Annotated in this window: 39 protein-coding genes; 28 read left to right on the forward strand and 11 right to left on the reverse strand. The window is 50.3% G+C overall.

Features of this window, described 5'->3' with window-relative positions:
- Together ACXAFR_RS25220 and ACXAFR_RS25225 are read right to left on the reverse strand one after the other, a co-directional pair.
- Nucleotides 1-1,097: TonB-dependent receptor plug domain-containing protein (locus ACXAFR_RS25220; RefSeq protein WP_475182415.1), on the reverse strand; the 1,097-nt coding region annotated here is incomplete at its 3' end.
- A gap of 706 nt (nucleotides 1,098-1,803) precedes the next feature.
- Nucleotides 1,804-2,391, reverse strand: coding sequence for a TetR/AcrR family transcriptional regulator (locus ACXAFR_RS25225; protein WP_475182417.1), 588 nt, complete (start codon nucleotides 2,389-2,391; stop codon nucleotides 1,804-1,806).
- Nucleotides 2,392-2,701: 310 nt separating this feature from the next.
- Here ACXAFR_RS25225 and ACXAFR_RS25230 point away from each other — a divergent pair, with 310 nt between their 5' ends.
- The 6 genes from ACXAFR_RS25230 to ACXAFR_RS25255 all read left to right on the forward strand — a co-directional run bounded on the left by ACXAFR_RS25230 (nucleotide 2,702) and on the right by ACXAFR_RS25255 (nucleotide 10,961).
- A complete protein-coding gene (locus ACXAFR_RS25230) occupies nucleotides 2,702-3,997 on the forward strand; it encodes a TolC family protein (RefSeq protein ID WP_475182419.1) in 1,296 nt (431 codons plus the stop codon).
- Nucleotides 3,987-5,159, forward strand: coding sequence for an efflux RND transporter periplasmic adaptor subunit (locus ACXAFR_RS25235; RefSeq protein ID WP_475182421.1), 1,173 nt, complete (start codon nucleotides 3,987-3,989; stop codon nucleotides 5,157-5,159). Before ACXAFR_RS25230 ends, ACXAFR_RS25235 begins: the two co-directional genes overlap by 11 nt.
- Complete coding sequence (locus tag ACXAFR_RS25240) at nucleotides 5,084-8,296, forward strand: efflux RND transporter permease subunit (protein WP_475182424.1); 3,213 nt, start codon at nucleotides 5,084-5,086, stop codon at nucleotides 8,294-8,296. The genes ACXAFR_RS25235 and ACXAFR_RS25240 overlap by 76 nt, the downstream gene beginning before the upstream one ends.
- 94 nt (nucleotides 8,297-8,390) lie before the next feature.
- Nucleotides 8,391-9,182 carry a hypothetical protein gene (locus ACXAFR_RS25245; protein WP_475182427.1) on the forward strand — a complete coding sequence of 264 codons (792 nt, stop codon included), beginning with the start codon at nucleotides 8,391-8,393 and terminating at the stop codon, nucleotides 9,180-9,182.
- Between the two features lie 2 nt (nucleotides 9,183-9,184).
- Nucleotides 9,185-9,982 (forward strand): MipA/OmpV family protein, encoded by a 798-nt coding sequence (locus ACXAFR_RS25250; protein ID WP_475182429.1) that lies wholly within the window; start codon nucleotides 9,185-9,187, stop codon nucleotides 9,980-9,982.
- A gap of 91 nt (nucleotides 9,983-10,073) precedes the next feature.
- On the forward strand, nucleotides 10,074-10,961 hold the full coding sequence (locus ACXAFR_RS25255) for an alpha/beta hydrolase family protein (RefSeq protein ID WP_475182430.1): 888 nt from the start codon (nucleotides 10,074-10,076) through the stop codon (nucleotides 10,959-10,961).
- A gap of 119 nt (nucleotides 10,962-11,080) precedes the next feature.
- On the opposite strand, the gene ACXAFR_RS25260 is transcribed toward ACXAFR_RS25255, so the two are convergent.
- A complete protein-coding gene (locus ACXAFR_RS25260) occupies nucleotides 11,081-13,198 on the reverse strand; it encodes a TonB-dependent siderophore receptor (protein WP_475182434.1) in 2,118 nt (705 codons plus the stop codon).
- 371 nt (nucleotides 13,199-13,569) lie between these two features.
- Between ACXAFR_RS25260 and ACXAFR_RS25265 the strand changes: the two genes are divergently transcribed.
- Nucleotides 13,570-16,422, forward strand: coding sequence for a TonB-dependent receptor (locus ACXAFR_RS25265; protein ID WP_475182438.1), 2,853 nt, complete (start codon nucleotides 13,570-13,572; stop codon nucleotides 16,420-16,422).
- A 74-nt stretch (nucleotides 16,423-16,496) separates the two neighbouring features.
- Entirely contained in the window at nucleotides 16,497-17,255 is a 759-nt protein-coding gene (locus tag ACXAFR_RS25270) for an IclR family transcriptional regulator (protein WP_475182439.1), read from the forward strand.
- A gap of 26 nt (nucleotides 17,256-17,281) precedes the next feature.
- On the opposite strand, the gene ACXAFR_RS25275 is transcribed toward ACXAFR_RS25270, so the two are convergent.
- The 3 genes from ACXAFR_RS25275 to ACXAFR_RS25285 form a co-directional block, all read right to left on the reverse strand.
- Nucleotides 17,282-18,946, reverse strand: coding sequence for a rhamnogalacturonidase (locus ACXAFR_RS25275; protein WP_475182443.1), 1,665 nt, complete (start codon nucleotides 18,944-18,946; stop codon nucleotides 17,282-17,284).
- A gap of 137 nt (nucleotides 18,947-19,083) precedes the next feature.
- Nucleotides 19,084-20,160, reverse strand: coding sequence for an MBL fold metallo-hydrolase (locus ACXAFR_RS25280; RefSeq protein ID WP_475182445.1), 1,077 nt, complete (start codon nucleotides 20,158-20,160; stop codon nucleotides 19,084-19,086).
- A gap of 262 nt (nucleotides 20,161-20,422) precedes the next feature.
- On the reverse strand, nucleotides 20,423-20,848 hold the full coding sequence (locus tag ACXAFR_RS25285; protein ID WP_475182447.1) for a hypothetical protein: 426 nt from the start codon (nucleotides 20,846-20,848) through the stop codon (nucleotides 20,423-20,425).
- A 667-nt stretch (nucleotides 20,849-21,515) separates the two neighbouring features.
- Between ACXAFR_RS25285 and ACXAFR_RS25290 the strand changes: the two genes are divergently transcribed.
- The gene (locus ACXAFR_RS25290) at nucleotides 21,516-22,100 is read left to right on the forward strand and encodes a hypothetical protein (protein ID WP_475182449.1); all 585 of its coding nucleotides are present in this window, start codon (nucleotides 21,516-21,518) and stop codon (nucleotides 22,098-22,100) included.
- A gap of 2 nt (nucleotides 22,101-22,102) precedes the next feature.
- On the opposite strand, the gene ACXAFR_RS25295 is transcribed toward ACXAFR_RS25290, so the two are convergent.
- Entirely contained in the window at nucleotides 22,103-23,707 is a 1,605-nt protein-coding gene (locus tag ACXAFR_RS25295) for an inorganic phosphate transporter (protein ID WP_475182451.1), read from the reverse strand.
- A 375-nt stretch (nucleotides 23,708-24,082) separates the two neighbouring features.
- Here ACXAFR_RS25295 and ACXAFR_RS25300 point away from each other — a divergent pair, with 375 nt between their 5' ends.
- The 6 genes from ACXAFR_RS25300 to ACXAFR_RS25325 all read left to right on the forward strand — a co-directional run bounded on the left by ACXAFR_RS25300 (nucleotide 24,083) and on the right by ACXAFR_RS25325 (nucleotide 33,847).
- Complete coding sequence (locus ACXAFR_RS25300) at nucleotides 24,083-26,503, forward strand: TonB-dependent receptor (RefSeq protein ID WP_475182453.1); 2,421 nt, start codon at nucleotides 24,083-24,085, stop codon at nucleotides 26,501-26,503.
- 114 nt (nucleotides 26,504-26,617) lie between these two features.
- On the forward strand, nucleotides 26,618-27,916 hold the full coding sequence (locus ACXAFR_RS25305) for an MFS transporter (RefSeq protein ID WP_475182454.1): 1,299 nt from the start codon (nucleotides 26,618-26,620) through the stop codon (nucleotides 27,914-27,916).
- A 40-nt stretch (nucleotides 27,917-27,956) separates the two neighbouring features.
- Nucleotides 27,957-29,216: a gallate dioxygenase gene (locus ACXAFR_RS25310; protein ID WP_475182457.1), complete on the forward strand. Its 1,260-nt coding sequence runs from the start codon at nucleotides 27,957-27,959 to the stop codon at nucleotides 29,214-29,216.
- 45 nt (nucleotides 29,217-29,261) lie between these two features.
- Nucleotides 29,262-30,167, forward strand: a complete 906-nt coding sequence (locus tag ACXAFR_RS25315; RefSeq protein WP_475182460.1) for a helix-turn-helix domain-containing protein — start codon at nucleotides 29,262-29,264, stop codon at nucleotides 30,165-30,167.
- 33 nt (nucleotides 30,168-30,200) lie between these two features.
- Nucleotides 30,201-31,073, forward strand: a complete 873-nt coding sequence (locus ACXAFR_RS25320) for an alpha/beta fold hydrolase (protein WP_475182461.1) — start codon at nucleotides 30,201-30,203, stop codon at nucleotides 31,071-31,073.
- Between the two features lie 692 nt (nucleotides 31,074-31,765).
- Nucleotides 31,766-33,847 carry a TonB-dependent receptor domain-containing protein gene (locus tag ACXAFR_RS25325; RefSeq protein WP_475182463.1) on the forward strand — a complete coding sequence of 694 codons (2,082 nt, stop codon included), beginning with the start codon at nucleotides 31,766-31,768 and terminating at the stop codon, nucleotides 33,845-33,847.
- Between the two features lie 67 nt (nucleotides 33,848-33,914).
- On the opposite strand, the gene ACXAFR_RS25330 is transcribed toward ACXAFR_RS25325, so the two are convergent.
- Nucleotides 33,915-35,594 carry an FAD-dependent oxidoreductase gene (locus ACXAFR_RS25330; RefSeq protein ID WP_475182466.1) on the reverse strand — a complete coding sequence of 560 codons (1,680 nt, stop codon included), beginning with the start codon at nucleotides 35,592-35,594 and terminating at the stop codon, nucleotides 33,915-33,917.
- Complete coding sequence (locus ACXAFR_RS25335) at nucleotides 35,591-36,121, reverse strand: gluconate 2-dehydrogenase subunit 3 family protein (RefSeq protein WP_475182468.1); 531 nt, start codon at nucleotides 36,119-36,121, stop codon at nucleotides 35,591-35,593. The genes ACXAFR_RS25330 and ACXAFR_RS25335 overlap by 4 nt, the downstream gene beginning before the upstream one ends.
- 383 nt (nucleotides 36,122-36,504) lie before the next feature.
- Here ACXAFR_RS25335 and ACXAFR_RS25340 point away from each other — a divergent pair, with 383 nt between their 5' ends.
- The 8 genes from ACXAFR_RS25340 (at nucleotide 36,505) to ACXAFR_RS25375 (ending at nucleotide 47,993) form a co-directional block, all read left to right on the forward strand.
- Nucleotides 36,505-38,628 carry a TonB-dependent receptor gene (locus ACXAFR_RS25340; RefSeq protein ID WP_475182470.1) on the forward strand — a complete coding sequence of 708 codons (2,124 nt, stop codon included), beginning with the start codon at nucleotides 36,505-36,507 and terminating at the stop codon, nucleotides 38,626-38,628.
- A gap of 121 nt (nucleotides 38,629-38,749) precedes the next feature.
- The gene (locus ACXAFR_RS25345) at nucleotides 38,750-39,754 is read left to right on the forward strand and encodes a LacI family DNA-binding transcriptional regulator (RefSeq protein WP_475182472.1); all 1,005 of its coding nucleotides are present in this window, start codon (nucleotides 38,750-38,752) and stop codon (nucleotides 39,752-39,754) included.
- A gap of 64 nt (nucleotides 39,755-39,818) precedes the next feature.
- Complete coding sequence (locus ACXAFR_RS25350) at nucleotides 39,819-40,736, forward strand: sugar phosphate isomerase/epimerase family protein (RefSeq protein ID WP_475182474.1); 918 nt, start codon at nucleotides 39,819-39,821, stop codon at nucleotides 40,734-40,736.
- Between the two features lie 176 nt (nucleotides 40,737-40,912).
- A complete protein-coding gene (locus ACXAFR_RS25355; RefSeq protein WP_475182476.1) occupies nucleotides 40,913-42,979 on the forward strand; it encodes a hydantoinase/oxoprolinase family protein in 2,067 nt (688 codons plus the stop codon).
- Nucleotides 42,980-42,983: 4 nt separating this feature from the next.
- Complete coding sequence (locus tag ACXAFR_RS25360) at nucleotides 42,984-44,852, forward strand: hydantoinase B/oxoprolinase family protein (protein WP_475182477.1); 1,869 nt, start codon at nucleotides 42,984-42,986, stop codon at nucleotides 44,850-44,852.
- 19 nt (nucleotides 44,853-44,871) lie between these two features.
- Nucleotides 44,872-45,480: an isochorismatase family protein gene (locus tag ACXAFR_RS25365; protein WP_475182479.1), complete on the forward strand. Its 609-nt coding sequence runs from the start codon at nucleotides 44,872-44,874 to the stop codon at nucleotides 45,478-45,480.
- A 303-nt stretch (nucleotides 45,481-45,783) separates the two neighbouring features.
- Entirely contained in the window at nucleotides 45,784-46,830 is a 1,047-nt protein-coding gene (locus ACXAFR_RS25370) for an NAD(P)-dependent alcohol dehydrogenase (protein ID WP_475182481.1), read from the forward strand.
- Nucleotides 46,831-47,081: 251 nt separating this feature from the next.
- Entirely contained in the window at nucleotides 47,082-47,993 is a 912-nt protein-coding gene (locus tag ACXAFR_RS25375; RefSeq protein ID WP_475182482.1) for a hypothetical protein, read from the forward strand.
- A 9-nt stretch (nucleotides 47,994-48,002) separates the two neighbouring features.
- Here the strand turns inward: ACXAFR_RS25375 and ACXAFR_RS25380 are convergent, their stop codons facing one another.
- Nucleotides 48,003-48,893, reverse strand: coding sequence for a LysR family transcriptional regulator (locus ACXAFR_RS25380; RefSeq protein WP_475182483.1), 891 nt, complete (start codon nucleotides 48,891-48,893; stop codon nucleotides 48,003-48,005).
- 136 nt (nucleotides 48,894-49,029) lie between these two features.
- Here ACXAFR_RS25380 and ACXAFR_RS25385 point away from each other — a divergent pair, with 136 nt between their 5' ends.
- Genes ACXAFR_RS25385 through ACXAFR_RS25400 form a run of 4 tightly spaced genes read left to right on the forward strand, consistent with a single transcriptional unit; the run spans nucleotide 49,030 to nucleotide 52,818 of the window.
- On the forward strand, nucleotides 49,030-49,701 hold the full coding sequence (locus ACXAFR_RS25385) for a histidine phosphatase family protein (RefSeq protein WP_475182485.1): 672 nt from the start codon (nucleotides 49,030-49,032) through the stop codon (nucleotides 49,699-49,701).
- 34 nt (nucleotides 49,702-49,735) lie between these two features.
- Complete coding sequence (locus ACXAFR_RS25390) at nucleotides 49,736-50,959, forward strand: acyl-CoA dehydrogenase family protein (RefSeq protein ID WP_475182486.1); 1,224 nt, start codon at nucleotides 49,736-49,738, stop codon at nucleotides 50,957-50,959.
- A 14-nt stretch (nucleotides 50,960-50,973) separates the two neighbouring features.
- Complete coding sequence (locus ACXAFR_RS25395) at nucleotides 50,974-52,005, forward strand: phosphotransferase (RefSeq protein ID WP_475182488.1); 1,032 nt, start codon at nucleotides 50,974-50,976, stop codon at nucleotides 52,003-52,005.
- 42 nt (nucleotides 52,006-52,047) lie between these two features.
- On the forward strand, nucleotides 52,048-52,818 hold the full coding sequence (locus ACXAFR_RS25400; protein WP_475182490.1) for an SDR family NAD(P)-dependent oxidoreductase: 771 nt from the start codon (nucleotides 52,048-52,050) through the stop codon (nucleotides 52,816-52,818).
- Here the strand turns inward: ACXAFR_RS25400 and ACXAFR_RS25405 are convergent.
- The gene (locus ACXAFR_RS25405; RefSeq protein ID WP_475182493.1) at nucleotides 52,813-53,790 is read right to left on the reverse strand and encodes an integron integrase; all 978 of its coding nucleotides are present in this window, start codon (nucleotides 53,788-53,790) and stop codon (nucleotides 52,813-52,815) included. The two genes, ACXAFR_RS25400 and ACXAFR_RS25405, sit on opposite strands and share 6 nt — an antisense overlap.
- 268 nt (nucleotides 53,791-54,058) lie before the next feature.
- Here ACXAFR_RS25405 and ACXAFR_RS25410 point away from each other — a divergent pair, with 268 nt between their 5' ends.
- Complete coding sequence (locus tag ACXAFR_RS25410) at nucleotides 54,059-54,559, forward strand: hypothetical protein (RefSeq protein WP_475182494.1); 501 nt, start codon at nucleotides 54,059-54,061, stop codon at nucleotides 54,557-54,559.
- The last annotated feature ends 53 nt before the right edge of the window (nucleotides 54,560-54,612 follow it).

A 54,612-nucleotide genomic window follows, 5' to 3' on the forward strand; every position in this document is an offset into this window, starting at 1 on the left:
GATAGCGGGCCACTGATCCGCAATCCGGTAGCTAGGCTTTCACGTTCCAGGTAACTGATACCCAGGCTACTACCGGAAAGTGAATAGCTGTTGCCGTCTTCAATGACATCTCCAGACCAGACATAATTCCCTGACAAATCTTTTATATAACTGCTGGCATTGTCGGCATTCGTTTCCCGATTTTCATAGGCAAGGTTGAGCAGGGCATCCCATGCACCAAATTCATAGCCGAGCTTTAATTTATAGTTATCTGTAACGGCATTTTCTACGCCTGTGTCTCCGTAGTAAATCACATCACGGGAATAGGCATCTGTACCGAAAATTCCGCCGGTAGCGGTAGCTTGCTGATCGTTGCTGGAGGAGCTTGCGTAGCGAAAACTTTGTGGTTGGGAGTCGGCGTCAAGGTGGTTCACTGAAAAATATGCGCTAAGGTTACCAATCTTATTGCCGATGGAGGCAAATCCTTTAAAACCTTGTGTTTGGTCGTCGTAGCCGTAGGCTGAAAAATCTTGGGAGAAAACGGTGCCGTCGACGTGCATTTCAAATTCTTGAGGAATAGCTGTTTCGATCTCAATAACGCCACCCATCGAGTTGCCACTATATTCGGCAGAGAAAGGTCCGTAGATGATCTGTGTTTGAGCAATTTCGCTTGCTGAAACCATAGTCCAGCGTGGGGCGCCACTCCATCTAGACTGCAAAAAATAATGCAGGGGCACGCCATCGGCAAATACCATACTTCGAGATGTCTGGAACATGCTTGCCCCTCGAATCCCTAATGTACCGTTGCTGTCTCCAATATATCTTCGTCGAACTATAAGGCTGGGCTCATATTTTACTAAATCTTCTGTCGTTACCTGGTTTATTGCGGTTAAATCCTCAGCACGGATAACACTTATAGGGTTGGTATAACTTGCGGCGCGACTGTCTATGGGCTTGCTCCACACCGTCACTTCTTCGATATTCTCTTGTTCTGTTTTTTTGATATCGGTTGTGCTTGAGGCATGCGTATGTTGACCACCCCAGGACATACAGGAAATAACAACTGAAAGTAGAGTGGGTTTCAAAATTTTTCCGTTAGGCGATTTTCCGTAAAGCACCGGGTAAAATCCTTATCCAATTGAGTGCGTGCGGATTGTACGGAAATTTAACGAATGGCCTATGTGACAAATTGTCACAGGGTTACGATGTTTGAAGTCGTTGAATGAGGTGGATTCAATCTTGGGTTGGCGGCGTCGAGAGTGGCGCGGCCATGGAATTTCCGTTCAGTCACCAAACTTCGCTTTCGATAAATAATAGGGCGATACATCTATTGCAAGAGTATGAGCTGCCAAGATAAGCACTGGAATAATGCGTCTGTGGATGGGTTGTTCCGAAGCTTGAAAAAAGTGTATGCCGAGTAGTGATTATAAATTTCAGTTCTGGTGGGTGTGGTTATTGGTTGATGTTTCATAAAGCACTACAACCGTTGGTATCCTCATTCTATCAATGGTGAACTCCCACCGGAAGAAACGTCCGGGTTTCAATCCTTGTAGCATCAGGGTAGGAGCAAGCCGGAGATACACTCTACGTACTGTCGTGTATTGTAAAAACTGCTCCTCTCAGTAAGGAGCATATACCAAGGCCTATGAGTTGTAGGTTCCCTGGCTTCAAGTAAGCCGTTTACTGCCAAACCAATTAATAAAGGGGATTGAATTTCCAGTCAGGAGTCGATAATAACCTCTGTGAGCGCAAGGTATATTAGGCATTTGTACTGGCGTACCAGAACCAGTCGGCTCAAAGGTGCCTGTTGCGTTTTGCTGCAATTTATTTATCAATGACAAGATCAATATACTGCTTAAACTGTTTTTTCGCAGTGCGCACAGAGTACTTTTTGTTAATCACACATTTCAATGCCGCATTTTCTACAAATGACATAATTGCCAGAGCTGTAGTTTCAACGGTTAATGGGAGTTGAACTCGTTGGTCTTTGCTGGCGTTTTCTAGCTTTTCTGCCAAGCTCCGCTCAGCATTATCTAGGGTGACGATAGACATGATTTTTTCGTCACGTAGCGCCTCTGAAAGGATATCGGTATACAGCAGTAATTCCGCTTTATTGGCGATTTCCTTAATAATCTCTCCGCCGATTTCCTTCAGCGTCACCTTAAAATCCTTGGCGTTGTCGAGAAGGGCAAAGGCCTCGCCAATCTGCTGGTCGTCGGCTTCTATAAATGCCTCAATCAGCGCCTCCTTATTTTTGAAATAGCGATAGATATTTCCCAAGCTCATATCCGCAGTGCTGGCGATATCTCGCATGGTCGTATGCGCAAGCCCGCGAGCGACAAAACACGTTTTAGCCGCGCTCAAAATACGCTCGTTTTGCTGCTCCGCTAACGCTGATTTTCTGTCAGACACTCTTTAACCCCACCATTTCAAATTATTTACGCATTTTTGTGTGAACGTTTTTTAAATTATGTATCCGGATGGCTAACAGGTCAACACAAAATGAACGTTTGTTCATTTTGTGTTGACATCAAGAACTGGAGTGCCAATAATGCGGTGAACAAACGTTCATTTTTTTGAGTGATTACCTATGAAAGGTCTAGTGCTAGGAGCTGATAGTCTGTACTGTAGGTCTTCGCGACTCTGTCTTATACCTGTTGTGTGCTGTTGTCTGTTCGCCGGTTGTACTGCAATCCAGCACGCCGAGAAGGTTGATCATGCTATGGTCGCTCGAAGCGAGCGGACGCTTGATAAAAAAGCCCCGTCTTTATTTGCTGCGCTCGAAGGGCAGTACAAGGATCAGCTCTATCGGTATATCGCTGAGGTTCTGCATCATAATCCCGATTTGAACAATCAAAGAGCGTCCATAAGAGCGGTACAGCAACGAGTATCCGCAGTGGCAGCTATACGGCAACCTCAACTGCAGTTTTCGGCCACCAACTTGCGTGAAAAATCGCCATTAGATCATTCTGTTCAAAACACTCGTGCGCTGGGACTAGAGGCCAGTTGGACGCTCGATCTATGGCGCCAAATTGGTGATGAGAAAGCCGTCGTTCAGTTATCAGTTTCACAGCAATATGAAACTTTGCGCTGGTCGTCTCGACTGATGGTCGCACAGGCCATAGATTTGTGGTTGGCACATATTGCCTTATCTGGTCAGCGTGGTCTGCTTGAGCAAATGGTACAGATACAGTCTCGTATTGTCGGTGTCGCTAAGCGCCACTTTGCTGTCGGGGTGATGGATTATGAAGCGCTACTTACTGAGCGGCAATCCTATAGTACGTTTGTGCAATATCAGCAAACACTGGATCAGGAAATTAAGTCCACTGTTTACGCAATAAATGTATTGCGTGGTGCTCATCCGACGACTCCAGTGTTTGTTAATTTCCCCAGTGTGCTGGTTTTGCCAATAGAACTACCACAAGCGGTGTCGGCAGCCGCGTTGATCAATCGACCGGATATCCTCAGTGCCTATGCCGAACTGCAATTGTTTGATCGACAGACGCGCGTAGCGCACAAAGCACTGCTACCGCAACTCACCCTAACGGGTACTGCGCTTAAAGAGTCGATGACGTTTCCACAAGCGCTGGATGAAAACGTGCTGTGGCAACTGTTGGGGGGCATTACGCAACCTATTTGGCGGGGGGGTGAACTGCGTGCCCGTGCTCGTGCGGCTACGTATGAGGCGGAAGGCGCTTGGTGGCGCTATCAGCAAGTGGTCATCCAAGCTCTACAGGAAGTGGAAGATACCTTAGTTCTGCAAAGTAGCGAGTTCCAAAAAATCCGCGTACAGGAGAATGTTGTAGCGAGGCAGTCTCAGCTTCAACGAATCAGGCTGGAGGAGTACCTACGGGGTGACGCAGGCGTGATCGACCACTTTCAGTCTGACTTGCAACGTCTGCAAGATGAAACACAATTGCTGCAACTTCAGTGGCGTTTTTTACAGTTACAAGTGAGCTTAGCTCTGACATTGGGGGAGCCGTTGGAACAACTGGGGGGCGATTTGAATGCCGGTTGATGCGCCTACGGTAACTATATCATCACGGTCCAATTTCCAACGGAAATGGCTGTTTGTTGCGGTGTTGTCTTTGCTTGCGGTTTTTGCTGTGTTAATTGGGATGGTTGATTCGTCGGATGTGTCCCAACGTGAGGTTGATGTTATACGGCCAGTGGTGCCGGTAGTGCCGGTGAAATCGGGTAGCCACATTGGTTATGTCGAAGCATTCGCGCAAATAGAACCTCGTTGGCAAACCACTTTGCGCGCACAAGTCGATGGAAAAATAATTGAAATGAGTCCTTTAACGCTCGTGGGGCAGCGAGTCGCCAAGGGTGATCTGCTGCTCGCGATAGAAAGTAGGGAATATCAAGCACAGCTAGATGAGGCACAGCAAGACTTAGCGCAGACACAGTTGCAATTATTGCAGGAGCAGCAGCGTGCACAGCTAGCGCTTGAAGATTGGCAGCTGTCTGGAATTGGGGGACAGCCATCATCGTTGGTCTTACATACGCCTCAATTGGATTTGGCAGAGAAGTCGGTAGTAGCAGCCAAAGCCCGCGTTAACGCAGCCAGGCAACAACTGAGCTACACCAAAGTACGCGCTCCGTTTTCCGGGTATGTGCGTCAACGTCAGGTGAGTTTGGGGCAGGCAATTGTCGCCGGTGAGTCTCTGTTGGAATTAATTGGGGACGATGTGCAGGATATTGTTGTTTCACTAACGGAACGACAATGGCGCTTGCTGGGTGCTTCCTCGGACCTTAATGATTCGACCATCGTGGCAAGCTTGCATTCGGATTCCGGCAATCGGCTTGCGTCCGCTGTGGCGCAGAGAGGCAGTGCCTATGTCGATCCCGAAACCCACCAGTATCAGCTCTATTTAACAGTGGACTCGGCCGACGTTAATTTGCCCTCGGGTTTGTTTGTGCAAGTGCGATTACCTACGTTGCCTGCGACACATAGCTTGGAACTGCCTGAGGGCAGTCTGACCCAGGAAGGGTATGTTTGGTACGTGGACGAAAATGACCGCCTGCGGCGATTCAAAGCCGACCTACTGTTTTATCAGCACGGGCGTCCAATAATTGCAGCACCGGATAATTTGACGACAAGGTGGCGAATAGCGACGCTGCCTTTGGCATCATTTTTACCGGGCTTGTCGGTGACCCCAAAGCAGGTTATTCGCTGATGACCGCTTTAACGAACTGGTTTATTCGCAATCCGGTCGCGGCCAATTTAGCCATGTTGCTTATTCTGTTAGGTGGCACACTCACTCTGTCGTCGATGAGAATTGAAGGCTTTCCCAAGCTGCCTGCGGATACCATTACTATTCAAACGGTCTATCCTGACGCCCATACCGAGCAGGTTGATGAGCATATCACCCGGAAAATCGAAGAAGCTCTAGAGGGGCTGCAAGGGGTACAGGCGGTGCGCTCTACCTCATTAGAGAGCCTGTCGATCGTTGAAGTGATTAAAGTCGAAGGCTATGACCTGCAACGCTTACTGGAAGATGTTCGCTTGCGTTTGGATGCGGTTAGCCAGTTGCCCAGCGAAGCGGAAAAGCCGGCAATCAGTCGCAATGAGTTTGATTTCCCTGCACTGTATGTGCAGCTCTATGGCTCTGCCGATACGGATACACGACAAAGTTTATTTCGCGAGTTAAAGGAGCAGGTGCTAGCACTACCGGAAGTGTCGCGGGTAAATACCTGGGGATTAAAAACGCCAGAAATACGAATAGAAGTGCAGCCCTTTGCATTACAAAAGTACGATTTAACCGTAGAGATGATTGCTGAAGCGATTGCGAAATCGTCGTTGTTGTATAAAGCCGGAGAATTAAATGCAAAGGATGGCACATTATCGATTCGTGCTGACAGCCAAGCCTATTATAGTGGCGACTTTGCTGATATTACCGTCTATGAACGGAATGATGGCGCAGGTATTCGTCTTGCGGATGTGGCTAAGGTGATCGACGAGTTTGAAGACACTGATGTTGTTGTGCGCTTTAATGGCGAGCCTGCCATCGGCATGGAAGTACTGATTGGTCGTAAAGAGAATCTGTTGGAGATTGCAGATGCGATCAAGGTAGCGACCGCAGAATTTTCCCGACAACTTCCAGAGGGTGTGAGGTTAAGCGTTTGGGGGGATGCCAGTTATTATATTGGCGAGCGTTTGGATTTGTTAAAAAAAAATGCCTTGCAGGGACTGGCTCTCGTGTTTGTCATGCTCGCACTTTTTCTAAATATCAAACTTGCCTTTTGGGTGGCGCTGGGTGTACCTATTTCAGTGGCGGGCGCCATTGCTGTCATGGGGTCGGATTGGATTGACTATTCCTTTAACGATGTCACTACCTTTGGCTTGATTATCGCGCTTGGCATTTTAGTCGATGATGCGGTTATCGTGGGTGAAAGTGTTTTTGAACAGCGTAAAGTAATCGCTGACCCGATTAACGCTACTGAAAAGGGCGTTAAAGTTGTCGCTGCAGCCACTGTCTTTGGTGTGCTTACATCGGTCGCCGCTTTTTACCCGATGTTGTTAATAGATAACGCCCTGGGTAAAGTACTGGCCAGTTTTGCGGGCGTAGTAATATTGGCATTGCTGTTTTCTCTGCTGGAAAGTAAGTTTATTTTGCCCGCACATCTGGCGCAATTGTCACTGTCAGAATTGGTGAATCCAAACGCGATTCAGCGTCTGTGGTCGCGTATTCAGCGAGGCTCACAACAAGGCTTACGTACAGTTCGCGACGATTATTACCAGCCGCTGTTGCTATGGAGTCTGCACAATCGTTATGCCTGTTTAATCCTCTTTGTTGCATTAGGGGTGTTTGGCCTGGGGTTAATGGGGTTGGGAAAGATCCACACAGTGTTTTTCCCTGATGTTCCAGGGCAAATCATTACCGTCAACCTGGAGATGGATGCCCGCGCTCCTTATCACAAGCTGCTCGACTACACCCAAAAGCTTGAATCTGAAGCACATCAACTCAACGCGCATTATACAGATCAGTTCGATCTTAGAACTGCACCTATAAAGCATGTCTTAGTTGTCGCGGACGGTATGTCTTCTGCTGAGGTGTACGCCGAGTTAAGCTCGGTAGCCGACCGCCGCCAGCAAGGTTTAGGCACGTTGGACATACTACAAGCATGGCGACAAGGTGTCGGCCAACTGGACGGAGTTACCAAACTGACCTTCACGGGATCGGAGGATGTCGGCGGAGGTTTTGAGATTAAATTACTCAGTAAAAACCTGCACAGCCTGCGGCAAGCGAGTAACACCTTAAAGGAAACCTTAAACGGTATACAAGGTATTGGTCATATCAGGGATAGCTTAAAAGAAGGCCAGCCGGAAATCTTTCTGCAATTAAAGCCGCAGGCGCGACATCAGGGGTTTACTGAAGCTGATTTGGCGGTTCAAATCGGGCAGCGCTTTGGCGGTGCTGAAGTACAACGCTTGCAACGCGACCGTCAGGAAGTGAAAGTCATCGTTCAGAATTCCACCAGTGCTCGAACTTCTCGAGCGGACTTACTCAACACAAGGCTGCGTAGTCCTCAAGGTCACTGGCTGCCTTTATCCGCAATAGCAACTATTCAATTTCGATATGTCGCCGAGAGCATTGTCCGTGATAACGGGCGGCGAGTTAATAGCATAGAAGCCTTTATCGACAAGCGTGCGGTCTCGCCTACGGAAGTCATTCAACAGTTACGCAACAGCATTTTTAGCGAAATTAAACAACGCTTTCCTGATGTGGCCATTCAATTGGGAGGTGAGTTGGAGCAGGAAGGTAAGATCAAGCAGGGATTGGTTAAAGCGCTGATTTTTACGGCGGTATTGATTTATACCTTGCTGGCAGTGCCGTTAAAATCCTATTGGCAGCCTCTGGTTATTATGTCAGTCGTACCCTTCGGCCTAGTGGGTTCGGCGCTGGGGCATTGGTGGATGGACTTACCGTTTAGTGTCTTTTCTTTCTTTGGCATGTTAGCGCTGACTGGCGTTGTTGTAAACGACTCGTTGGTGATGATGACTCGCTACAATCAGGCGCGGGAGGAAGGTAAGCCATTTCAAGGGGCTCTGATGTCCGCTGGCGTAGGACGTTTTCAGGCCATTTTCCTGACTACGGCCACGACCGTTGCGGGATTAATTCCACTATTGAATGAAACATCGGAGCAAGCGCAATACCTGATTCCTGCTGCAGTGTCTTTGGCTTTTGGTGAACTGTTTGCCACAGCGATTACTCTTTTGCTCGTACCAGTGGTTATTGCTATTGGCAACGACTGTTATCACGGATTTAAACCACGGAAGGAAAAGCACAATGCGTTGTCGAAATTACGTTAAATCAGTCATAGGGTGGGGGTTACACGCTATATTCGCGTTCGTAATTTCTTTGCCTGTGACGAGTTTCGCCAATGAGAATTCGAACGAATTATCCTTGGCGTCAACCGCTAAGCCGAATACTTTTGAGCTGAGTTATACCCTATCGTCAGAGGATAAAGCGATTGGAAGCTCTCGTCTGCAAATTAGTCGCTACGCGGATGGAGCCTATCAATTACGGGAGTATACACATATTCACACCCAAGGATGGTGGGGGGAGTTGGATATTCGTAGCGTTAGCGCAGAAAAACATGCCACTGACGGACATTTGGTAAGTGTGGATAGGAAAGCATATGACGGCGACCAGGTGGTATGGACGCAAGCGAATACCAAACTGAATGAGCTGTGGCTTTCCAGAGCGAAGGTTGAGCATATAGAGAAGCGTGAGGAGCAGGCCTTAATGGAAATAGCCCTGATTGTGTTGGGACATATTGCTCCGGAGGCGGTAGAGGCGCTTACAATATCACAGTCCCTTATTGCTGAACCAACACCCAAACCAGAAGCGCTACGTGTACTCCATAAGGCGTTTGACTCGGATTTCAACAATCTACCTTTTTTCTGGGCTGATCGACAGTACAGCTTACCGACATTAATCCGTCTACTGGATCTCGATACCTTAACTATCGAACAGTACCAGGTCTCTACCGCGACGAAGACAGGTTGTGATTCCCTAGGTAGGCTAGGAAAATGTCAGTTTTATACTTTGGAAGTCGTGGATTCATGGTGGAAAAAGAGTGCGCCACTCAAGGTCTGGCTTGCTGAAAATGCACAACAGATGCCGTACTTTTTACGCGTCGAAGGCTCGGATGAAGATGGTCCTTTTCTAATGGAATTTGAATCAGGAGATTAGTCATGTACAGGAATAAAAATAGGCAAACAAAAACGGGGGCTCTTATTCTGGCTGCTGTGGTTTCTGTTCCCAAGATATGCGCACAGACTGTGAATGATGTCCAGCTCTGGGAATGGGCCGTCGGCGTAAAAGTCGCAGACTATCCGAACTATGTGGGTTCTAAGAACAGCGAGCTCTTGGTGCTACCACTTGTTGAAGGGTACGTGGTCTTGGGAGAAAGTATGACGTTCTTTTCCAAAGATTTTAACATCGGTTTGGATTGGCAGCTTACTCGGCCAATCAGCGCTGGTTTACTGTTGGCCGGTCGCCCTGGAAGAGATAGTCGTGATGGTAAAGAGCTTGCTGAGATGGACAACATTGACGATACCCTGGAGATTGGTGCATATATCGCTTGGAACATCCATCCAACATTTTCTGTGGATCTCGCCGTACTAAGTGATATGGATAATACTTACGAAGGCTGGATGGCAGAATTGACGGCCAGTTTGCGCCAGATCGCTATTAGCGATTCGCTTGCGGTTGTGACCAGTGCGACACTGACCTACGGCGACGCAGGGTTCAACGACACCTATTACGGCGTCGATTCCAATGAGGTCAGCGCTAATCGGCCGGTGTACGATGTCGATGCGGGTGTTAACCAGGCAAAACTCTCCATAGAGCTGCAATATAATCCCTTTATAAATTGGCGGCTAACGGGAAGTCTCGACCTTTACCAGTTGTATGGTGATGTTGAAAACAGTCCAATCGTGGACAGGAAAACGCAACTTATTCCGACCTTTAGCGCCAGTTATGTTTTCTAAAACGCTCATATCCGTTCTATTGATATTAATTGCCTGTAGGCCATTGTGCAGTCAGGCTGAAACACTTGTGTTTAGTGGCGCAGGAAATCAGTTGTCTGCTCACTACCTTTTGCCAGAAACACGGTCGAAGCCCAAGGGCGTTATCGTGTTTGTCCACGGTGATGGCGCTTTGGCTTATGATGCTGAAGGCTATTACATACCAATTTGGGATCATTTACGACAACAGGGTTTTGCAATATTTAGCTGGGATAAACCCGGCGTGGGAGGTTCCAGCGGCAACTGGCTTGATCAGTCCATGGCGGATCGCCAGAGAGAGTTGCGTGCGGCGATCAAACTTCTGCAGCAACAGTACGGTTATCGAGGTCAGCAAATTGGTCTGATGGGGTTTAGCCAGGCGGGGTGGGTTGTGCCGGCAGTTGCATCGAACAACCCTAATGTTGGTTTTGTGATTGGCATTGGCTACGCCATTGACTGGGTGAGTCAGGGTGAATATTTAACCCGTAAGCGTTTAGACCGGCAGCAGGCTAGTAGTGAGGTAGTCAGTCAGAAGATACGGGATTATCGGCGGGAAGTGGAATTGTTTGCCGGAGATGCAAGTTATCAGGAATATCTAAAAGAAATCGACCCAAACGAAAAAGCAGTGTCTGAAAAACGCTTTGAATTTATTCGTAAAAACATTCGATCTAATGCCCTGCGAGATTATGAAGGAATTAATCAACCTGTCCTGATATTGCTAGGAGAATACGACCTGAATGTTGACGTATACAATACTAAGTTGGCGTTAACCAAGGTGTTCGCCGCGCAGAGCAATCTAACACTTGGAATCATTGCTGATGCTAATCATGGCTTGTTGAAAAAAAACCATTTTAACGAGCAAAATCCAGGATTGTGGTACTGGTTCAAAATGGTGTGGATGGAAGAGAGTGCATTTGCGAGTGATTTTCTACCGACACTCAGTGAATGGCTGGAGAAGCTCTGATATGCCAAATAACGAGTTCAGCAGCCTGTTGTAAAGTCTTGAGATGTCTTTAAATCTACAATGAGAATCGAATAGGCAGCCGGCAATGAGGCCACGGCTGCCGTATCACCTATCAATGGCTAAAAATCCACCTTAAGCTTTAATGCGGCCGTGCGCGGTTCACCGATACGCAGTCCGCCGTACGAATCGGAAACCGCCCAATAGCTTTTGTCGAATAGGTTATCCACAGTGCCGATCAATGTCAGCTGCTGGTTTCGCCATTGCGTTTGATAGCTGAGCCCGCCATAGAAGACGGTATAGGAGGGCAGCTCCCAGGTGTTGGCCGCGTCGAGTGTGGCGCGACCATGAAATTTACCGCCAACATTAATGCTTAAACCGGGTAACGCGGCGACGTCGTAGTTGCTCTGTAAACTGAATTGCTGATCGGGTGCGCCGGCAACGTCGTTACCTTCAGTCGCATCATTGGTTTTTTCGTATTGGCTATCAAGCCACATCACTTCGCCGTAAACCGAAAAGTTTTGGGTGAGAGTTAGGGCAGCACTAACTTCCAGTCCCTGATAAATTTCCTCTCCATCTTGCACTAAGTAGTTATCGGGCGTGGCGATTTCTGCGCCGCGCTCTATTCGAAACCAGGCTGCTGTCGCTGACCAGCCCAACCCCGCGGCCTTAATGCCCGCTTCATATTGCTTGGTTTCCAAAGGGGGGAGCAGTTCATCTGCGTTGGCATAGGTTTCTCCAACCGTTGAGATAGCACCTTCAAAGGATTCGACATAACTCGCGTAGACAGACATCTGCTCCGCAGGTTTATAGATGACTGCTGCGGTTGGACTGGTAGCACTGTCGTCGTAATCGGAATGAAACGACGAGAAGTAGCTGCTGGGGGTGTGCTCAATATCTGTTGAGCGTAACCCCAGCATAATGTCCCACTGTTCGTTCACGGATAAGGTGTCGCTGACAAATACCGATGTTTGTCGATCACTCCAGGCCATTGCCAGTCGGTTGGGCAGAGTAGAGTGATAGGTGGGTAGGTCCACATCTCGATAGAGGTTGTCGACGCCATAGCCAGAGGTTACCAGTCGATCTGGGTCGTTGCGGTAAGTTGTCGCTTTTTGCTCGGAAAACCCAACGACCAGCTCGTGAGTGATGGGGCCCGTTTCCACGATACCGTTCACCAACCCCTGGTATTGGCGATAGCTGACATCGAAATATTGATCATACAGGGAGATATTGATATCCCCTTGGCTGTTTACCAGGTAGGCAAGGGTTTTAACCCAGCGGGTTTCATTTTTCGAGTAGTCGTATTCCAGTCGAGCGTTCCAGTGGTCGTTGATTTCCCAGTTGAGACTGGTGAGCGCGACCAGATTTTTGTCGTCGTCGAACGTCCCATCGACGGCAATGCTGCGACTGCCATCGACGGATTTCGGGAGACTGTCTTCACTGGCCATGGAGTTGCTCATGGTTGTCCAGGAGTTTTCTGTGCGTCGATCGTTGTGAATCAGGTCGACCTGCCATGTGAGCGAGTTCGAGAGTTCTGCATCAAAGGCGATCGCTGCTGTCTTACGATCTATTTTCCCGTTTTCCAGATAGGAGTCGCCTTCTTCCTTAACGAGATTCAGTCGAACGCCGTATTTTTGTTGATCCCCTAGCCGGGTGGATGCATCCAGGTGGGCGCTCAGGACGCTGTCGCTTCGCGCTCCGATATCTATGCTTAACAGGTCTTCTACTGGTGTTTTGGTGACATAGTTAACAATGCCGCCTGGCACGCCCATGCCGAACATAAAGCCGGCAGCTCCCTTAAGCAGTGTCACCTGCTCAAAGGCTTCGTAGGGGAGTTCCCCGCTGAAATTGTTTACCGATAGCCCGTTAATTTTAAAGCTGTTCGTGTAATCAAGTGGCAGGCCACGCACGCGTACTGTCGATCCAAAGGTGCTGTAGGCGCTGCCATCAACAGAGACAGAGGCCTCGCGACTGAAGAGGCTGTCGAGGGTGTTGACTTGCCGAATCTCCATGTCTTCCAGTGAGATGACATCGACAGAAAAGGGCGTTTCCAGAATGCTGCGTTTGCCGAGTGCGCCCGCATCACTTTGAGCATCCAGTTCGGTAATTTTATGCCCGACGACGGTAACCGTTTCGATACTCTCCGTAGCACCTATCGCTGCGGTTGTTTGCATCATAAATAGACCAATGCCCCCAACCATTGCTGTTAAGTGCTGATACTGTTTTCTGCTTTGCTCCATGACGGTTTACCTCTCCTTGTCGTTAAATACCGTTGCCTGGCGTGGAAAATGAGTTTTGCCGGCTTCAGTAACCCTGCATACAGTAATAATAATAATTATCATTTGCAAGGTTTGTGGTGCTGAAATACCCTCGATGAGGCTGTGTATGACAGGAGGCTGGCCAAAGTGGCGCTTAATGATTCCTGTATGTAAAAAGGTTCAAATATGAACTTTGGGAAAAGTTACTTTTGCAGTCTTTTCGAGCCTATGAAATATTTTGTCACCCAAATCCGTCAATATCGATCAAAAGGCATAATTAATCGTCAGTTGACGCGTCACGGAGTTTGGCCATAAGGAAAAATAACCATAAAAATATATCGGGAGTCAGTTCTATGGACAGTGTCCAGTCACAACTTCAGGTCTGTGGGGAAAACTACACGCTATTTCGAAAGCCACTGGCAGTATTTATTCGCTCAATTATTCTGGTCAGTTCGTCGGCCGGAATGCTCTATTCACCTTCACTTCTTGCTCAAGACAACACCACGGATTCTTCCGACGTTCCGGAAAATACAGTTTTGGAAGAAGTTGTCGTTACCAGCTATCGGCAGTCGTTGGAGGCTGCGAGGGACTTAAAGCGCAGTATGGCTCAGCAAACGGAGAGTATCGTCGCTGAAGACATGGGTAAAATGCCTGATCTCAATCTGGCAGAGTCATTACAGCGGGTTCCGGGTGTCGCCATAACCCGCGAAGGCGGTGAGGGCCGCAATATTACTGTGCGCGGTTTGGGGCCGGGTTTTACCCGAACAACGCTCAATGGTATGGAGGTGCCCGCCAGTACCGGTGGGTTGGACTCGTCCGGTGCAACCAATCGCGGTCGTGATTTTGACTTTAACGTGTTTGGTTCAGAATTGTTTAATCGTATTACCATTAATAAGAGTGCTGTCGGTCACATTGAAGAAGGCGGTTTGGCTTCAACCGTTGAGTTGTTTACTCGCAAACCTTTCGATCAGCCTGGCCAAAGCGTCTCCGCCAGTTTGCAAGGTGCGTACAACCCTGATTCGGAAGAGATGGATCCGCGTGGCACTTTGGTGTTCAGTAGAACTTTTGCTGAAGATACCGTCGGCGTGCTTGCAGCGGTGACTCACGCAAAGCGAACCGTCCATCAGGAAGGCTTTGGCTCGGTATTGTGGACCTCGCCTTTTGCCAACGGCAATCGCTCATGGGTGGGCAGTGACGCGGATGTCGTGATCAACGGGACGCCAAATCCGTCAGGTAATTATCCCAACGATATCATCGATCCTACACAGCAGTTGGATTACCTCTGGCATCCGCGCCTGCCGCGAATGGATTCGTTCAATCGGGAGCAGGACCGAACCGGATACAATCTGGCGTTTCAATGGCGGCCAACAGACCGGCTGGAAGTCGGGCTTGATGTGGTGGGATCACAGCTGGAGGCTGATGTTGTTTCTTATAACTATTACGGTCAATTTCGTAATTTGCAGGAAACTCTAACACCGACCGAGGTAACTCTGGATGAGTCTGGCCGACGCATTATCGCCGGCACATTTGATGGTGTAAAACCCCGCTCGGAGAGCCGTTATCAAACCCATGAAACGGATTTTCTACAGACCGTGTTCAACGGAAAATTTCATATTAATGATTCAGCGACGGTTACCGCCATGTACGGTCGCGCAGAATCGGATCATCATGAAGAGCAATACCGATTAAACCTGACCACGATTGATGGGCATCCTTTCAGCTATTCGTTTGAAGAGGATTCCAACATGGCAGAAATGAGCTATGGATTTGATGTGCTCGATCCTTCTTTGTATGAATGGGGCAACTACATTGCCCTGGATGAAGTGAATCGGACCAACGACACCTTTCGATTGGATCTAGAAGTGGTCGATGATAATTCGACGATTCGCACTGGAATTATCTGGAACAAGAGGCAGGTTGAGTCCATTCGAGGCTACCCCTTGGGCCTGACCGTACCGGCGACCGTTGATGCATCGAATACAACCGATTTTGCCAGTGAGATTGATCACTACGGCGATATTATCGATCCGCCAGCAGGCTTCCCAACCAACTGGCTGGTGGCGGATTTCGGAACCGCTCTGGCGCAGTTCAATGCTGGGCAATTTGCAATTGATCCCGGCGACCCAGAAAGCTATTCCATCGAGGAAAAAACACTCGGGGGTTACATTGAAGCGGAAATTGAAACCTCTTTGCTGGGGCGTCCCTTTACCGCCAACATGGGGCTTCGGGTGGTGACCACTGATCTTGAGTCCAGCGGTGCGGTTTCCGATGGCGCTGATGGGTTTCTGCGTATCACCAACAGTAAAGACTATACCGACTATCTGCCGTCGGTGAACTTGTCCTGGGAGGTGGTGGACGATCTGCTGTTGCGCTTGAGCATGGGGAGAAATATCTCCCGTCCGGATTTAGGCAGTCTGGTGTCGACTGCCAGTGTCACCCCTATTGCCGGACAGGTATCAGTGGGCAACCCGGATCTCGATCCTGTGCGGGCTAATGCGATAGATCTGGGCGCTGAATGGTATTTTACCGATCAATCTCTGCTCAGCTTGGTTTTTTTCCACAAGGACATTGAGAGTTTTGTGACCGGCGCTGTCGAATCCAATCAAACACTGCCGGATGATATCCGCGCTGTGGTTGCTGCTCGTGCTGAATACGATCCCTCCAGTCCCGCTTATGATCCCAGTGTTGTGGGAGTCGATAGTGCTGATTGGGAGATTGCCTCTTACGTCAATGGCGAGGGCGCCGAGCTGGATGGCTACGAAATCGGTTATCAGCATGCGCTAGATCGTTGGTTACCGGGTTTTGGTATCTTTGCTAACTACACGCACGTTGAATCCGAAGCGGTGTTTGGCAATGGTGTGGTGGGGTCGCTCGAGGGTCTTTCAGAAAACAGTTATAACGCGGGCGTATTTTATGAGCGTGACCAGTTTGGTGGTCGCATTGTGGTCAATGATCGCGATGATTACGTTACCTCGCAAGTTGGCGGTAATGGCAATGCATCGGAGGCGACAACTGGGCCGACTCGTATTGATATGTCTGCGTTCTGGAATATGACAGATAACTTGACCCTGACGCTGGATGTGATCAATCTCACCAATGAAGAGGAGCGCTTGTACAGTACCGGGCCATTGGGCGATATGAATCTTGTCCGCGAGTTCAATGCCACAGGGACGGAAATTATTTTCGGCATACGCGCTACGATGTAAACGGAAGCGGGGCGGCTGCCGCCCCGATGTTACAGCTCACAGGGTGAGCTGACGGCCAGTTAAAGGATTTTACGGTGAGCGATTATCTGATTCCTAATCTCAGTAATGCCTGCCATGTGCTGCGTCTGATGGTCGAGACAGGGCACGGAATGTCGCGGGATGAAATAGCTGAAACCTTGTCAATTCCCCGTTCGACGACCTATCGAATTCTGCAAACCCTTTTGCGGGAGCAGTTCGTTGAACACCGCAAGCGTCGTTATTACCCCGGCGCGGGCCTCTATGCTCTGGGGATGCAACTGAGTTCTGTTGATCGGTTGCGACCTATGTCGCGACCGGTTTTGCACAGTTTGTCGCAGATTACCGGGTACACCGTACATCTGGCTGTTCCCAGTGGTTATCGTGTGCTGCTGCTGGAAGTCTGTGACAGTCAACAGTTGTTGCGGGTGGCCTCACGTCCCGGTTCGCTGGCGCCGATGCATGTTGCTGCGACGGGAAAGGTCTTTATGGCGTACATGTTCGCCAATGATATCGATACCATTGAGCGGGAAGTTGGTTTCACCCGCTATACGGATCAGACCAAAATCAGTGCGGACAGTGTTCGTCAGGAGATTCAGGTTACCCTTAAGCGGGGCTATGGGGTGGACGATCGTGAGTATAACGACAGTGTGCGTTGCTTAGCGGCTCCTGTCTTTGATTCTGCTGGTTCAGTGGTGGCGGCGATTGGTGTCACCTCGCCCAGTGTGCAATTCCCGAAGGAGTCTGTCGCACGGGTAGCGGGTTTGGTAAAAGAGCATGCTCAGCGGTGTTATCGCCTCCTTAAAGGAGAGACGTGACAGTCATCTGGCAAATCAACAATCTGCTAGGGAAAGTGCGCTTCACCGTCGACGTCTGGATAGTACTGATCGTCGCCATTTAGGCTTTGAGAAAATCGAATGTGACGTGAATTTCTGAGCACTGCCGTTGGCTGTGTTGTTGAATGCTCTGCGTCCAGCCCCTGGATATGGGCTTCGTCGACCTGTTGCAACACCATGGCGGGGCGTTGATCAGGTTTCTCAAATCCGAGTCGAATGTCGCGCAACTGCAAACCCTCGACGTGGCGAATATAAAAGCCATAGGCGGGCAGAATGCCAAACATACTCGGCTCAGGGTATTGATCGCCTCGCTCCGGAACGGAATAGGGGGAACGTTGAAGCTCGGCTGGCGACGTCGCCTCATTGGCGAAAAAGAAGTGGCTGATCAGGTCTTGGGGTTGAGTTTCAGCCTCTTTTAAGCTCAAGCCGCCACGAAAATGAAGTTGGATATTGCTGAGCTGCAAGCTCTCGACTGGGTGATCGGGCAAGCCGGTGATGATTGCTGGGTAGCGGGGATCAACGTCATAAGCTACCAGGTTATTTATGCTTACGCGACGAATTCGACCCGGGGTTGAATCGTCGGGTCCTCGCAAACGATTGCCAAGGCGAATAAACAGGGGCGAGCTGGATACTTCACGCATTGTAATATTACTGATGGCGATATCTTCGATGTCGCCGCCATCGACGGTTTCAAGGGCAAGTCCGCGGGAACGACGAAAGGTGATATTGTTGATGGTGATGTTCTTAAAACCGCCGTTGGATTCGGTGCCAAATTTTATGCGACCCGTGGGGCCATCTTCGTCGGGAGAGTGTGTTTGTTCCGTTCGATAACTGCCATCGAGCATGGAGCCCAAATCGTAACCGCTGACAATACTGTTGCTGATGGTGACATTTTCTGTCGCAATGGCCTCGCCAAGCGCGTATGAGCTCTTCAGGACAATCGCATCATCATTAGGTGTGTTTACCATCAAGTTATTAATGATGACATTGCGGCAGGCGTCGATATCAATGCCATCGCGATTGGTATCGATGCGCAGTCCCTCAATGCGCAGGTTGTCGACGCCTGTGGCAAGTATCGCAAAATGACCGCCGCGAAAAATCGTGAAGTCACCGAGCGTGATATTGCGAGAGGCCTTAATCGCTATCGCTTTATTGCCGGGGTTGGGTCCGGGCGCTGGCCCAAGGGGCGGGTACAAGCCTTTCCATAATCCTGTGCCATCAATCATTCCTGCCCCGCGGATGGTGACATTTTCCACGTTCTCGCCCCAAATCAAACTGTTGTGCCAGTGACTGTGACCAAAATCCTGATAGGCCAAGTCATCGCCCCATGTATTTGGTTCCGGTGCATCGTAGCGACCATGGTCTTTACTGGAATCTGCGGCCGTAATGGTTGCGCCGGCGGCGAGCTCTAGAGTGATGTGACTGCGCAATCGAATGGAGAATGACAGATAGTTGCCTGCGGGAAAGTACACTGTGCCTCCGCCCACTTTGCTGGCGGCCATGATGGCGTTATTGATCGCCAGAGTATCCAGTGTGCTGCCATTGCCAACCGCGCCATAGTCGCGAACATTGTAGAAAGCGCTGGCGGACATGAGGGGAGCCTTTGCGTCGGTGATCGTGGAAAAGAGAGCAAGAACGAACAGACCTAGAAACACGCGGGGTCGAATGGACATAGAAAAATCTTACGGAAGTCGCTTAAATAGTTATTGCTGAAAATATCCCACAGCTGGGAATTGGCGCCAACCGCTTTCTGGTGAGAGGTTCAGATATGGACTTTAGTGAAGCCGGTTTGCTGGCAGCGGTTACCTGCTCAATCGAATGCGGCCGATGCGGGAATCTGACGATACCAATGGATGCCATTGTTATCGATTTCACAGGTGGCACGCCGAGAATGCTTCAGGTAGTTGAGGTGAGCGAGGGTTTCGCCGGTGGCAAGGCCCAGGTTATGGGCATCTATCGTCCGCTGAAATAAGGCTGGAAAACAATCGACCGCGCGGCGAGGCTCCGAGAGGTAATCGTAGAGTTGATGAATATCGCGACGGTGGGTTTCTATCAGTTGAACCAGTCGTACGTGCAACCCCAAAAAGGGCGTTTCATGGGAGGGTAGAACCAGAAGATCGTCCGGTAGCGATGCGCGCAGTCTCGTGCAGGAATTCAACCATTCTTGCAGAGGGTCACCTTCGGGTTCGGTGGGATAAACGCTGATGTTTGAGGTGATTTTTGGTAGCACCTGATCGCCGGAAATCAACAACTTCAGTGCCGGGCAGTAGAGGGTTGCATGCTCCGGCGAATGGCCGCTGCCCACGACGATCTGCCAGTAGTGTTCCCCAATAGTGATGGTGTCACCGTGCTTGATTCGTCGGTAACTGTCTGGGAGCGGGTAGACGGCGCGACCAAAATTGCCAAACTTTTCCCGGTAGACTTGTAGCTGCGATTCATCATATCCGGCGGCACGATAGAAATTGATGGCCATCTCCGGTGCAACTCTGCCGGTATCGGCAACCATTGCGCGGCACATCAGAAACTCACTGCGGGTCATCCACAACTGCGTATGTTGCTCCTGCGTCAGCCAGCCTGCCAGGCCGACATGATCGGGGTGCATGTGCGTGCAGATGAGTCGCTTGATGGGGCGGTTCGCCATAAACCCTGACAACAACTTTTCCCAGAGTTGCAGGGTTTCGGGAAGTTGTAATCCGGTATCGACAATTGTCCAGCCATCGCCATCCTCCAGCAGCCATATGTTGATATGGTTCAAGGCCATCGGCATTGGGATTCTCACCCAATAAACGCCGGGCGCGACCTGCAGTGGCTCGCCGGGGGCTGGTGGCGATTGGCGGCCCCAGGGGTACGTCAGCCCCCGATAATTTTCCGGATTGGTATTAGGCATGCTGTTGCGGTGCTTGTTGTAGTCGCGTTCACCGGGCGGAATGCCCGGTGGAGGAAGCTATCTTCGGTAGCGAGGCGGTGCCCTCGTTGTGAACGGTAGTCTCTCTTCTCCGCTATAGAATACGGAACAGGGAGTGAACCGGATTTGACAGGCCTGGCGGCGCAGCAGTCGGCTACCCGCCATGATCGACACGGTAGCGCAGGGGACTGATGGCGTAGCAGTTCAACTGGCGCTAGCGGCTCCAGTAACTCAGGATAATGATTTATCCCATTTGACCGAGAGAGATCCTCGGTTCTACGACGGCTTCATAATCGCTGGTATTAAATGTCTTAACGGCCAGTGAGTAGCTGCCACCGCTGATGTTGGCTTCCCATTCTGAATCGGTTAACACCAAGAACTCGCCGGTATCGGCGAGGTCAGCAACGGCTTCTGCCGTCATGCATAATTCTGTTTCGCCCTGGTCTCGGCAGAGTTCATCAATGCAATCGGAAAAGCTGTGCAAGCCGAGACTTTGGCCCAGAGCACTGTCACTGTCCAGTAAGATATCGCTCTGATGCTGAGCCACAAACTGCAACATGGACATGGTGGTTTCGAAGGGAGACGCGAAAGCGTAAGGCGCGGTGGATACCGTTACCTTGTGCAGCTCGCCGGTAAAGTTTTCTGTGTTGATATCAACGTAGTTACTCATCTGAATTCCTCCAGGGATTCCGGCTGGCTGTCTGGTGACGTTGGAACGTCGGTGCTCATACCTCGCATTGTGGGAATTCAAGATCATAGAAGAAAATACAATCGAGAGTGAATGTTTTCTTTTCGACTTGCCCGCTTGATAAGAGCCGTTTCATTATGACGGATTTTGCAGGGTTTGGTTCTCTTTTTTTTTCACTTCTTTCAGGAATGATATTCCAGAAAATGTGGATAGTCGTAAAGGTGCACTTAACTTGGACAGCGGCGTCATTAGGTGAAGCTTAATTATGCCCCAGCCTGGCTCATAATATGTCTGTTATGATGCGAAAAGGTGCGAGTCATGACGGCGGAAAATTTTCATAATCGACATGAAGTACGCGTTAAATCTTTTCAGCCATCGCTTTTTTGACGGCTCGAAAAAATGATTTGGCTGGAGTTCGTATGTGGACCGAATCTTGCGCGAAACTTGGAGTTGAGACAGGTGCACAAGCTGTATAGGCGGCACCGGTTGTCCAGAGTGCATACGGAGATGTTCTCACCGGTACCATCATGGATGAGTTCAAGCGATTGCTTGATCATATAGTAGCAGTCAACTGGCGTTGGTGTGTCAGTGGACAGGGCTTGCTTTATCTGTTTTACCAACTCAACCGTGGTTTACGTAGAGGGGTGGTATGGAAGATTTTCGTCAGCACTTGATCGACATATTCCACAAAAACCAGCTGGTGAATACACCGAGAGAAGCCAGAAAGGTGTTTCACCAACTGGATAAGCGCGCTCGCAAGGCCGGGAGGGAGGACGATCAACTGGTCGGTGATCTCATGTGCCATGTTGATATCATCCCTCCCGTGACGTCGCGAGAAGAGATGGCGATCATCGCGCATCCCCTTTTAAAGGTACTAGTAAGCAGTGGCGCCTACGATCTTCTCTTGCCGGTCGTTGGGGCGATTGCTACCGCTCCGTCTGGAATTCCTGTGTCCGATGAATCTTCTGCTCGCAAAGAAAAGTTTCAGCGCCTGGATCTTTTGAAAAAAGACTACCCAGGCGCCATTGCTGAGTTGGCCATCAAGCATGGCAATCTGCTATTGCAGGAAGTCGAGTGCTTGTGTTGCTATCATTTAAAACCCGTCTTCAGTGGAGCAGAACACCTGGAATCGGGCCGACATTTTCATCGTGATATGAAATGGCAATTGCTGTCTGCGATTAAACACCATTTCTTCTCCTCGACGAAATCCGGATCGTCACTTGGCCTTAGCTAACCTCACAGTGCGTTTAACGCCATAAATGCCAAGGCGCTTAGGATCGCTGCCGCGGGAAGAGTGATAACCCAAGCCATAGCGATGGGTTTCATCAACCCCCAGTTGGTCTGATTGTTGACCAGTCCGATACCCAGTACGGCGCCGATCAAAATGTGTGTACTCGATACGGGAATACCGAGGGTTGACGCCAGCATGACGACGGCAGCGGCGGCTAATTCGGCCGAAAAGCCGGAGGCCGGGTGCATGGCCGTCAGGTCGTGTCCCACGGTTTGAATGACTTCTTTGCCGATAAACCAGAGTCCGACAATTAGCGCGACACCGAAGGTAACCATGGCAATGGTGGGCACAGCCGCTTCTGTACCTATCTCACCATTGCGAAGCACATCTAGAATGGCTGCAAAGGGGCCGATGGCGTTCGCGATATCGTTTGAACCGTGACTAAATGCAAAGCCCGAGGCGGTAAACACCTGCATCCAGCTAAACATCAAAAACGTCGATCGACTCAGGGAGGCACTTTTCAGTGTCTTGGCGAAAATAAAGGTCGCCATCCACACCCCGGCGGCAATCATTCCCATAATCAGGTAGTTGTGCAATGTGGTCAGGCCCAGGTGCATATGCTTAAGGCCTTTGAACAGCAACATGGATGAAATGATTGCGGCGCCGAGTGCAGCAATAATAGGGACCCAGTTTTCCAGCGCGCGGTGGGAGTCGACTTCAGAGCGGCGGCGGTTGATCGCGTGAATTTCGCGGTAGTAGTCCGACTCTAAATCTGCAGGATCAAAATCTGGCTGATTGTAGGTGTTTGCGTCCCGCGCCATCGATGTGGCATAGGAAATTTGCTGCAGTTCGCTGAGACGTTCGAAGGATTTTTTATGGCGCTCCCGAATCTCAAATTTTTCCTTTTTGATGTCTTTGAGTTCTTCGTCCGCTCTGTCGTTGTATTGAAGAATGTGTTTTTTAATTTGGAAAAACAGCGCGTAGGACACGAGGCCGCCGAGAACCGGTGACAGAACCCATGAAATGGCGATCGTGCCTATCTGATCCCAGTGTACCAGCGACATAGCGGCACCACCGCCACTCAGCATAATGCCCAAGGCAATTGAGCTGCCGACAATCCCGCCGATAATGGAGTGGGTGGTAGAGACGGGCCAGCCCCGTTTACTGGCAAACAATAACCAGAGCGCCGCGGCTAACAGTGCCGACATCATAATGTAGACAAATTGCAGCGGCTGTACCGACATGGCACCAAGATCGACAATACCTTTGCGAATGGTTTCCGTTACTTCACCGCCCGCGATAACAGCACCACTGACCTCGAAGATCGCCGCGACCACCAGCGCCTGTTTTATCGTTAACGTACCTGCGCCGACACTGGTGCCAAATGAATTTGCAACGTCATTGCCACCAATATTGAAGGCCATAAAAACGCCGAACGCCGTGGCCAAGAGGAACAGTAGTGTGTGGTTATTGTTGGTATAACCCATACCCCAGATAACAAAATACCCGGTCATGCAGATAAGGAGTACGGCGAAGGCGAGACTGAGTTTGGACATCCCTGCAATGCCAGAGGAGGAGGCGCTTACTGCTGGTGATCCTGTGCTGGCCATAGTTACGGTCCTGTATGGTGAACTGGAATACCGACGCTAGCACGTGAGTGTGACAAATTTTTTATTTTGATCTATTCAAGGTGTCACTGAGATACGATCGAGGCAGACGGGTCTTCCTGCAAAAGTACCATTCAATCGATAGCTCTTGTTCACTTCGTCAATGGGAAAACCTTATAAGCTTGGATGGAGCTGGGTTTTTCTAGCAGCACAGGAAGATGACTCGGTCGAATAAATATTTAAAAAAAGTACCAGTGAACTGAAGCAAAATGAATGGTCGATAGGGCGTTTGCCGTGGATACTAAGTATTCATATAAAAGCAATACTTGCTTAAACGGACAGCACATAACACTAAAAAACTGCCTTGTCGGAGCAACAATGAATCAGAGACGTCTCAATCCACTAATATCCGGTTTGTCACTGCTATCAGCCGCAATTACACCTTCTATGGCCTTTTCTCAAGATGGCGGTTTTGAACTTGAGGAAGTAATAGTAACCGCTCGTAAGGTTCAGGAGAATATGCAAGACGTGCCCATCGCCGTTTCTGCATTTTCGGCGGAAACCTTGGAACGTCGCCAAATTACCGGAACGGATGATATCGGTAAAATTACGCCAAATCTGCAATTCACCAATAATGCCCCGCTGGCGGGTAATAACAATTCATCGGTGATCTTTATCCGTGGTGTCGGGCAGATCAGTGCCAGAGCGAATACTGATCCCGGTGTAGGCCTCTACATCGACGATGTGTATATGGGGCAGTCGGTCGGTGGTTCCATGGAGTTGCGTGATATTTCCGGGGTGCAAGTCTTGCGCGGTCCGCAGGGCACGCTGTTCGGTCGCAACACCATTGGTGGGGCCGTTTTACTGTCGACAACGGAGCCAGGTGATGAATTCGGCGGCAAGGTGCGGATTGGTGCCGGTGATGACAGTTTACTGGAGTTCTTTGGTGCCGTAGATCTGCCAATCACAGACCGGTTTCGCTCGCGGTTTTCCTTTGGGACAAAACAACAGGATGGCTATGTGAGTCGCACCAGTGATGGTACAGACCTGGGGGATACTGACAATATAACCCTCGGTGCCAAGTTTGTCTTTGAGCCTACGGACAAACTCACCGCAAAGATGGCGATGGATTATACCGAAGCCGATGAAAATGGCTCACCACTGGTTTTTGGGGGCTACAACAACAATACCGACGTCAGTGAAACCGGGGATGCGGCGAATCCTGGGTGGTTCGGCGCAAATCAAAGTGTCGGTGCCGGTTGTAGCGATGCCTGGATTGCTCAGGCGGGACCACCGGGGCGACCGGTTGCCTCTGCAGCAGGCTCAAGTCTCGATGTGTCCGAACTTGTGACAGAGGGTGGTGGTCCCAGGGGATATACCGCTGAAAATACCGACGCCACCTGTGTGAATAATCAATGGGATGCTGGCCCATATGCCACAAATGGCACCTATCCCGTTAAAAGCACTCTGGAAAATTGGGGGCTGTCGTTCAATGTTGAATGGGGGCTTACGGACTCTCTCACCCTGAAATCGATTCCGTCCTATCGGGAATTGGCGTGGACAGGTAAGCGCGACGCAGATAACACGCCTTTCACAATTCTGCATACTGACTTCGACTCTGACGGTGATCAATTCAGTCAGGAGTTTCAGTTCTTATACAACAGTGATCGGCTCAGTGCGGTCGCCGGACTCTTTTATTATGAAGAGGAAGTCACCGATATTCTTACGGTTCAAGTGGGCGATAGAGATACCGGGTTTTCCTGTGGTGAAGGCACTGATCGCTGCCACCTGGACAGTGATAACAACATCACAGACAACGAATCCTACGCCGTATTTGGTCAGGTTACTTACGACATAACCGATGCGCTTAGTGGCACCTTGGGGGTTCGTTATACCAGTGAAACCAAAGCGTCCATCCCTGACCAATTCGACTATCTATACCCGGACGAAAAGTATCTTCCCGTGGAGCGTTACGAGGAAGATTTTTCCGCCACTACCGTTTCCGCAACGCTGAACTACAACATCAACGAGGCGACGATGGTGTATGTCGGTTATGCCGAAGGTTTTAAAGGTGGGGGGTGGAACTCTACATTTAACTTTGCACTGACGGAATCTGATTTGGAGGCCGGCCATCTTTTTGATCAGGAAGAGGTGAAAAGTTACGAGTTGGGATTTAAGTCCGATCTGACTGATACCTTGCGAGTAAACGGCGCAATCTTTCGCGCTGATTACACAGATTTGCAATTTACGTATCGTGTCTTTATTGCACCCTGGTTCTTTAATGCTGGAGAGGCATCGATCGACGGCGCCGAAATGGAGTTTACCTGGGTGCCTTCAGATCAGTGGATTATTGAGGGTGGATTTGGCTATCTGGATACGTCTATCGACGAGGCCGTTGAAATTGAGGTTCCCGGCCGGCCCGTTAGCAGTGGCGTCGCCGAAGGGAATCAATTGCCCTTTGCACCGGAATTGCAATGGAACCTCGGCGTTGGTTATATCTGGGCGAAAGAGGATTTTTCCATATCACCGCGGGTGGACGTTTCCTACAGTGATCGCGTGTACTTCGACGCGGCCAACACAGCAGCGATTGCGCAGTTGGATTCTTTTACTACGGTTGATCTCTCGATCGCAATGGAGCATTTCACTTCTGGTTGGAAGCTGGTGCTTGGTTTAAATAATGCGACCGATGAAGAGTATCGAACCTCCGGCAACTCGTCGTTGACGTCTGGTTCGGGTTACGCCGAGGTCGCCTATGCCCGTCCGAAGATGTTTTTCGCCAATCTATCTTACGAATTTTAATCCGATGCTTTGGCGGGCGGTGGCCCGCCGTATTTTTAAGCTGCCGTGCTTTCCAGGAATGCTGTTAGCGAACGCCGGTGGGCAAGGTATCGTCAATAACAAGACAGAATCGTCATGAGTCAAATCGATGTTTTTCCGGGGAAGCTATTTTCTCCATTGCAGATCCGCATTTTGGGGATCTGCTTTTTTCTGAATATGCTCGATGGTATGGATGTGCTGGCAATTTCTTTTGCGGCGCCGGCTATCGCAGCACACTGGCAGGTGACGCCGCAGGCATTAGGTATTGTTTTTAGTGCGGCCTTGGTGGGAATGGCGCTGGGCGCTGTGTTTATTTCCCCGTTTACCGATCGCATTGGTCGGCGTCGAATGATTCTGCTGAGCATCTCCGTAATTTCTCTCGGTATGATTGCTACCTCCTATGCGCAATCGATTCAACAGCTGGCCGCTCTACGATTGGTCGCCGGGGTGGGGATCGGCTCGATGCTTGCCAGTTTGACGGCGTTGGTGTCGGAATACGCGCCGGTTGAACGTCGTAATCTGGCGATACTGATTTTGCATGCTGGTTACCCGATTGGTGCCATGATCGCAGGTTTTGTGGCTGTGGTGATATTGCCTGAATATGGCTGGCGCTCACTGTTTTTGCTGGCTGGTCTCGTGTCCATTGCCGCTGTTCCTTTGGTGTATTTTCTCTTGCCAGAGTCCTTAGCCTTTCTGCTTGGGCGTCAGCCTGCTGGCGCGCTTAACGCGGTGAACAAGTTACTCGTGCGATTTGGCAGAGAGACGCTGTCTGAGCTTCCTCAACGCACATATGCGGATAAAACGACCTCAGGGTTGGGCGCGCTCTTCAGCGATTCCCTGAGGCAAGCGACGCTTACGTTGTGGGCGGCCTTTATGTTGAGTTTCGCTACCTTATATTTTTTATTCAGTTGGGTCGTCAAGTTGGCGATAGAGGCGGGGCTCTCTGTAGAGCATGCACTCTATGCCGGTGTCGCGCTCAATCTGGGGGCGTTTTTTGGTAGTACATGTTTGGGGTGGATATCGGAACGCTTTGGATTACAGACGATAATTTCACGTTTTCTGTTTGGGGGTGCCGTTATGTGTATTGTTTACAGTTATTGCGGCAGTTCTGTAGCGCTTATTCTGATTGCCTTATTTGTCTTAATGTTTTTTGTACAGGGTGGTTTCACTGGGCTTTACGCGGTTGCCGCGAGGGTTTATCCGGCGGAAATTCGAACTACTGGTGTTGGTTGGGCGATTGGGGCGGGCCGAATAGGGGCCATTCTCGGGCCGGCTATTGCTGGTTTTATTTTAGGCGCCGGGGTGGGGATCAACTGGACGTTTATCCTTTTTAGCATCCCTTTATTGATCGCCGCTATTGTCATCGTGCGATTGCCAACATCCGCAATTCAATAATCTTGCTCGCACGAGTGCGGGAAATCGGGGGAGAAATTCTATGGCGATAATTATCGGCGGTATTGCCGCTTCGCATTCACCGGCGATCGGTTTTGCGAAAGACACCAAAACGGCGCAGGACAGCGGCTGGACGGAAGTCTTTGGCTTATTTGACCCAATCAATCAGTGGTTGCAGGAAAAGCAGCCCGATGTTTTATTTTTTATCTATAACGATCACATTACGTCTTTTTTCTTTGATCATTATTCGCCATTTGTCCTGGGGGTTGATGATAGCTATACGACCGCCGATGAAGGTGGCGGGCCGCGGCAATATCCGCCCATTGATGGCCATGCGGCTTTGGCTCGGCATATCGGAACGTCTCTATTTGCCGACGAATTCGACGTTTCATTTTTTCAAAAAAAGCCGATTGATCACGGCTTTTTTTCGCCGTTATCTATGATGACGGATCGGGGCAAGAGTTGGTCCGGTGCCATTGTTCCTTTCCAAGTGGGCGTCCTGCAGTTTCCGATTCCTACTGCAAAACGCTGTTTCGCAATTGGCAAAGCGCTGCGTCGGGCAATCGAGAGCTATCCCGCGGATATCCGTGTGGCGGTGGTTGCCACTGGAGGTTTATCGCATCAGGTCCATGGAGAGCGATGCGGTTTTAACAATCCCGCTTGGGATGAACAATTCCTCGATTTGCTGGAAAATGATCCAGAGACATTAACGAAATTGACCCACGCGGATTTTGCGCGGTTGGGAGGGTTTGAAGGTGCTGAAGTCGTCATGTGGCTGATCATGCGTGGCGCCTTGTCTGCGCAGGTAAGATGTGTGCATCGGGGGTGCTATCTGCCTTCGATGACGAATATCTGCACGTTGATTTATGAGAACCAAAGCTCGCCCCAGGTTGATCATCTCGAATCTCATCGTCAGCACATGGCACAACAATTGTCGGGAATTGGGTCTTTGGCTGGAACGCATCCATTCACGTTGGAGCGGGCACATTCCGCTTGGCGGCTCAACGATTTCTTGCATCGGCTGATCATTCCAGAGCATCGAGAGCGTTTTGTGAGTGAACCCGAGGCTCTGTATGAGGAATACGCGTTGAGCGATGTTGAGCGCGAATTGCTGGATGCCAGGGATTGGATTGGGCTCATTCACTACGGTGTCATTTTCTTTAGTCTCGAGAAAATGGCGGCGGTCTTGGGGCAGTCAAATTTAGATGTTTATGCCCAGATGAGTGGTAAAACGTTGGACGAGTTTCAGCGGACCCGCAACGTTTCGATGACCTATTCGGTTTCCGGTAACGAAGAGAAGTAGATAGAATGTAGGGCTTCCATTCATACCATCATCAGAAGAATAACAATGAATGTGCCCCGATATTTACTCTACGGACAAGCCTCTGAAGGGCCGGTCGACTGGTTCGTCAACGTTGAGGCGCTGGATAAGCGCTGTCGCGAGCGAGGTTGGGTCATTGCGCCTCACAGTCACCCTGGGTTCGCTCAGATAATGCTGGTGATGAGCGGCAGAGGGGTGATCGATATAGAGGGCGTCCAGTACCCGTTTCAGAGCCCTTGTGGACTCATTCTTCCCGTTAACACTATCCATGGCTTGGCATACGAGCAGGGAACGGATGGGTGGGTAATTACCGTTGCCGACTATTTTGTGCGGCAGCTGGGGGTTCGCATGTCCAGTCTGGCTGAGCTGTTGACGCGGCCAGCGGTGGTCGATCTGGACAAGTTACCAGGCTCCGCCGGGAGAATGCGCTCGCGTGTCGATTGTGTCAGCCGGGAATTACACCATAAGCCCGATGGCTTTGATGTGATGGTCGAGTCGGATTTGATGGCGGTTTTGGTGGAGCTGCAGAGGGCGACCCGCAAGACGGCACACCCTGTCAGTGCTCAAACCAGTCGTCAATCTCAGGTGCTGACGGAATTCCGCAGCCTTGTTGATGCGCATTTTCGACAACACTTCAAAATTCCCGATTACGCCAAACGTTTAAATGTCTCTCCATTTCAATTGCGAGCGGCTTGCGAAGCGATCATGAACCAGTCGCCGAAAGAAATGATCGAGGAGCGATTGCTGAGTGAAGCCAAACGTGAATTGATTTTTTCTACCCGTACCGTGGAAGATATTGGGTATCGACTTGGATTTGCCGATCCATCCTATTTCACGCGCTTTTTTAAAAAACATACCCATACCGCTCCGACTTCATTTCGTCAGGCGTTTAAGCTTGGGACGCCAGAAGCTCAGGAAAAGGTCCAGGTATAATGGTCTATTGGGCATGCTCGTTCGGAAAATTCTATGTTTCAACAACGTCGGTTTGACTTTCAAGGACTCAACCTAAGCTTTTTGGATTCCGGAGGCGAATTGCCGATCGCCTTATTTTTGCATGGTACCCAGGAGCATGCTCGCTGTTGGGAAAGGGTGGCAAGTCGCTTTGTCGCGAATTACCGCGTCATATTGCCTGACCTCAGGGGGCATGGTTTCAGCGATTGGAGTTCAGGAGGGGCTTATTCGGTATTGGACTACAGCCTGGACCTGTTGGCGCTGGTGGAGCACCTGGAAGCAGATCGGGTCGTTCTCGTTGGGCATTCCCTGGGTGGCAACATTGCTATGCATTTCGCCGCGCTATATCCCAATCGTGCCGAGCGTCTTTGCATTATCGAGGGGTTGGGTATGTCCCCTCAAGATCGTCAGCGTCGCGATGCCAGATCCCGGCTTGAATTGCTGCGCAACTGGTCGAATAAGGTCATGCAGCGCAGTCATAGAACACCCACGCGCTACAAAGATGTGGCCCAGGCGACGACGGTGCTTTTGCATCATGACCGCCGAATAGCGCCGGAGCTCGCTACCCATATTGCCAAGCATGGACTGCGGGAAATGCCCTCTGGCGGATTTGTTTGGCGTTACGATGCGCGGGTGCTGGAGCAGGGTGCCGCGGATGTGCTCAGTCCGGATCCGGCAGATCTCTGCGTGGCGATTTCGGCGCCGGTGTTACTGGTCTACGGTAAACAAAGCTGGGCGTCAAACCCGATCGAGGATGGTCGGGCGGATTACTTTGATGATGTCAATGTCATTCTTGTCGGAGAGGCTGGGCATAATGTGCATCATCATCAACCAGAAATATTCATTCAGCAGCTGAAAAAGTTCTTGGGGATCGCTGGCGAATCCTGACGATGACCAAAAAGAGCGTCTCTGTGAGGCCTCCAATACTGTGATTTAATTGAAAAAACAGGATGGATTGTCCGTTAAAAATACGCGTGTTTATAAATGTGATTGTCTCTTTGGAAAATGGCAGTAGACGATTATTTTGATGTTTTTGCCGTAAATTTCAGTCTCAAATGTTCAATGTTTTTCGGTCGTTCAGATAAATTTATAAGCAGTTTTGCAAATGTATCTAAATTGATACATTTGTAAATGCAAATACCTCTCGTTGACACTATGTTTACATCGGAGTAATTTAGGACGTATTCGTCGAAATAGTTGGATATCGGCGGTCAGCGTGTTTTAACGACAGGAGTCGCCGTGTTCGGATCTGTCTCAGGTGATTGTGATCCGTGCTTTATGCCCTGACCGCAGCGGCGATACATCCTGAAAATTCAATTCATAACAGTCCATATCCCCATTTTTGGTTGTCTTGCACTGGTACTGCTGTTGCGCGCGCCCGTTTTTAGATGCTGATTCGTGATTGCGCGCGTGAGACTTCTACATGCGCGTGCAGATTTGTCTGCCATTGCCAAGGGCATGGGCACGCGGGGAGTACAGATTTGAAAGCTCTGATAAGTGTGGGCGAGGTTATTGTCGCAAGCAGTCGATCAGGGTTTTCTAGTAACGCATATTTTTAAACGCATCATCAGGGGGAGTTCATGTTGTTTGTAGGTAAGGGCAAGGGAGGGCGACAGCACTTGTTGGTCGCTGCTGTTGGGGCAATTGTTTCCGGCGGCGTTACGGCACAGACTGACAAGTCCGAGCAAGATGACCTCGAAGAAATTGTGGTTACTGCTGCCGGTTATCAGCAGCGTATAATCGATGCGCCAGCGTCTATTTCTGTTGTGACTCAGGAAGAACTTCGCAAGCAATCCTACACAACCATCACCGATGCGATGCAGGACATTCCCGGCGTTTTTGTCAGCGGTGGCGGTAACATGCAAGATATTAGCATGCGGGGAATGGACGATTCCTACACCATGTATCTGGTTGATGGTCGGCCGATTTCGGCGGGGCGCAATGTTAATACCAATGGCGCCGACGGCGGTAAGCAGATTGGTATGCCGCCGCTGGCGAAAATCGATCGAGTTGAAGTGATTCGTGGGCCAATGTCGTCACTGTATGGTTCTGAAGCCATGGGTGGGGTTGTGAACATCATCACTCGAACCACGCCAGCCGAATGGGGTGGCAGCATCGCCGGTGACTATACCAGCTCCATGAACGACCTCACCAATGACGAATACAATTCAGATTTTTACGTGGGTGGCCCTATCATTCAAGATGTGCTGGGGATTGAGTTTACGGGTGGGTATCGACATACCGATGAAAGCGACTATGCTGGCGAAGATGACTCCGCAGCAAGTATGCCGGATTCTGATACCACTCGTTTGGGCACCGAAGTCACTTGGAGCCCGAATTCCAGCAACCGTTTAGGTTTCGCTTACGATTATTCCAATCTGGACTTTACCCACACGCCTGGTAAGTCTTTGGCTGCCGACGATGAAGAGTCTTCTTACGAGTATGAAAAAGAAGTTTATACCTTAACCCATAACGGCAATTACGGGGCTTGGAACACCAATACCTACTTGCAGCAGGACTTGTCCGATCGCGTTCAGACGGAAGATAAGCAGGAAGAGATCGTTATCCTCAACAGTCAGGCGAGTTATGTTGGTGATCAACATATCTATACCATCGGTGGTCGTTATAAAACCGAAGAGCTTGTGGATGAAACCAATGGCTTACTCGAAGCGGATGTCGCTGGAGCTACGTCTTCGGTTGACCGTTGGATCGCAGCAATTTTTGCAGAAGTGGAGTGGCGTTTTCACGAAGATTTAGGGATCACCACTGGAATTCGCTATGACGACGATGAGCTGTTTGGTGGTCATGTCTCTCCAAGAATTTACGCGAATTGGCACACAACCGAAAATTTAACCGTGAAAGGTGGAATTTCGACGGGTTATAGTCAGCCGTCTCTGTCTGCGGCGACCGAAGGTTTTGGTCGCGGCACCGGCGGTGGCGGTTCGCCCAATCAGAGTGCCAGCGGGGTCTCTATCTCCCGTGCTTTGATTATTGGGAACGAAGATCTGGAACCAGAAACCAGTGTTAATTACGAGCTGGGTTTTATCTACAACAACCGTGCGCTGAGTTTAAATACCAGTCTTATGGCGTTTTTTACGACGTTTAAGGATAAGATTGCCGAAGACCGTTACTGTACCAGTGATGAAAGTATCGACAACGATGATTACCGTAATTATCAATGTGAATACGGCGGTAATACCTATTATTTTCTCAGCACTCGTATGAATATCGACGAGGCGGAAATGCAGGGTATCGAAGCTACAGTCGACTATTGGCTGACGAACAGTCTGCAAATGAAGGCCAACTACACCTATACGGATTCAGAGCAAAAAACCGGTGATTTTGCCGGCGAGCCTCTCAATAAAATTCCCAAGCAGATGGCTAATCTGAGCCTGGATTGGTTTGCGCCGGGGAGCTCATTGAATCTCTGGGGAAGGGCAAATTATCGTGGCGAAACAACGGATTATTTGGGTAGAACATCCATGAGTGATGGAACTCCCGCCTATACCTTCGTTGATATTGGCGCATCCTATCGTTTGTCAGAAAAACTTCGACTCATGGCCGGTCTTTATAATGTTGCTAACAAAGAAGTGACCAATGACAGTTATGGTGTTGTACTGGACGGTCGACGTTTAAACGTCAGCTTTAATCTGGATTTTTAATCTAAGGTAAAAAGAGGGTAGCCCGGACATCGGAACAAATCTCGGGCTACCCAAAGGTAAAATCACATCAAAGGCTGCCGTCGTGAAAGCGTTCCGCTGCATAGGCCGCGGCACGTGCGGTAAACGCCATATAGGTTAGAGAAGGGTTCTGATTTGCCGATGAACTCATGGCTGCGCCATCGGTAATAAACACATTGGGCACATCGTGAGCTTGGCTGTGAGCGTTTACCACCGAAGTCGCCGGGTCGGCGCCCATGCGGGCTCCCCCCATTTCGTGGACCGCGGCACCCGCGAGTTCCGGTGTGTCTGAGCTAAACAACACCTTGCTCTTCACCAAGCCCAGCATGTTTTGCGCTTCCCGTTGGGCGTCTGTTAGAAGTTTTTTCTCGTTGTCGCCGTGATGGAGGCGAATATCCAACTGCGGAATGCCCCATTGATCTGTCGCTTTTGACAGGGCAATGCGATTTTCTTTTTTCGGCAGACTCTCTGCAAAGGCGACCATAAGGATGCGCCATTCACCTTGCTGGGTCATGGCATCTTTAAACGCTTGGCCGCTTCCTGCTTGTTGTGCACCGCGCTTCCAGTTGGTTCGAAAACCGACGCCCTGATAGCTATAACCGCGAAGAAAATCGCTGTCTTCCTTCTGAACGTTTTTAAAGCGCGGAATAATGAAGTTTGAGGGGCGATTGCCAAAGTAACTGCGGTCTTGGAGTTCCTGCACGCTGGCGACCATGCTGAGTGAGTGGGCATGATCCATGATGTAGTGGCCAAGCGTTCCGCTGGTGTTGGCAAGCCCGTTTGGAAAGGCTTCCGATACTGAGCGCAATAAAATGCCGACACTGTTAAATGCTGACGCATTGAGGAAAAACAGGCGTGCCGTGAAAGTGTTTTTCTCTCCGGTTTTGGCGTCAATACACTGTACGCCGCTGGCCTTGCCGGACTCTTTATCGTAAACAATTTGATCGACAATCTGGTCGGTTTTTAAGGTCAGACGACCCGTGGCTTGAGCGGCTGGCAAGGTGGAGCTTTGCGTTGAAAAATAGGCACCGAAGCTACATCCGCGATGACAGATATAGCGATATTGGCAGGGCGCTCGGTCGCCTTTGGCTTGGGTAAGGTTGGCGGAGCGGCCAGGAATCAGGCGGCGGTCATCATAATGGCCTTTGATGCGGTCTGCCAGCAGGCTTTCGATGGCGGACAGAGGCATGTGTGGCTGAAAGATGCCATCGGGCAGCTGTGGCAATCCCTCCTGAGTGCCGTTGACGCCAATATGAGATTCCACATGATCATACCAGGGTTTTAAGTCGGCGTAGCGAACTGGCCAGTCGACGCCATAACCATCTTTTTTGTTGGCGCCAAAGTCGATATCACTCCAGCGATAGCATTGGCGACCCCAGGTCAAAGAGCGGCCTCCCAGCTGATAGCCACGTCGCCATTGAAAAGGGAGATCTTCCGTTGTCTGGTAGGGGTGATCCGAGTCTTTGACGAAGTGGTCCATCGACCATTCGTCAAAATTGGTTCCTTTGCTTTGGATCGGATAATCCTTGGCGAGCATCTCTGGGTTGTTAAAACCGCGAAACGGCATTTCCCAGGGCGCTTTCATTTCGTTGGTGTAGCCGCTGCGGTGCTCGATATGACGGCCCCGTTCCAGCATTAACACGCGCAGACCCCGCTCGGTCAGCTCTTTGGCGGCCCAGCCGCCGGTTATGCCGGAACCAATTACTATTGCATCAAAATCAGGAGTCATGAAAACCACACTGCCAGCCAATCGTTAGACATAGCAGGGGTTGCCTGCTCCACAGGGATATCCGGCAGCCATTGTCCGGGTACTGGTGCATAGGTAAGTTGTCTGGATGCACCTTCTTCTGAGGTGAAGTAGCTGGACATGAGCACGGTTTTCACGGCTTTCCAGCTGTCGGTAGTGTCGCTGTCCAGTTCTCCGGCGAAGCACTGTTGATCAAATTCTGTGATCAGCGTCACTCTTTCCTCTGCACTGATTTTGAGCAGGCTGGAACCGCTTGTGCGATCCAATTGCGTCATAACATTGAGGATATGAGTTGGCTTAATACCCAGCCAGCCGACGTCCAGACGATCATTGATGGTCTGGCCAGGGGCCGTTTGAGCAGAGCCGGGGATCAGTGTCTCCGACAGTGTATCCAGATAACGGATGACGGATTCAGATGCCGGAACAGAGGCGCAGGCCGTGCTTAATGCGGGTGCTGCGGCCAGCCATTTCACCAAATTTCGGCGCCGAATCAGATATCGTTCAGCCATAATAAGGGGTACCGTTTTGTACAATTCGTGTGAGCCGAAGCTCAATCCATATCTATTTGTACCTTAGCAGAGCCAAAAATGTAAAGGTTTACATTTTTGCACCAGAATATTCCTTTTGCACGAATTTGGTGCCTTTTTTCTGGTGATATTTAGAGGTTTTGCTGTGAAGCTTTGCAGAAATGTAAACGTTGTCATAAAGTTTACATGTTTTCGATATTTGTTTTATTCTTTTAAAATCATGCAGATAGGGAATTATTTTTATTTTTTGTGACCATGAATTGCCAGTTTTTCCAGAAAAAATCAGTTGACCGGCAAGGTTGTTGCTGTCATGTTGAAAATGTAAACGTTAACATCTCGACTGCTGGTAGGGAGAGTGCCTGGTTATGTCAGAAAAGAAATCCATGAAATTACGTCAATTGGGAGCGGCCATCGCTCTGATCACCACGTCTGGTGGAATCTATTCTTCCCAGGCGCTGGGTCAAGCGCTTGAAGAGGTCGTGGTGACCGCTGAAAAGCGGGAGTCAAACGCGCAGACCACTGCGATATCTATGAGTGTCATTAATACAGAACAGCTCGCGGATGCTGGTGTCTCGACAGTGGGCGACCTAACCAACATAGCGCCGACGATGAATATCGCTCAAAATAACGACAACTTGATGATTACCATTCGGGGAGTTTCCAGCCGGGATTACACAGAATCCGGTGATCCTGCGGTTGCGGTCAGTTTTGATAACTTCTATCTACAAGACTCCATTGCCTTAAACGGCGCTTTGTTTGATGTAGAGCGAGTGGAAGTTCTTAACGGCCCTCAGGGGACTTTATACGGGCGAAATGCAACCGCTGGAGCCCTGAATATTTCGTCCAACAAGCCCAACTTTGATGAGTTTGGGGGCAAGTTGAGCGCCGAGTTGGGCAATTACGAGCACAAGTCTCTGGAAGGCGCCGTTAACATTCCTGTGAGTGATACTCTGGCGATTCGGGTTGCCGGCTTGGCAAAGGATAACGGCGGTTATCGCGACAATGGCAATGGCCTGGATGATGGCGATCAAAATACCACCTATGGTGCGCGGGTTCATGTTGCTTGGGAACCTACCGATCAGTTTTCTTCACTCTTTACCTATGAATATGTCGACATCGGCGGTGTTGGAGCTGTTGCGAAAACTGTGCTGTACGATGATGTAAAATCTGATGGTACTTTGGATTTTGGTAACGAGAAAAAGTGGGATTTGAATACACAGAACTACATCGATGTTAAGCAGCATAATTTCCGCACCAAGTTGTCCTACGATTTTGAAAACCTCTCCTTAATTTACAGTGGTGGTATTCAGAAACAAGATTATGAAGCAGTCAAGGATCAGGATGGTAGTGATCTGCAATTACTAGGCTGGCATAGTATTGCGGAGTCAGAAACGCAAAATCACGAGTTGCGTGTGGCCACGGATTTCTCTGGCCCGGTAAACCTGCAAGCAGGCGTGTATTATTACAGTAATGAACGTGATCCTAATGATGCGTATTTTGAAATTTATGGTGGCGATCCGGACCCTTTAAATTTCTATATTTTCCAATATGAAGTAGAAAGTGAGTCGAAGGCGGTCTTTTCCCAGGTCAGTTACGACATAACGGATACTCTGCAATTCGAAGTCGGTGCCCGCTACACAGAAGACGAAAAAGAGCAAACTGGCCGTAACGACGTTGCCGTTGGTAGCTTTACTTATGTGGATTACGGTTATGAAGGTAACAAGACCACCTGGCATGTCGGTGCCAACTGGTCTCCACTCGACGATCACTTCTTCTATGGCAAAATTGACCGTGGCTACAAGGCAGGTGGTTACAACAACACCCAGGCATATGGCCCAGAAGAAATTACCGCCTATGAAATTGGCTCTAAGAGCCAATTTCTGGACAACACCTTGCGTTTGAATACGGCGTTTTACTATTACGATTACACTGATATGCAAGTTCTGCAGACCAATGCCGACACTGGTGTATCGCAAATGTTCAATGCTGGTGAGGCGGGTATTTTTGGTGCTGATTTAGGCTTGACCTATCTGTTTACCATGCAGGATTCATTCGATATCAATTTTGCTTATGTCGATGCCGATTATGATGAGTTCTGTACATCAACAGGTGATGTATGTCCAGCAGGCTCCGATTATAGCGGTAATCAACTGCCTCAGGCGGCGAAAGTCAGTGCCTTGATCGGTTATAGCCACGATTTCTTGTTTGGTGATTCGACACTCACGGCGCGCTGGCAAACCAAATATCAATCGCGCAGCTACTTTACCTACTTCAATTCAAAGGCAGAGCAGCAAGAAGCGTATTCCAAGTCAGACCTTACTTTGACTTACAACAAAGACGGATTCCCGGCCACCATCAGTGGTTTCGTACGCAATATCGAGGATCGTCGCATTCTGACCATGTCTGAAGAAGCCGGTTATGCCGGTGGATATCTGGTACAGTTTGCTGCTCCCCGGACCTTTGGCGTACGAGTCGATTACGAATTCTAATCGGCGGAAAACGAGCAGCTGGCCACTTCCGCGTCGCGGAGGTGGCAGTCCCGACTCCCATTGGTATCGTCCTCCTCAGGTCCGGAGTTTCTGAGGAATCGCAACAAGACGGATAGTAGTAGTGGCAAATATCAAGGACATTGCAGAGCTGGCAGGGGTTTCAATCGCAACGGTTTCACGAACCTTGCGCGAACCCCAGAAGGTTAAGCCAGCGACAGCCAAGAAAGTGAATGAGGCAATCAAAAAGCTTTCTTACAAAACCAATTTGGTGGCGAGCAGTTTGCGTAAGCAGCGCTCGGATATCGTGATTGTGGCTGTGCCGGATCTGCATAACTCCTTTGTTGCCGGTCTGGTCCAGGGGGCGGAAAACGTCGCCCGGGAAAATGGCATCAAGATCATGCTGGGAATCACTGAAGGGCGCCAAGAGTTGCTCGACAGTTACTACAGCATGGTGGCGGGCAAACAGGCCGATGGCATGATTGTACTCGATGTTGCTACACCGACGATCATTCGGGAGTCAGAGGATTCCACCAAGCTGCCCATTGTTATGACGTGTGAGTATGAGGCTGATGTCCAGGTACCGCGGGTGCGTTTCGACAACATAGAGGCGACTGCCACTGCCGTAGCGCACATGGTGGCACAGGGGCATCAACACATCGGTTTTATTTCCGGTGCTCGCAGTCTTCGCATGAGTCGGGATCGCCAGAGCGGCTATCGCTTGGGGTTGCGACGCGCGGGAATCGAGGTCAACGAGGCGCTGGTGCGCAGTGGCGATTATTTTATCGATTCCGGTGTCAGCGGCGCCAGAGAGTTGATTGACAGTGGCGAACTGTTTACCGCCCTTATCTGTGAGAGTGATGAAATTGCCATTGGTGCCATTCACTGTCTGGCGGAAGAGGGGTTGCGGGTTCCGCAGGATGTCAGCGTTATTGGTATGGACAACATACGGGTTTCCGGGTTTACCAATCCTGCATTGACGACGATTGAGCTCTCGTCGGCACAGGTTGGCGAACAAGCCATGCGCCTGATGTTGGATTTCCATTTGGACTCTGACGGCGCTAACCGGGAAATCATTCTTCCCCATCAACTCATACAACGAAAAAGTACTGCTCCTCCAAAAATTTGAGAGAAAACTGTGACGGGAAAGTTACAGAAATGTGCAGTGACGATTATTTACTCAGGAGATTTCTTTGAAACGTAGGCAATTTATGAAATCGGTATCCGGGCTTCTGGCCGCAACGGCGGTAGCGCCGAGCGTATTTGCTGAGCCAGCATACTTCAAGCGTCCCGGAATCCAGCTGTTTACTGTGATGACGTTGTTGGACAAAGACTTTGACGGCACTTTGCAAAAAGTTTCTGATATCGGTTATCGCTCCGTAGAGACCGTTGGTGCGTTCGGGATGCCTGCTGAAGAGGTACACGAAAAACTCACCCAATACGGGTTTACATCACCATCACAGCATTTGATGCCCGGCGATCTTTATTCTTACTTCTCGGCCTATAACCGTGGCGAAATATCCTGGGACAATATTGTTAAGAAGTTTACTCAGGCGTTCGATTTTGATCGGGTGGAAGAGTTTGTAACAGAAGCGATCGGCCGAGCCCAAGCGCTAGGGCAGCAATACATTGTCTGGCAGTTGAACTGGGTTCCTGAGTACGGCGTTGAAGAAGTCAAAAAGCACATTAAGGCGTTCACGACTGCTGGGAAATTGTGTAAGGACGCTGGCTTAGGATTTGCTTTCCATAACCATAATCATGAATTTGCACCGTTAAAAGGGTCAACGGCGTACGACATGATGGTGCAGGAGACCGATCCCGATCTCGTTATGTTGGAAATGGATTTTATGTGGGCGAGTTATGCCGGTGTCGATCCGGTGAGTTACTTCCACAAATATCCCGATCGTTACCGCATGGTGCACCTCAAGGATCACACCAAGGAAGGCAAGATTGTGATTCCTGGTCAGGGTGTGGAAAACTTCCAGCGACTCCTGGCTGCGAGTGAAGCAGCCGGTATTGAGCATGCGTTTGTGGAGTTTGATCAACCCGTTGATCCCATGAAAGAAATTGCGGCGGCGTACAAGTATTTGACAAACGTCCCTAAAAATTAAGCCGGAATCCGGCAGAAAGACAGTTCCAAACCTCTGAAACTTTTTGGCGAGCCAAAGGCGGCAGGGGTGAGGTATGTCTAAAAAACTCAGAGAGAAAGCAGGTGGGGCACCCGGCGAAAAAGATCGGGAAACTGCCTTAACGAATTTTTTTAACCCATTTCAGTCTGGAGAAAATAATGGCTTATCGTTTGGGTGTCGATGTTGGGGGAACGTTTACCGATCTCCTGCTGATCAACGAGGAGACCGGTCAGAAGTTTACGGCGAAGGTGCCGTCAACACCTCACGATTCTTCGGTCGGAGTCTTGAACGGGGTAGAGCGAATCTGCCGCGAATCTGGTGTGAATCCAAAAGAGATTCAGCGGGTGATGCACGGGACAACCGTTGCAACCAATGCCGTCTTAACCGGCAAAGGCGCCAAGCTTGGCTTGGTGACAACGTCCGGTTACGAGCAGGTCTTGCAAGTGGCGCGTTCATACTGCCCGGGTGGTCTGGGTGGCTGGGTACACTACATTAAAAAGCCGTTGTTGGCCCCTCTGGAGCTGACCATCGGTGCCGAAGAGCGCATCGGTGCTGACGGTGAGGTGGTGACACCACTCAATGAGGAAAAACTGCGCACCAGTCTTGAAACGCTGAAAGCCAAGGGCGAGATCGAAGCCTTGACCATCTGCTTTATCAATTCCTACATTAATCCAGCAAACGAGCAGCGCGCCAAAGAGATTGCTGCTGAGATTTTCTCGGATATTCCCATTTCGATTTCTGCGGAAGTGGTGCCAGAAATGCAGGAATATGAGCGTACAGAAACGACCGTTGTTAACTCCTACGTGCGCCCGGAAGTGTCTCGCTATGTGAAGAATTTGCAGGAAGCCCTGGAAGAGACCATGGGCAGCGATCTGCAATTGTCGATCCTGCGCTCGGATGGCGGTTTGGCGTCTGCCCGTGCGGCGTCCGATTCCCCGGTGAATTTGTTGATGTCCGGCCCTGCCGGTGGTGCGACCGGTGCGATCTATTTCTGTAGCCAGGCTGGTTTCGACAACATCCTGACCTTTGACATGGGTGGAACCTCCACCGACGTTGCTCTCATCCAAAACGCCAAGGCCAGCGTTCGTCGCGAAACGTATGTGGGCGACGTCCGTGTACGTGCGCCTTCTGTGGATATTCGCACCGTCGGTGCCGGTGGTGGCTCAATCGCCTTCGTTCCGGAACTCACCAAAGCCCTGCGTGTGGGACCAGAGTCTGCTGGTGCTGTGCCTGGCCCCGCCTGTTATATGAAAGGCGGTGTTGAGCCGACCGTATGTGATGCCAACGTGGTTCTCGGTTACCTGCCGTCTGATTCTCAGTTGGGTGGTGCTATGGAAATCAATCGCGAAGCCTCCGTTCAAGCGGTACAGAAGGTGGCCGATGCCATGGGTATCGGTTTGATGCAGGCGGCCGAAGGCATCATTGAGATCGTGAATGAGGCGATGTTCGGAGCCTTGCGTCTGGTCTCAGTCGAGCAGGGTTACGATCCGCGTGATTTCTCTCTCGTGGGTTTTGGTGGCGCCGGTCCTCTGCACGCCAACGCGCTGGGTATGTTGACTCAGGCGTGGCCGGTAATCGTACCGCCGGGACCCGGTGTTCTCTGCGCCTACGGTGACGCCACTACTCAGGTTCAGGATGAAGCCTCTCGCACTTACATCACTCAGGCTGCCGATGTTGACAATGCACAGATGCTCAGCGATCTGCTTGAGTTGCAACAGCGTGCTGGCGAAGTACTAATCAACGACGACATTCCTGAATCGGAACACGAAGTGACTTTCCAGGCGGATATCCGCTACGCCGGTCAGGCATTCCAGATCACGGTCGATTTCAACGAGGCAGATTTCCGTGAACAGGGCACCGCGTTGCTCACAGAGCAATTCGACGCTGAGCATGAGCAGCTGTTCAGCTTCAAGCTGAGCGAGGGTCACGAGATCCTGATGATTCGTGCGGTGGTTAAAGCGCGCAGTAAAACGGTTGCTCTGGCAAGTCTCGACAAAGAAACCGTATCGATTGAAGACTGTGTGATTGGAGAATCTCGCTTCTACTACGGCGGTGAGTGGCACGACATCAATCTTTACGACCGCAATAAGATGGGAGCGAATTTCACCGTAGCAGGGCCCGCCATTATCACCGAGATGGATTCCACCACGGTGGTCCTGCCGGAACACACGGCCACGGTCGACAAGGTCGGCAATCTACTTATCAACCCATTGGCGCAGGACTAAGACTATGGCTGCAACAATTAAAGAAACCAATGACACACCGTTTGCTGAGCTGGATGTGCCCGGCGTTACGGTTGATCTGATTGAAAATGCCCTGCGCAATGCGCGGGAAGAAATGGATGCGGTCCTCTTCCGTACCGCCATGTCTCCGGGTATTCGCGAGCAGGGCGACTGCTTCCCGATGATCGCGACCCGCGATGGCAAAATGGTGGTCGGTCAGTTTGGCTCATTCATTGGCCCTTTCCTGCAGGCGTTTGATGCTGAGATTGAAGAGGGCGACATCATTATGACCAACGATCCCTATATGTGTAATGCGGCAGTGTCGCATCTACCGGATTGGTTGGTGTTGGTGCCCGTATTTAAAGACGGTCGGCATCTGGCTTGGACCGCGATGTTCGGTCACATGTCCGATAACGGCGGCATGGTGCCCGGTTCCATGCCGATTCAGGCGACCTCTATCTATCAAGAAGGCATTCGCATTCCACCCATTAAGCTGTACAAAAAAGGTGAGCTGCAATCAGACGTGCTGGAACTGATTCTGCACAATGTGCGCACCGCCCAGTGGAACCGTTTCGACCTCAATGCGTTGGTGGCTGCGTGTAATACGGCCAGCAAGCGCTGTGTTGAAATCGCCGAGCGGTTCGGTGATGACGTTTTCTTCTCTACCATGAACGTTATGTTGCAGCGCAACCGCGATGCCATGGAGCACATTATTCGCAATTTTGTGCCTGAAGAGCCTCGCGAGTTTGTCGACTATCTGTGTGATGACGGTATGGGTATGGGCCCATACAAGATTGTCTGTAAGATGTGGCGTGAGGGTTCAAAGGTGATCTTTGACTTTGACGGTACAGATCCTCAGGCACAGAGCTCGGTGAACTTTTTTCTGAACGAAGACATGTTCAAGATGTTCTTCGGCTCCTTCACCATTAATGTTGTCGATCCGCAAATTGTGTTCAACGACGGTTACTACGATCTGGTCGATGTGCGCATTCCTCAGGGCACGCTGTTAAAGCCCAATTACCCGGCGGCACTGTCCGGTCGTACCCACGCGTTGGGCCGTATCTTTGACGTTCTGGGCGCACTGTTGGGTATGGGCGCGCCGGAGCAACTGCTGAACGCGGCAGGCTTCTCTGATTCCCCGCACATGTTTTACTCCGGTTATGACGACAAGGGCGAGTGGTTTCAGCTCTATCAAATCGGCTTCGGCGGTATTCCCGGTCGTCCGGTGGGTGATGGACCGGATGGTCACTCTCTGTGGCCGGGCTTCACTAACGTGCCGAACGAATTTATCGAAAGTTATTTCCCTGTTCGCATTGAACGTTACGAAACCATTCCCGATTCCGGTGGCGCCGGCTTGCACCGCGGCGGTAACGGTTTGAGTGTGGCGTATCGCTTCCTTTGTGACGGTGAAATTGGTGTTCATGATGACCGTTGGTTGGTCCATCCCTGGGGTGTTCTCGGTGGTGATCCCGGTATGCGCTCTACCAAACGCCTCGTTCGCGCCGACGGCAGCGAAGAATTCTTGCCCGCCAAGATTGAAGACGTAAAAGTGAAAGCCGGTGATGTTCTTTACTTCAACACCTGGGGTGGTGCCGGATGGGGCGATCCGCTCAAGCGGGATCCCGAATTGGTCCAGCAAGACGTCGCCCGCAATCTGGTCTCGGTTGAGGGTGCGCGTCGCTATGGTGTGGTGATTGGTGCTGATGGTTTTGTCGATCGGGCCGCAACCAGCAGCCTGCGCGAAACCATGGCCAGTGAGCGTCCAGAAGATCTGCCGCTGTTTAATTTTGGTGGCAGTGTGGAAGAGCTGAAGGCGCGTTGTTTTGCCGATACCGGTCTGCAACCGCCCGTCGCACCATCGTTCATCGGTCAATAACCCAGTAAGGAGACGTATTGTGGCAACACTCGATTCAAACGATTTTAACCTGGGTTCGCGCCCAGCCATTATTGTGGTTGATGTGACCCCCGGATTTACCGATCCAGCCTGTGTGCTGGGCGCTGAAGCAGACTCCATAGTGGATGCTAACAAAACACTGTTAGCGCTTTTCCGGGAGCGCAAGCTCCCGGTTTTTTACACCACCGTCGTCTACCGCGACCCCAGTGAAGCCAGTGTCTTCCGGGAAAAAATTCCCAGCGTGAACGTGTTGACGCCGGATTCTCCCTGGATTGAAATCGATCCGCGTTTGGAGCCTCAAGAAGGCGAAGTCCTCGTGGAAAAACTCTGGCCCAGTGCTTTTTTTGGAACCAACCTGAAAGAGCAGTTGGAAGCGGTGGGCGCCGACTCTTTGATCGTAACGGGGCTCAGCACCAGCGGCTGTGTGCGCGCAACCGTTCTTGACGGCATGCAGAACAACTATCCAGTGATTGTTCCCCGTGAAGCGGTCGGAGACCGTGATGCCCAGGCACACGAATCAAACTTGCGCGATATGCAGCTGAAAATCGCTTCTGTGAAGCCGCTGGCTGATGTTGTGAACGAGTTGAAGGCTATTCCTGCTGCCGTTTAATCGGTAGCGCCGCTTTTCCGTGGGCAGTTCACTCGGGGGGGTAGCTGCCCGCGGAACTTAAAAACGCGCCGGGATGGCGCTGCTTTTCCTGTCCAACCGTGACGTTGTTCACGATTCCCGTTTGCCCGGCGGTAACCTCCGCCGGGCTTTTTTCTGTTTGTTACGCCCAGCCTGTGCTCACCTGCGTGCCTGTAAAAATAGGCAAATATTAACGTCAAATAGGCAAGAAATGCGTGGCACCTCTGTGGCTTGATGCGCGTATTAATTGCCATCATTTTGAACGTAAGTATTTCGAGGTAACACATGAAAACGATCGGCTATGCAGCTCATTCTAATGACGCACATATGGTGCCTTACCATTTCGAACGCCGTGAAATAAGAGAGAACGATATCGCTATTGAAATTTTGTACAGCGGTGTTTGTCACTCGGATCTGCACACGGTGAACGGCGACTGGGGTGACGTGCCTTATCCGCTGGTGCCGGGGCACGAAATCGTCGGTCGTGTCGTAGAGACCGGAAGCTCGGTTAAACGTTATAAGGTAGGTGATGCCGTTGCGGTTGGATGTATGGTTGACAGCTGTCAAACGTGTGATCAGTGCAGCCACGGTGAAGAGCAGTTTTGTCGTGAAGGCATGACGCAGACCTATGGCGCGCCAGATCGTATCAGCGGCGAGATGACTCAAGGCGGATACTCCAAGCATATTGTCGTTCGTGAAGAGTTTGTTTTGAGTATTCCCGAGTCTATGGACTTATCCCGTGCGGCGCCCATTTTGTGCGCGGGTATTACCACCTATTCACCTCTGCGCACGTTCGGTGTAAAAGAAGGTTCACGGGTTGGCGTTATCGGTCTTGGTGGTCTTGGTCATATGGCGGTTAAACTTGCTGTCGCCATGGGGGCAGAGGTAACCGTTATCAGCCGTACCAGCAACAAAGAAGATGAGGCCAAGACACTTGGAGCCAAGGGGATTCTCGCCTCCAGTGATAAAGACGCGATGGCTGCGGCCGCAGCCTCGTTTGACTTTATTCTCGACACTGTGCCTGTCAAACATAACTTTGATATCTACACACCACTGTTGGATATCGATGGCACGCTCGCTCTGGTTGGGCAGGTCGGGCCCATGGATGAATTGTTCACCGCGCCGCTGATTATGGGGCGTCGACGTATTGCTGGATCTCTGATCGGAGGTATCCGGGAAACTCAAGAAGTTATCGATTTTTGTGCCGAGCACAATATCTATCCAGAGTGTCGCATGATTCGCGCTGACGAAGTGAATACCGCCTTTGAACACTTGGCTTCTGGTGACGTCGCACACCGATTTGTGATTGATATGGCATCCCTCAGCGTTTGACAATCCAAGCGCCATTCTGTGTTCGTCTTAATGGCCGGAGCCGTCTCCGGTCATTTCTCTCTCAGGATTCAGGATAGTTTCCCCAGCAGTTTTTAGACTGCTGTTGATTGCCGCGATTTGATCGCGGCTTCAAGAATTTTACCCTCATTCTACGTCCTGTCATAAAATCGTCGTTGTGTTCTCCGTGCGTTCGGAGAAACAATAGCCGCTGCGCGCTTTGCGTTACGGAAACCCGTTCGGGGAAGAACATCATGGATGACATAACGGCAAGATCAAAGAATATGCTTTGGCCGCGACTGATGATGCCGCTAGCGATCGTCTGCCTGGCGGCTGCCATTGCTTACGTTGGCTGGGTCGTCAATCGGCTGGTCAGCAATCTACCCTCACTGCTCGCGCAGGTAGAAAATGTCGCTCAGCGCATTGACACCATCGAGCCAGAAATTAATGCGGTGACTCAGCAGGTGCCAGAGATTCTCGAACGCATCGATCAAATCGATCGGCGTGTACCCGATATTCTGGCACGAGTGGACGTTCTGCAAGAACAGTTGCCCGATGTGTTGGCGAGCGTAGATGGCGTGCAATCGCAAATCCCTCCGTTGCTTTCAGAAACCGCAGCCTTGAGGGCGGAGTTACCGGCAATTTTGAACGAAGTGGCAGACGTGCGGGCGGCCATTCCACCTGTCTTAGCAGAGCTGGCCGCCTATCGCGAGGTGATTCCCGGTGTCGTCGACGAAGTTGCCGCGGTAAGGACCAGTGTTCCTCCGACCCTGGATCGGGTTGACGCGATTGTTGCCAATGCGGATGAAGCGGGGCGACGTGTCACAGAGGGCGCCGCTACCGGACTCTTCACCGGTCTTTTTAAAATGCCGTTCGCCCTTATGAGAAACCTGCGGGATTCCGTCTTCAAAGGCAGTCACCTTGATGAGTCTGAGCAAGAGAAAGTCCTCGAGCAGATCAACTATCTGTTGGTGGAGGGTAAACCGGGCGATACCGTGGAATGGAAATCTGCCGATGGACGCTACAAAGAGGCGTTGACCTTGTCGCGTGAATTCAAGCAATCCGGCCAGACGTGTCGTGAAATTATCGCTCGCCCTGGCAAGCAGATGAGTCCTCAATTGGTGGTGTGCCAGGATGCTGACGGTCAGTGGCAGCTGAGTAAATGATGTTGGGTTCTACTGGATTGCAATACCGCGGATGATCTCTCTCAGCCAGCGGTTAGCCGGGTCATCGGTAGCGTTCCGGTTCCAGAAGAGTTGTAACTGTAAAGGTTCTATTGCAAACGGTGCTGTAAAGCTGTGCAGACCGGTCTTTTGGATAACCCAGAGAGGCGCGGTCCAGAGTAGATCACTGTGGTTTACCAGTTCACTGGCGACCAGGTAGCTTTGGATTCGCACAGCGGTATTGCGCTTTTCGCCTCGTGCATGCAAGGCAACATCGGCATGTCCGCGCCCGGTTTTGCGACTGGATACGTGCAGATGTTCGGCCTGTAAATAGTCTTCCAGTGTTGGTGACGTTTTTGCCAGTGGGTGTCCTCGACGACAGGCAACGGCGTAAGGCAGCTCAAGCAGTGTTTGCTGGCCGAATTCTTTCGCATTGACCTGGGGAGTATCAATAAGCAGGTCCAAAGCGCCCGCTTTGAGCTCTTCGGTAGCGCTTTGGCGATCTTGGTAGTGGCAGCTCAGAGTAACGCCGGGAGCCTGTTTCCTTAGGGTTTTATAAATTCCCCCAAGCAACAGTGCTTGCGCCAGATCGTTCATGGCAAGTCGATAGCGTTTCTCTGATGTTGCCGGATCGAAACGAGCGCCAGCCAGCACGCTGCGATTCAATAGCGCCAAGGCTCGGCGAACATCACCAACCAAATTGTCGGCGACGGGCGTTGGCAGCATGCCCTCCGGTGTTCGTACGAACAGCTGATCCTCGAAGCTCTGGCGAAGTCGGTTGAGGGCGTTGCTGACCGCAGGTTGTGTAAGGTGAAGTTGTTGAGCGACACGGGTGACACTGCGCTCTCGGTAGATCGCATCAAAGACGACGAACAGATTCAGGTCAAATCGGTCAAGTCCCATAAAAGCATAGCTCTCAATCACATTGATTTAATCAATAATAATCTATCACTAAAATAAATTAGAGTAATTTAGGCCGAGCTCTATAATCGGGCCTATAAACCACAACGCAACCGGCCTATTGAGGCGAGGAGTGTCTATGGCGGAGATTACACTGCTGCGGCATGGCCAGGCGTCTTTTGGTGCAGACAACTATGACAATCTTAGCGATCTGGGACATCAGCAAGCGCGTTGGCTTGGTGAGTACTTGCATACCTGTAGCAGAGGGTTTGATCGCATTGTCATGGGCAGCATGGTCCGTCACCGGCAAACCGCAGAAGGACTTTTACAAGGTCTACAGTCAGATCAGTCTCTGGAGATCCACGAAGGGCTCAATGAGTACGACTTCCAAGGCTTGCTAGAGGCGCTTAAAGATCAGAATCCAGACGCTTTTCAGCAGACAGGCCACGCCAAGCGTGACTATTTCCACAATATCAAACGTGCAATGAACGAATGGATGAGCGGTGCTATCACTTCTGATGGTCACGACACCTGGCAAAGCTTTCGTCACCGTATCTCAGCAGCGTTGGAAGAGGCCTGTAACACCTCGGCCAAGCGCATTCTACTGGTGACTTCCGGTGGCCCGATCGCCGTTATCTTGGGCAAAGTACTGGAGCTAGCGCCTGCCAGAATCTGCGATATCAGTTTACAAATTAAAAATACCAGTACCAGCAAATTACTTTATAACCGGGTGAATTTCACCCTGGATAGTTTTAACGATGTCGGTCATTTGATGGCACCGGATAAACATAACTACATCACTTTTTCCTGAACGATTGTGCTCGGTATTAGAGAGGAACCTCTTCATGTTTGACTTCAGTGACAAATCAAAACGTTTACAAAGCAAGCTGCAAACGTTTATGGATGAGTACATCTATCCCAATGAAAAAGCCTATGCAGAGCAATTGCACTTCGCGGAAAATCGTTTTGCGCCCATGCCGTTGATGGATGAGCTGAAAGAGAAAGCTAAATCTCAAGGGCTGTGGAATCTCTTTGTCCCCGAAGAGCATGGCGAGTTTAGCGAGCACGGTGGTTTATCGTTTTTTGAATACGCTCCGCTCTGTGAAATCATGGGTCGCGTTATCTGGTCTCCGGAAGTCTTCAACTGTAACGCACCAGATACCGGCAATATGGAAGTTTTTATGAACTTCGCCACAGATAAACAAAAGAAAGAATGGCTGTTGCCGTTGTTGGCCGGAGATATTCGCTCTTCCTATGCGATGACCGAACCCCAGGTTGCCTCCAGCGATGCGACCAATATTCAGATGGAGATTCGTAAAGAGGGCGACGAATGGGTATTAAACGGTCGCAAATGGTTTATCACCGGCGCTATGAATGAAAGAACCAAGATCTTTATCGTCATGGGCAAAAGCGATTCCGATAACCTGAGTCGTCATCTGCAACAGACCCAGGTATTGGTTCCTAAAAATACTCCGGGAGTTACCGTTGTCCGCCCATTAACAACTCTTGGCTATGATGATGCGCCCATCGGCCACGCGGAGTTGGTGTTCGACAATGTGCGAGTCCCCTTGGAGAATGTTCTGCTCGGTGAAGGGCGCGGCTTTGAGATTGCTCAGAGTCGCTTGGGGCCAGGACGCATGCACCATTGTATGAGGCTGATCGGCACAGGGCAGCGTGCGTTAGAGCTCGCCTGCCAACGGGTTACCCAGCGAACAACGTTTGGTAAACCTTTGGCCAAACACCAATCCGTTCGTGAAGAGATTTCCAAAAGTTATTCCGAAATCGAAATGGCGCGCCTGCTGGTTCTAAAAACCTGTCATAAAATCGATACCCAGGGCGTACCAGAGTCCGTCGATATGATTGCAGCCACCAAGACGACCATTCCTCTGTTGATTCAAAACGTGATTGACCGCTGCATGCAAATGCATGGTGCCGGTGGACTGACCGAGGACTACTGCATGGCGGAAGGTTTTAATTACGCGCGTTGGTGCCGCCAAGCCGATGGGCCGGATCAGGTACATCAAATGGCTTTGGGTAAGAAAATTATCGATCGTTTCAGCGCACAGTAACAGGAGACTGGCTCATGTCGACAAATGCCTCATCCTTTGATTTTGATACGGAAACACTGGCCAGTTATCTCGAATCACAACTGTCAGATTTTCAAGGTCCGTTGACGGCGAATAAATTTGCCGGTGGACAATCCAACCCGACATTTTTAATAGATGCGGCCAGTGGAAAATATGTTTTGCGCCGTAAGCCGCCGGGTGAACTGTTAAAGTCTGCCCACGCAGTGGATCGGGAATTTCGTGTTATGTCTGCACTGGCGGATACGGATGTCCCTGTCGCCAAAGCTTACGTCCTGTGTGAAGACGAGAGCATCATCGGTAGCATGTTCTACTTGATGGAGTATATTGATGGAAGGGTGATGTGGGATCCTGCGTTACCGGAAGCATCACCGGAAGAGCGTGCGGCCATTTACGATGAAATGAATCGTGTTCTGGCAGCGCTGCATTCAGTGGACGTCGAAGCCGTCGGGCTTGGAGATTACGGTAAACCCGGCAGTTACTTCGAGCGTCAAACCGGACGCTGGAGCAAACAATACCGGGCTTCTGAAACAGAGAGTATTCCGGAAATGGAAACGCTCATGTCCTGGTTACCGGAAAATATGCCTGCCGATGATGGACGAGTCGCACTCGCCCACGGTGACTTCCGTTTGGACAATATGATGTTTGATCCCCAAGAAGCCAAGGTGCTGGCACTGGTGGATTGGGAATTATCCACACTGGGACATCCTTTTGCCGATCTCGCCTATCAATGTATGCAGCTACGGATGAGTCACGATGGTGTGATGGCTGGACTGGGCGGTATCGATCGAGAATCATTGGGCATTCCCAGCGAGGAGACCTATGTCGCCCGCTACTGTGATCGAATGGGATTAACCGAGATTCCCCACTGGAACTTTTATCTCGCATTCAGCTTTTTCCGGTTTGCCGCGATATTGCAAGGTGTTAAACGGCGTGCTCTGGATGGTAATGCCTCTAGTGAAAAAGCCTTGCAAATGGGTGAGCTAGTTTTGCCCCTGGCGCAGATGGGCGCTGCGCTCATCGAAGGTTAGGTCTTAGTGAGTACTGACGAGTAATAACTCTTGGGAAATACGATGATAGATCCCTATCAACTTAGCGGTAAGGTCGCGCTCGTTACCGGTGCGTCCAGTGGGCTTGGACAACACTTTGCCAGGTTGCTGTCATCTTATGGAGTCAGCGTCATCGTAGCTGCACGGCGGGTTGAGCGGCTGGCTGAATTGGTTGAAGAAATTAAGGGGCAGGGCGGCAGAGCCTCTGCAACGGCGATGGACGTTGCCGACAGTTCGACCATAGACCCCGCCCTCACAGCAGGCGAAGCTGCCCTGGGACCGATTGATATTCTTATCAATAACGCCGGTGTGGCCGACTCTCGTCTGTTTGTTAACGTTGATGAAGTAAGTTGGGACCAAGTCATCGACACTAATTTGAAAGGCGCCTGGTCCGTCGCCAACGCCGTTAGCCGCCGAATGCTGAAAGGTAATCGACGCGGTAGTATCGTAAATATTTCTTCAATCCTTGGATTGCGTCAGGGATTTGGTGAAAGTACCTATGCCGTTTCCAAAGCCGGCGTAATACAGCTTACTAAGTCCATGGCGCTGGAATTAGTGGGTAAAGGGATTCGCGTTAATGCGCTTTGCCCCGGTTATATCCGCACGGAAATTAATCAGGACTTCTTTAATTCCGAAAAAGGTATGGCGTACATACAGCAGATGCCGGCGAAACGTTTGGGCGAAATGCAGGAGCTGGATGGGCCTCTCTTGTTGTTATGTAGCGAGAGCGCTGGATCCTTTCTGACGGGGGTTGCGTTACCCGTTGATGGCGGTCATTTGGTCAGTTCTCTATAGCTCTTCTCGGCTCAACCGTAATTTATCCAGCGGGCTACTTGTCCCGGCAAAATGTTTACCGATCACATGGGTATAGATCTGCGTGGTTTTCACATCGTTGTGGCCCAGCAACTCCTGCACAGAGCGAATATCGCTTCCCTCCCGCAACAGCTCCGTTGCGAAGGAATGACGAAAGGTATGGCAGGTGACGCGTTTATGGGTCAAATTTGCGGCTGCTACGGCGCGCTTCAAGGCTTTTCGGGTTACCGTTTGATCCATGTGATAGCGACACAGCAAGCCGGTGTCGGGGTGGTCACACAGTACACTGCTGGGAAACACATAGGCCCAGGCTTGAGTGAAAGGTGCATTCGGATATTTTCGCATCAACGCTACCGGCAACGCCGATCCGATATCTCTTTGAGCATCAGCCTTTTGAATTTTTGCGGCGAGCCGCATTTGCTCCTTCAGCGAAGCGGTAAGCGTTGCCGGAAGCATTGTCACACGATCCTTTTTAGCTTTCCCATCTCTCACAGTAATCGAGCCCGATTGCAAATTGATATCTTGCAAACGCAATCGCAAACACTCTGATACCCGCAATCCACTGCCGTAAAGTAACTGAATAATTAATGCATTTCGTCCTTCCAACACTTTCAGGATACGAGCCACTTCATCTACCGTTAAAACCGTTGGTAAATGACGTTGTTTGGTGGCGAGTGTGAAGCCCAATTCTCCAAGCTCTACTCGGAGAACTTTTTGATACATAAATACAAGCGCGTTTAAAGCGACCTTTTGGGTGTTTATGGCAACTTTGCGCTCGGACGCCAGATAGGATAGAAAAGCTTTAACTTCGGCAGCACCCATATCCTTAGGGTGTTTATACTGATGAAAGCGAATGAACTGTTTGAGCCAATAGAGGTAACTCTGCTCGGTTCTTAAACTGTAACCCCGCAGTCTGGATTCTTCTCTGACGGTCTGTAAAAACTGGCTCGACATAATATACTCATTCTTGAATTTAATGTGTATATTTATACAGTATATTGAGGGTGAGGTAATCGCCCCAAAGTATTGATATGACATTTCGGGCTGAATTGGGAAGGGCGTCTTGGAAATAATGACGTGAAATCAATATGTTATATTGAAGGTTGGAATAATATATTGCCTGGAAAAAGACGAAAAACGCGCATGCACGCTTTGTGGTGAAGAATTTTCTAGATTTTGAATATTTGGTATAGAAATCAAATGGATTGGAATAAAGAAGAAAATGACGTCAAGACAAAACGCGCATGCCTCATATACAAATGTTATGTTTCTCGGTGGTATGAATAAATTAATTGCTCTGTTCACAGTTGTATTTTTAATTGCAGCGTGCTCTGGAAAGCCTTCGGAGTCTGAATTACTGTCAAACTTTCAGCATCACAAAGAGGCAATGAATATGCTTCTTAGTTTATATCCAAAGTGTGAAACTGAAGGGGAGCCCATTGTTTGGCTATCCAGCACATCTGAAAAGGCCAAAATCTGCCACCCACTATTGCTTGAGTCTAATTTAAAAGGTATCAGTCAAAACGTGATCGGTGGTTTTACGCTGTATTATTCAGGAAACAGCTATAACTCAGAGCAAGTGGACTATTTCTATTCACAAAAAGAGCTAGAGCCACTGTTCACTTCAGTTACTGAGGCCGCAGAAAGCGTTAACCCCTACGAGCAGGCGTACATAAAAATTGAAGATGGGTGGTATTTAGTATATGCGTGTAACTGCGGGTAAAAACATAACAATCACAGTCAAAGCGACGCAAAAAGCGCGCGCTTGCTGTGGGC

The sequence above is a fragment of the Pseudomaricurvus sp. ABR4_320 genome, from assembly GCF_056159445.1.

What these genes read in the sequence shown, in the direction of transcription:
- ACXAFR_RS25340 (WP_475182470.1), top strand. Translation starts at nt 36,505, where the DNA reads ATGTCAGAAAAGAAATCCATGAAATTACGTCAATTGGGAGCGGCCATC.
- ACXAFR_RS25325 (WP_475182463.1), top strand. Translation starts at nt 31,766, where the DNA reads ATGTTGTTTGTAGGTAAGGGCAAGGGAGGGCGACAGCACTTGTTGGTC.
- ACXAFR_RS25230 (WP_475182419.1), top strand. Translation starts at nt 2,702, where the DNA reads ATGGTCGCTCGAAGCGAGCGGACGCTTGATAAAAAAGCCCCGTCTTTA.
- ACXAFR_RS25390 (WP_475182486.1), top strand. Translation starts at nt 49,736, where the DNA reads ATGTTTGACTTCAGTGACAAATCAAAACGTTTACAAAGCAAGCTGCAA.
- ACXAFR_RS25375 (WP_475182482.1), top strand. Translation starts at nt 47,082, where the DNA reads ATGGATGACATAACGGCAAGATCAAAGAATATGCTTTGGCCGCGACTG.
- ACXAFR_RS25395 (WP_475182488.1), top strand. Translation starts at nt 50,974, where the DNA reads ATGTCGACAAATGCCTCATCCTTTGATTTTGATACGGAAACACTGGCC.
- ACXAFR_RS25250 (WP_475182429.1), top strand. Translation starts at nt 9,185, where the DNA reads ATGTACAGGAATAAAAATAGGCAAACAAAAACGGGGGCTCTTATTCTG.
- ACXAFR_RS25370 (WP_475182481.1), top strand. Translation starts at nt 45,784, where the DNA reads ATGAAAACGATCGGCTATGCAGCTCATTCTAATGACGCACATATGGTG.
- ACXAFR_RS25330 (WP_475182466.1), bottom strand. Translation starts at nt 35,594, where the DNA reads ATGACTCCTGATTTTGATGCAATAGTAATTGGTTCCGGCATAACCGGC.
- ACXAFR_RS25315 (WP_475182460.1), top strand. Translation starts at nt 29,262, where the DNA reads ATGAATGTGCCCCGATATTTACTCTACGGACAAGCCTCTGAAGGGCCG.
- ACXAFR_RS25295 (WP_475182451.1), bottom strand. Translation starts at nt 23,707, where the DNA reads ATGGCCAGCACAGGATCACCAGCAGTAAGCGCCTCCTCCTCTGGCATT.
- ACXAFR_RS25285 (WP_475182447.1), bottom strand. Translation starts at nt 20,848, where the DNA reads ATGAGTAACTACGTTGATATCAACACAGAAAACTTTACCGGCGAGCTG.
- ACXAFR_RS25380 (WP_475182483.1), bottom strand. Translation starts at nt 48,893, where the DNA reads ATGGGACTTGACCGATTTGACCTGAATCTGTTCGTCGTCTTTGATGCG.
- ACXAFR_RS25300 (WP_475182453.1), top strand. Translation starts at nt 24,083, where the DNA reads ATGAATCAGAGACGTCTCAATCCACTAATATCCGGTTTGTCACTGCTA.
- ACXAFR_RS25280 (WP_475182445.1), bottom strand. Translation starts at nt 20,160, where the DNA reads ATGCCTAATACCAATCCGGAAAATTATCGGGGGCTGACGTACCCCTGG.
- ACXAFR_RS25260 (WP_475182434.1), bottom strand. Translation starts at nt 13,198, where the DNA reads ATGGAGCAAAGCAGAAAACAGTATCAGCACTTAACAGCAATGGTTGGG.
- ACXAFR_RS25335 (WP_475182468.1), bottom strand. Translation starts at nt 36,121, where the DNA reads ATGGCTGAACGATATCTGATTCGGCGCCGAAATTTGGTGAAATGGCTG.
- ACXAFR_RS25265 (WP_475182438.1), top strand. Translation starts at nt 13,570, where the DNA reads ATGGACAGTGTCCAGTCACAACTTCAGGTCTGTGGGGAAAACTACACG.
- ACXAFR_RS25355 (WP_475182476.1), top strand. Translation starts at nt 40,913, where the DNA reads ATGGCTTATCGTTTGGGTGTCGATGTTGGGGGAACGTTTACCGATCTC.
- ACXAFR_RS25405 (WP_475182493.1), bottom strand. Translation starts at nt 53,790, where the DNA reads ATGTCGAGCCAGTTTTTACAGACCGTCAGAGAAGAATCCAGACTGCGG.
- ACXAFR_RS25385 (WP_475182485.1), top strand. Translation starts at nt 49,030, where the DNA reads ATGGCGGAGATTACACTGCTGCGGCATGGCCAGGCGTCTTTTGGTGCA.
- ACXAFR_RS25320 (WP_475182461.1), top strand. Translation starts at nt 30,201, where the DNA reads ATGTTTCAACAACGTCGGTTTGACTTTCAAGGACTCAACCTAAGCTTT.
- ACXAFR_RS25310 (WP_475182457.1), top strand. Translation starts at nt 27,957, where the DNA reads ATGGCGATAATTATCGGCGGTATTGCCGCTTCGCATTCACCGGCGATC.
- ACXAFR_RS25305 (WP_475182454.1), top strand. Translation starts at nt 26,618, where the DNA reads ATGAGTCAAATCGATGTTTTTCCGGGGAAGCTATTTTCTCCATTGCAG.
- ACXAFR_RS25410 (WP_475182494.1), top strand. Translation starts at nt 54,059, where the DNA reads ATGACGTCAAGACAAAACGCGCATGCCTCATATACAAATGTTATGTTT.
- ACXAFR_RS25290 (WP_475182449.1), top strand. Translation starts at nt 21,516, where the DNA reads ATGGAAGATTTTCGTCAGCACTTGATCGACATATTCCACAAAAACCAG.
- ACXAFR_RS25400 (WP_475182490.1), top strand. Translation starts at nt 52,048, where the DNA reads ATGATAGATCCCTATCAACTTAGCGGTAAGGTCGCGCTCGTTACCGGT.
- ACXAFR_RS25275 (WP_475182443.1), bottom strand. Translation starts at nt 18,946, where the DNA reads ATGTCCATTCGACCCCGCGTGTTTCTAGGTCTGTTCGTTCTTGCTCTC.
- ACXAFR_RS25360 (WP_475182477.1), top strand. Translation starts at nt 42,984, where the DNA reads ATGGCTGCAACAATTAAAGAAACCAATGACACACCGTTTGCTGAGCTG.
- ACXAFR_RS25235 (WP_475182421.1), top strand. Translation starts at nt 3,987, where the DNA reads ATGCCGGTTGATGCGCCTACGGTAACTATATCATCACGGTCCAATTTC.